This window comes from Micromonospora sp. C97 (genome assembly GCF_018070385.1).
Taxonomy (GTDB): domain Bacteria; phylum Actinomycetota; class Actinomycetes; order Mycobacteriales; family Micromonosporaceae; genus Micromonospora; species Micromonospora parva.
Genome location: NZ_JAGPXU010000015.1, coordinates 1 through 57,343, shown reverse-complemented (window position 1 = coordinate 57,343; position 57,343 = coordinate 1). Strand labels below are relative to the sequence as shown.

Genomic DNA, 57,343 nt, shown 5'->3' with positions numbered 1-57,343 from the left:
CGGTGTGCCCACCACACGGCGTCGATGCCGGTGCCGCGTCGACCCCCGTGCGTGGTGACCTCGAAGCCGCTGGGCGTGGCACCGGTCGACGACCGACGCACGTCGAGGGAGAGCACGAGCACCTGCCGGCCGAACCGGTCGGCGATCTCGGCGATCAGCTCCGGCCGGGCGATGGCGGCGGTGTTGACGCCGACCTTGTCCGCCCCGGCGCGCAGCAACGTGTCCACGTCGGCGACCTGCCGGACCCCACCGCCGACGGTCAGCGGGATGAACACCGACTCGGCGGTGCGGCGCACCACGTCGAGCATGGTGCCGCGGTCGCTGGAGGACGCGGTGACGTCGAGGAACGTCAACTCGTCAGCGCCGGCCCGGTCGTACGCGGCGGCCAGCTCCACCGGATCGCCGGCGTCCCGCAGGTCGAGAAAGTTGACCCCCTTGACCACCCGCCCGGCGTCCACGTCCAGACAGGGGATCACCCGTACCGCCACCGTCATGCCGCGAGCCTATCCTCCGCCCGCGGCACGGCGGTCGACCCGATCGGGTCGACCGCCGTGAACGAGGCCTCGGTCACACCTTGACGAGCATCTTGCCGAGGTTGTCGCCGCGCAGCAGGCCGAGGAACGCCGCCGGGGCGTTCTCGATGCCGTCCACGATCGTCTCGTCGTAGGACAGCGTGCCGTCGCGCAGCCAGCCCGCGACGTCGCGCACGAACGCCGGCCGGACGTCGTGGTGGTCGTTGACCAGGAAGCCGCGCAGGGTGAGCCGCTTGCCGATGACCAGCGCCAGGTTGCGCGGCGCGGGCGACGGCTCGGTGGCGTTGTACTGGGAGATCATGCCGCAGATCGCGGCTCGGCCGTGCAGGTTCATGGCCGAGATCGCGGCTTCCAGGTGGTCGCCGCCGACGTTGTCGAAGTAGACGTCGACGCCGTCCGGGGCGGCCGCGCGCAACGACTCACGGACCGGCCCGTCGTGGTAGTCGAAGGCGGCGTCGAAGCCCAGCGCCCGCAGCCGCTCGACCTTGGCCGGCGAGCCGGCGCTGCCGATCACCCGGCCGGCGCCCTTGAGCTTGGCGATCTGGCCGACCAGGCTGCCGACCGCACCGGCCGCGGCGGAGACGAAGACCGTCTCGCCGGGCTTCATCGCGGCCACCTCCAGCAGCCCGGCGTACGCGGTCAGCCCGGTCATGCCGAGCACGCTCAGGTACGCGCTGACCGGGGCGACGTCCGGGTCGACCTGACGGGCGGCGGTCGCGTCGAGCAGCGCGTACTCCCGCCAGCCGAGCCCGTGCTGGACGGTGGTCCCGACGGCGATGTCCGCCGCCTCGCTGGCCACCACCTCGCCGATCGCGGCCCCGTCGAGCGGCGCGTCGAGCGCGTACGGCGGCACGTACGACTTGACGTCGTTCATCCGTCCGCGCATGTACGGGTCGACCGACATGAACTGGTTGCGGACCACGATCTGGCCCGGTCCGGGCGTCGGGACGTCGGTCTCGACGAGCCGGAAGGTGTCTTCGGTGGGCCAGCCCTGGGGGCGGCTGGCCAGGTGGATCTCGCGGTTGCCGGTCACTGGATGGTTGTCCTCTCGTCCGCGGGTGGGGGCCTGGTGCCGCGGTGTCACGCGGGCAGGGTCTCGCGGACGGTCAGCGTGACGTCGACGTTGCCACGGGTGGCGTTGGAGTACGGGCAGACCTGGTGCGCCTGCTCGACGAGCTGCTCGGCCACCTCGCGGGACGCGGCGGGAAGGTCGACGACGAGCTGCACGGTGAGCCCGAAGCCGCCGCTGCCGTTCGGGCCGATGCCCACCTCGGCGGCGACCACGGAACCGGTCACGTCGGCCTTGGCCCGGCGGGCCACCACCCGCAGCGCGCTGTGGAAGCAGGCCGCGTAGCCGGCGGCGAAGAGCTGCTCGGGATTGGCCGCACCGCCGGCGCCGCCCATCTCCTTCGGCACGGCCAGGTCGAGCGCGACAGTGCCGTCGGAGGTCTCGACGTGGCCGTCCCGGCCGTCGCCGGTGGCGGTAGCGGACGCGGTGTAGAGAACCTGCATGGTGCTCACTGCTCCTTCTGTCGGTGGATGGTGTCGGTGACCCGGGTGAGGGTGTCGCGCAGCGCCACCAACTCGCCGAGGCCCAGCCCGGTGGCCTGAGCGATCCGCAGCGGGACGTCGCAGAGCTGCTCGCGCAGCGCCCGGCCCTGCTCGGTGAGGCCCACCTCGACCCGCCGCTCGTCGCGGGCCGACCGCCGCCGCACCACCAGGCCCGCCCCCTCCAGCCGCTTGAGCAGCGGGGAGAGCGTGCCGGAGTCCAGCCGCAGCTCGGCGCCCAACTCGGACACCGTGGGGGCGTCGTCGGGACGCTCCCAGAGCACCAGCAGCACCAGGTACTGCGGGTAGGTCAACCCGACCTCGTCGAGGATCGGCCGGTAGACGTCGGTCAGTGCGCGCGACGCGGCGTAGAGCGCGAAGCACACCTGCCGGCGCAGCACCAGGTCATCGGTCACCGTTGAAAAGTAGCCCACAATTAAGTTGTGCACAACTTATCTGTCCGTGAGCCGGCCGTCAGGCCGACCGGACGCGTACCTCAGCGATCGCCGAGGTACGCCTCCAACTCCACCTCGACCAGATGCTCCGGGTCCAGCAGACCGGCCACCACCACCAGGGTCGCCGCCGGCCGGACCGCACCGAAGACCGCGTTGTGGGCCCGACCCACCTCGTCGGCGTGCGACCGGTCCGTCACGTACATCCTCGTGCGCACCACATCGCCCGGCTCCGCACCCACCTCGGCGAGCGCGGCCAGCCCGATCCGCAGCGCCTGCGCGGTCTGCGCGGCCGGATCACCCACGTGCACCACCCGGCCGTCCACCGTCGCCGTGCACCCGGCCGTCCAGGCCCGCTCACCGGCACGGACCACCCGGGAGTAGCCGTAACGCTGCTCCCACGGGCCACCCGACCCGAGCCGGGTCGTCGTCACGCCTGCGCCAACGTCCGCAGCGCCTCGGCCACCGTGAAGGCACCCGCGTAGAGCGCCTTGCCGGCGATGACACCCTCCACCCCGACCGACTCCAGGGTCGCCAACGCCCGCAGGTCGTCCAGAGTGGACACCCCACCGGAGGCGATCACCGGCCGGTCGGTACGGGCACACACCTCGCGCAGCAGATCCAGGTTCGGCCCGCGCATGGTGCCGTCCTTGGTGATGTCGGTGACCACGTACCGGCTCGCGCCCGCCTTGTCCAACCGCTCCAGCACCTCGTACAGGTCACCGCCGTCGCGGGTCCAACCCCGCGCCGACAGGGTGTGACCCCGCACGTCCAGCCCGATGGCCACCCGGTCGCCGTACTCCGCCACCACCCGGTCACACCAGACCGGATCCTCCAACGCGGCGGTCCCGATGTTCACCCGGGCCGCCCCGGTGCCCAGCGCCGCGCGCAGCGACTCGTCGTCCCGGATGCCACCGGAGAGCTCCACCTTCACGTCCAACTGGCGCACCACCTCCGCCAGCAGGTGCGCGTTGGTGCCCCGACCGAACGCCGCGTCCAGGTCGACCAGGTGGATCCACTCCGCGCCGTCCCGCTGCCAGGCCAGCGCGGACTCCAACGGGTCACCGTAGACGCTCTCGCTTCCGAGGGCGCCCTGCACGAGCCGGACGGCCCGGCCGTCAGCGACATCGACGGCGGGTAACAGGGTGAGGCTCACGGTCTTCTCCTCGATCAGGTACGACGGTCCAGGGCGATCACGACGATCGCCGGCAGTACGAGCAGCAAGAGCACGATCAGCGCGATACGCAACGCCAGGTTGTCAACGAACGTCCAGATCAGGATCAACGCCGCGCCGGTGAGCAGCACGATCGCGGCCCGCTCACCCCGACTGTGCCGGGCCAGCCGCCCGGAACGACCCCGCCGCAGCCGCGGCGTCAACCGACGGACCACCGCCCGACGGCGCTGCCGGCGAGCGACCTGGCGCTGCCGGACCGCCCGCTCCCGGGCCTGCTCCGCCTCCCGCTGCGCCCGCCGGCGGGCCCGCTCCCGGCTCACCGCGACACCCGCCGACCGGGTACCGCGCGACGACGCTCACCCACCGTTGGGCAACGTGGCAAGCCAGTTGCGCAGCAACGCGGCACCGGTCTCGGCGGACTTCTCCGGGTGGAACTGGGCCGCCGACAACGAGCCACGCTCCACCGCCGCGACGAAATCCGTGTCGTGGTGGGCGGTGGTCACCGTGGCCCCCGCGGCGGCCAGCGCCGCCGGGTCGCCCATCGCGTACGAGTGGACGAAGTAGAAACGGCTCTGCTCCGGCAACCCGGCGAACAGCACCGACTCCCGGGGGGCCCGGACCGTGTTCCAGCCCATGTGCGGCAACCGGGCGGCAGCCAGCCGGGTCACCCCGCCGGGCAGCAACCCCAGCCCCTTGGTCACCACGCCGTGCTCGTCACCGTGCTCGAAGAGCACCTGCATGCCCACGCAGATGCCCAGCACCGGCCGGCCAGCGGCCACCCGCTCGGCGATCACCGGACCGGCGCCCAACGCCTCGATCCCCGCCATGCACGCCGCGTACGCGCCCACACCCGGCACCACCAGACCATCGGCGGCAGCCGCGGCGGCCAGGTCGTCGGTCACCCGGACATCCGCTCCGGCGGCGGCCAGCGCCCGCTCCGCCGAGCGCAGGTTGCCCGAGCCGTAGTCGAGCACCACCACGTCACTCATGCCGTCACCCCGATCACCCGTTCTCCGGCAGCAGCCGCAGAACCCCGGCGACAGTGGCGAGCACCGCGAGCGCCGCGGTGACGAACACGGCGACCTTCGGCGCGCCCTGCCGGTAGAGCGACCAGGTGCCACCCACCAAGACCCCGGCCAGGATCAACAACAACGTCGGCAACGCCGCACCCATCAGAGGGCACCCTTCGTGCTCGGGATCGCACCTGCCGAACGCGGGTCGATCGAGGTCGCCTCGCGCAGGGCGCGGGAGACCGCCTTGAACTGTGCCTCCACCACGTGGTGCGCGTCCGGGTGACCGCCCGGCCGGGCCGCCCGCAGCACGTCCACGTGCAACGTGACCCGGGCCGCCTGGCCGAAGGACTCCCAGATGTGCCGGGTCATGCTGGTCGCGTACACCGGACCGATGTACGGGGCGAGCACCGGCTCGTCGTGCACCACGTACGGCCGACCGGAAAGGTCCACAGCGGCCCGGACCAGCACCTCGTCCATCGGCACCGTCGCCGAGCCGTAGCGCCGGATGCCGGCCTTGTCGCCCAGCGCCTGGTCGAACGCGGCACCCAGGGCGAGCGCGGTGTCCTCGATCGTGTGGTGCGCGTCGATCTCCAGGTCGCCCACGGTGCGCACGGTCAGGTCGAAACCACCGTGCCGGGCGATCTGGTGCAGCATGTGGTCGTAGAAACCGACGCCGGTGCTGATCTCGGCGGCACCGGTGCCGTCGAGGTCGATCTCGACGAGGACCTTGGTCTCCTTGGTGATCCGCTCCACCCGGGCGGTCCGGCTCATTGAACAGTCTCCATCGCAGAAAGGAAGGCGTCGGTCTCGGCGGCGGTGCCGGCGGTCACCCGCAGCCAGCCGGGAAGGCCGACGTCACGGACCAGCACCCCCTGCGCCAGCAGGGCGTTCCAGACTACGGTCTGGTCGCCGCCCACCTCGAAGAGCACGAAGTTGGCGTCACTGTCAGCGACCCGCAACCCCCGCTCGCGCAGCGTCGCCACGATCCGGTCCCGCTGCGCCATGATCGCGCTCACCGTACCGAGAAGGGCGTCGCGGTGGGCCACCGCCGCGCGGGCGGCGGCCTGGGTGAGCGCGGAGAGATGGTACGGCAAACGGACGAGCTGCACCGCCTGCACCACCGCCGGGTCGGCGGCCAGGTAACCCAGCCGGCCGCCGGCGAAGCCGAACGCCTTGCTCATCGTCCGGGTGACCACCAGCCGCGGGTGCCCGGGCAGCACCGCGAGGGCGCTGACCGTCCCGGGCCGGGCGAACTCGGCGTACGCCTCGTCGACGACCACCATGCCGGGCGCGACGTCGAGCACCGCGGCGATCACCGCCGGGTCCAGTGCCGTGCCGGTGGGGTTGTTCGGCGAGCAGAGGAAGACCACGTCCGGCTGGTGCTCGCGGACCTGGGCGACCGCCTCCTCGGCGGTCAACCCGAAGTCGACGCCGCGCTCGGCGGGCACCCAGCGGGTGCTGGTGCCGAGGGCCAGCAGCGGGTGCATCGAGTACGCCGGAACGAAACCGAGCGCGCTGCGCCCCGGACCGCCGAACGCCTGCAACAACTGCTGCTGGATCTCGTTGGAGCCGTTGGCCGCCCACACCTGCTCGACGGTGAGCCCGTGCCCGAGATATTCGGCCAGGTCGGCGCGGAGCGCCACCGCGTCCCGGTCCGGGTAGCGGTTCAGCTCGCGCAGCTCGGCCGCGACGGCCTTGCTGATCGCCTCGACCACCGGCTCCGGCACCGGGTGGGAGTTCTCGTTGGTGTTGAGCCGCACCGGCACGTCCAGTTGCGGCGCCCCGTACGGCGACAGCCCCCGCAGGTCGGCGCGGATCGGCAGGTCGTCCAGGCCGCTCACGCCGACCCTCCCGGGAAGCGGGCCTGGACCGCCTGGCCGTGCGCGGGCAGGTCCTCCACGTTGGCCAGGGTGACCACGTGCGGGGCCACGTCGCGCAGCGCGGCCTCGGTGTATTCGATCAGGTGCACGCCGCGCAGGAAGGACTGCACGGACAGTCCGGAGGAGTGCCGGGCACAACCGCCGGTGGGCAGCACGTGGTTGGAGCCGGCGCAGTAGTCGCCGAGTGACACCGGCGACCAGGCGCCCACGAAGATCGCCCCGGCGTTGCGGACCCGCAGCGCCCACTCCCGGGCGTCGACCGTCTGGATCTCCAGGTGCTCGGCCGCGTACGCGTCGACCACCCGCAGCCCCGCCTCGAGGTCGTCGACCAGGACCACGCCGCTCTGCTCACCGGTCAGCGCCGTGGTGACCCGCTCGGTGTGCTTGGTCGCCGGCACCTGCCGGGCCAGCTCCGTCTCGACCGCCTCGACCAACGCCACCGACGGGGTGACCAGCACGCTCGCGGCGAGCGGGTCGTGCTCGGCCTGACTGATCAGGTCGGCGGCCACGTGCGCCGGGTCGGCCGTGTCGTCGGCCAGGATGGCGATCTCGGTCGGACCGGCCTCGGCGTCGATGCCGACCACGCCGCGCAGCAGCCGCTTGGCGGCCGTCACCCAGATGTTGCCGGGCCCGGTGATCAGGTCGACGGGGTCGCAGCGCAGCTCACCCGCCGGGTCCACCGCCGCGCCGTACGCCAGCATCGCCACCGCCTGGGCCCCGCCCACGGCGTACACCTCGTCGACGCCGAGCAGCGCGCACGCGGCGAGCACCCGGGGGTCGGGCAGGCCGCCGTTGTCCTTCTGCGGCGGGCTGACCACCACCAGCGAGCGCACCCCGGCCGCCTGGGCGGGCACCACGTTCATCACCACCGTCGACGGGTACATCGCCAGGCCGCCGGGCACATAGAGGCCGACCCGGTCGACCGGCAGCCACCGCTCGGTGACCGTACCGCCGGGCACCACCTGGGTGGTGTGGTCGGTGCGCCGCTGGTCGGCGTGCACCCGACGGGCCCGGGCGATGGACTCCAGCAGCGCGGCCCGCACCGCCGGGTCGAGCACCCCCTCCGCCTCGGTGATCGCCTCGACCGGCACCCGCAGCACCTCCGGGGAGATGCCGTCGAACCGAACACTGGCCTCCCGGATCGCTGGGTACCCATGCTCACGGACGGCCTCCACCAGGGGCCGGATGCGCTCGACGGCGACGGACACGTCGAGCTGGGCGCGGGGCAGCAGACGGCGCGGGTCTCCGAGACCGTCGCGCAGGTCGATCCGATTCAGCACCCTTGCGAGTCTAGGCGGCCGACCGGAGGTCCACCCGAGCCGCCCGTCCGCCGGGACGGTGAGCCGGGCCACGCCCCGGTGGGCGAGATTGGTTAGGCTCGACCCTGTGACCGCACGGCTGCCGGTGTTCCCGCTCGCAACGGTGCTCTTTCCCGGGTTGGTGCTGCCGCTGCACATCTTCGAGGAGCGCTACCGGGCGCTGGTCCGACACCTGGTCGGCCTGCCCGAGGGCGCCCCGCGTGAGTTCGGCGTGGTGGCCATCCAGGCCGGCTGGGAGGTGGCGCCGGCCGGTCCCGGCGCCCGGGCGACGCCGGGCGTCGGCGAGGTCACCCTGCATGAGGTGGGCTGCACCGCCGAGCTGCGGCAGGTGACCGAGCTGGCCGACGGTGGTTTCGACATCGTCACTGTCGGCCGCCGCCGGTTCCGGATCGCCGAGGTCGACGACAGCACCGAGCCCTACCTCACCGCCGACGTGGAGTGGCTGCCCAACCCGGGTGGCCCGGACGAGTTGGCCGACCTGCTGGCCGCCCGGGTGATCGCGGTGTTCCGGCAGTACCTCGGCCTGATCCGCTCCGACCCGGAGGAGATCTCCGAGCAGTTGCCGGAGGACCCGACGGTGCTCTCGCACCTGGTGGCGGCGACGGCGGCGCTCACCGTCGACGACCGGCAACGGCTGCTGGCGATCGACGACACCGCCTCCCGGCTCCGCGCCGAGCTGCGGCTGCTCAACCGCGAGGCGGCTCTGCTGCGTCAGGTGCGGGCGGTTCCGGTGCCGCTGGCGGAGCTGGCGTCCCCGCCGACACCCAACTGAACTCTCCCGGCTCGGGCTCCGGGCGCAGCCCCGGCCACCGTGACCAGCCGGCCAGCAGGGTGTACATGACCGCGGCCCCGAACGCCGGCAGCAGCAGGTTGCCGTGCGGCACCGGCAGCACCCCGAGCAGCCAGTCCACCCCGCCGGCGCGCAGGTCGGCGGGCTTGTTGAAGGCCTGCCCGGCCGGGGCGGTCACCAGTAACCGGTCGAAGGTGGCCAGGCCGATCCGCCGTCCCACCTGCCAGGCCACCGGCGCGGCAACCAGAGTGCCGAGCACCGCGGCGACCAACCCGACCGGGCCCCGCCGCCGACGCAGCACGACCCACACGGCGAGCGCCACGAGCAGCCCGAAGGCGAGCCCGAGCAGGCTGAACCAGCCGTCGGCGGCGATCGGCTGCTCCGGTTGCGGCTCGGCGTAGATCGCCCCCTCGGCGGTCTTCAGCACCGGGGTGTCCGGCGCGAGCGCGGCCCAGAGCAACCCGAGCGGGACACCCAGCGCGGCCAGCGCGAGCACGGCGCCCACCACCGTCGCCACGGCCCGCAGCGGACGACGCGGTTCGTCGAACCGAAGTTCCAAGGAGCTCTGGTACGCCGCCGAGGTGGGCGGCTGACCTGGGTCGAACCCCGCCGGCGCCGCCCCGGGCGACGGGTCGGCCTGCGGCGGATCCGCTTCCGGCGTGCGGGGTGGCGCGGGTCGGTCGGGCTCGTCGACGGGCCGCTCACTGTCGGGGTTGTCCGGGCTCACCCGATGATCCTCTCAGGCCCGGTGCGGGACCGGGGCTCCGGTGGCGGCAGACCAGCTCACCGGGCGAACGGCTCCACCATCATCGCCGCGGCCCGCAGCCACGCCTGCCGGGTCTCCGGCTGGAGTTGGTGGTACTCGATCGACGACCCGGTCTCCAGAGCCGGGTCGTACGGCACGACGGCGACGCCACGGGTGCGGGTGGCGAAGTGCCGCTCCAGGTCGTCCTGGAGCGTCGAGCGACCCGGGGTGGGGCAGGAGATGAGGGTGATCGCGTTGTCCGCCAACTCACCCATGCCCTCCTCGTGCAGCAGGTCGAGCATCCAGTCCGCGCTGAACGCCGCGTCCTCCCGGGGCACCGTGGTCACCACCAGCTGGTCGGCGGCCTGCATCACCGTGCGCCAGTTGGGGCTCTCCACGTTGTTGCCGGTGTCCACGCAGACCACGTCGTGGGTACGCCGCAGCAACTCCAGCACCCGCCGGACGGTGAACTGGTCCAGTCGTTGGGCGAAGCGCGGACTCTCCTCGCCGGCCAGCACGTCGTACGAGCCGTCGGAGGCGTGCCGCAGATAGTCGTCCAGCCGGTCCAGCAGGGTCGCGCCCTCCAGGATCTCGATCTGGGCCAGGTCGCTGATCAGATGCCGGATCGTCCGGGCGTGCCGGGCGCTGCCGGCGCGCAGGCCGAGGGTGCCGCGCAGTTCGTTGTCGTCCCAGGCCAGCACGCCCTGGCCGCGGACGCTGCCGACCGTCGCCGCGGCGAGCACGGTGGCGGTCGTCTTGTGCACGCCGCCCTTGGGGTTGGCGAAGGCGAACACCCGGGGCGTGCCCAGGTCCCGCTTGAGCACCCCGTTGGCGCGTTCCTGCTCCTGGTCGACGGCCTGCGGCCGCCACTCGATCCGGGCCGGGTAGGCACGTTCGGCGACCGCCGAACCGATCGCCGGGGCGGGTGGCGGAGTGACCGGCGGGACGACCGGCGGTGGCGGGGCGACGACCGGCGGCGCAGCGACGACCGGCGGCGGGGCGACCGGCGGTGGCGCGGCCGCCGGGTAGCCGGTTTCCGGCTGGTAGCCGGTCTCCAGCAGGGCGTACCGCGACTCGACCGACGGTTGACCCGATCGGTAGCCGTTGTCCAGCAGGGCGTAGCGCGACGGGACCGGCTCGGGTCCACGGGCCGGCGGCTCGGGCTCGGCCCGGTACGTCGGCTCGGCCCGGTAGCCCGGATCAGCCCGGTACTCCGGCGTGACGCGGTAGTCCGGCTCGGCGCGGTAGCCGGGATCGGCGCGGTAGCCCGGCTCGGCCCGGTAGTCGGGTTCGGCGCGGTAGTCGGGCTGCTCGGTCCGGTACGCCGGCTCCGCGCGGTAGTCCGGCTCGGCCCGGTAACTCGGCTCGGCCCGGTACGCGGGCTCCGCCCGATAGTCCGGCTCGGCCCGGTAGTCCGGCTCCGCGCGGTACGCGGGCTCGGCCCGGTAGGCCGGGTCGACCCGGTAGCTCGCCTCGGCCCGGTAACCGGGCTCCGCGCCGTACGACAGGTCGGCGGGATGCCCGATGGCCGGTGCCCGCCCGGCGTAGCCGTTCGGGGCCGCCCGCCGGGGCAGCGGGTCTGGCGGCGGCTCCTCGCCGCGCCGCTCGGGCTCGGTCTGCTCGGCGCCGCGACCGCCCAGCCGGGCTCGGTCCAACAACGCACGCCACCGCGGCGCTGGTTCGGCCGGCCGGCCCCAGCCGGTCTCACTGCCCTCCACGGCCCGCCCTCCCAGCGCCATCGATCTCTGTCTGACAGGCTACGAACCCAACCCTATTCGGACCACACCTCAGAGCGCACACCAGCCGGCGCAGATCACGACGACGGCGACGGCGACGGCGGCTCGGCGACGGTGGCGTCCGGCGAGGTGGTGACGCTCGGCGGCGTCGACTCGGTGGGCTCCGGCTCCGACGGTTCGGGTGACGGGGTCGTCACGGCTGGTGCGGGTTCCGACGATTCGCCCACGGTCGGCGAGGGCGCCGGTGCGCTGATCAGTGGCGCGGGCGGCTCGGACCGGGTCGGTGTGGGGCTCAGCCCGCTGTCGGCTGGCGGGCGCGCCACATCGCGCTGCTCGGGCAGCGGCGGCGTGAAGACCGTGCGGTCCAACCGGTACACCTCGGGGGCGGGGTCGACGGCCCGTACGTCCGGCCGGGTCGCGACGCCGCGCAGCGCCACCGGCGTCGCGCGGACCACCGCCGCGTAGACGCAGGCGCAGCCGGCCCGGTAACCGGCCGCCTCGGCGGCGGCCACCTCCGCGCCGCTGGTGTACTGCTCCCGCAGCTCCCGCTCGCCCTCCCCGTCGCCGTCGACCGCGGCGGCCCTGGCCCGGTAGTCGGCGGCCTCGGTCTCCTTGCGGGCCGCCACCTGTCGCATTCCGGCGACCACGTCGTCGGGCACCCGCATCGCGGGGATCTTGACGATCTCGGTCTGCCGGCCGGGCAGCGGAACCCGCCCGAAGACGGTCGACACCCCGACGTCGCCGAGCACCGTCGCCAGCCGCTGCGGAGGCAGGTACGCGTCGAGCGTGACCAGCGCGTACGTCGTGCCCTCGGCGGCCGGGGCGGACGCCGGCAGCGCCGCCAGGTCGGCCGCGGCCGACCGCAGGTAGGCGGGGACCGAGTCGCCGTCGACGACGCCGACCCGGGTCACCTCACCGACCGTCCGGTCGCCGACCGGGGCGTCATCGACGGCCCAGACGGCGGTGCCCAGCACCGCCGCCGCGGAGAGCACGGCGGCCCAGCTGAGCACGCCGAACCGCGCCGACCGGTCGCCCAGCCGGGCCACGGCCCGGGTCAGCGGCGGCAGCAGCCGCTGGTCCAACTGCCGCAGCAGGTTGCCGGCGCGCACGGGCGGGATCCCCTCTGTGGATCGGTGTCGGGCGGTCGCCGCTCAGTCACGCAGGATCTGGAGCGCACGGTCCAGGTCGTCAGGGTAGTCGCTGACGAACCGGACCTCGTCCCCCGTTCGGGGGTGCAGGAAGCTCAGTTCGCGGGCGTGCAGCCACTGTCGGGACAGGCCGAGACGGGCCGAGAGGGTGGGATCGGCACCGTAGGTGAGGTCACCCACACAGGGGTGCCGCAGGGTGGAGAAGTGGACCCGGATCTGGTGCGTCCGGCCGGTCTCCAGCCGGACGTCGACCAGGCTCGCCGCCGGGAACGCCTCCAGGGTGTCGTAGTGGGTGATGCTCGGCTTGCCGCCGGAGACCACCGCCCACCGGTAGTCGTGGGTGGGGTGCCTGTCGATCGGCGCGTCGACGGTGCCCCGCAGCGGGTCCAGGTGACCCTGCACCACCGCGTGGTAGCCCTTGTCGACCTCGCGGTACTTGAAGGCCCGCTTCAAGGCCGTGTACGCCTGCTCGCTCTTGGCCACCACCATGATCCCGGTGGTGCCCACGTCGAGCCGGTGCACCACGCCCTGCCGCTCGGCGGCGCCGCTGGTGGAGATGCGGTGCCCGATCGCGGCGAGCGCGCCGATCACCGTCGGCCCGGTCCAGCCGGGGCTGGGGTGCGCGGCCACCCCCACCGGCTTGTCGACCACCACGATGTCGTCGTCGGCGTAGACCACGCGCAGGCCGGGCACCGCCTGCGGCACCACTGTCGGCGGTGCGACCGGGGCGGGCAGCGTGACGTCCAGCCAGGAGCCGGCCTTGACCTTGTGCGAGTTGGGCCGGGCGGCGCCGTCGACCAGCGCGTCTCCGGCGTCGACCAGGGCTGCGGCGGCGGTGCGGGAGAGCCCGAACAGGCGGGACACGGCCTGGTCCAGGCGCATGCCGTCGAGGCCGTCCGGAACCGGAAGGGAACGGTGGTCGCCGCCAGCGGCGAACGCGGAGGTCATGCCCGCTCCCGCTGCTCGGCGCCCGACGCGGCGTCCGTGGTGGCCGGGTCGTCGTCGCGCCCCGCCCGCCGGCCGTCACGCTGCCGGCCGGTCAGCTCCAACAGGACGGCCAGCAGCACACCGCAGACCAGCGAGCTGTCGGCCAGGTTGAACACCGGCCAGACCTGACCGTACGGGTCGAAGAGGCTGATCATGTCGACCACGTGCCCGTGGAAGGGGGACGGCGCCCGGAAGATCCGGTCGACGAGGTTGCCCAACGCGCCACCCAGCACCAGGCCGAGGGAGACCGCCCAGGGCGTCGAGCGCAGGCGCAGTGCCATCCAGACGATCCAGCCGACCACACCGATGGTGATCAGCGGGAAGACCCAGGTGTGGTCGGCACCGATGCTCCAGGCCGCGCCGCTGTTGCGGGTCAGGCTCAGGTAGACGAACCCGCCGAGCAGCCGGACCGGTTCCCGGTCGGTCAGCGCGGCCAGCGCGAGGTGCTTGGTGACCAGGTCGGCCAGCAGGGCCACCAGGGCGACTCCGGCCAGAATCGCGACGGCCCGGGGCCGGCGTTTGCCGCCGCCCGGGTCGGTGCGGCCGGGTTCGGCGGACGGTGCTGCGGTCATGCGCTCCCCATCGACAGTCTTGGCGGTGATCGCTCACCGTCTCATCGCCGCCGGGGAGCGGACCTCAGCGCCGCTCCTCCAGCTGCTTGCACGTCACACACAGGGTGGCCGACGGGAAGGCGGCGAGGCGCTCGACCGGGATCGGGTTGCCGCACCGCTCGCACCAGCCGTAACCACCCTCGTCGAGACGCTCCAGAGCGCGCTCCACCTGCGTGATCCGTTCCAGAATGCTGTTGGCGAGAGAGATCTCCTGCTCCCGCTCGAGCGTCTTGGTGCCCGTGTCGGCCTGGTCGTCCCCGGCCGAGTCGGTCAGCCGATCGCGCTGCAGCTCGGTGATCTCACTCAGCGTCTGATCGTACTCGGCACGAAGCTCGTCCCGCCGCGCCGCCAGCGCCGCCCGGATCTTCTCGGTCTCGGCCGTGCTGCGGGTGGCCTTGGCCACCGGCTTGCGCCCGGCGGTCCTGGTGTCGGCTGGCTTCGCCATGGGGTCGCTCCCTCGGCCGGGGAACCGCGCGGTCCGCGGCGCCTGGGTCAGGGGGCGCCGCCCAGGGCGTCCCCTATGTACGAAAAGGGGCGCGCGGCGACGATGGCCGCGCACTCCGGAGGTTGGCAAGAATACGGAACGTACAGGCGTCCGACAACGTGCCGCACCGTCGCACCGTCTAACAGCCCCGAGCCCTGCCAAACTGGGGCAAAGGGAACGCTAGCAGATCAATTGACCACCTCATCCCCGTACTCACCAAACCATCGGGCCAGGTGACCCCGCCGACTGACCGCCCGCAACCGCCGTTCCGCGGCGTCCCGCACCCCGGCGGTCGCCACGATCAGCAGACTGTCGCCGGTCTTCAACCGGGTGTCCGGTGCGGGCACGAAACCCACCCCGTCGCGCAGCACCAGGGTCACCGACGCGCCCACCGGGAGCCGCAACTCGTCGACGTGCACACCCGCCAGTCGCGAGCCCGGCGGCACCTCCACCTGGAGCAGATCCGCCCGCATCCGCTCCAGCGGCGCGGTCTCCACATGAATCTCGGCGGCCTCGGCCGGCGCGGTCACCCGCAACCAGCGGGCGAACGACCCCAGCGTCCCGGTCTGCACCAGCGTGAAGATCACCACCAGCACGAAGACCACGTCGAAGAGCCGCTCCGCGCCGGGCACCCGCTCGGAGAGCGGAATGGTGGCCAGCACGATCGGCACCGCCCCGCGGAGCCCGGCCCAGGACAGGAACGCCTGTTCTCGAAGCCCGACCCCGAACGGCAACGCCGAGACGGCCACCGACAGCGGTCGGGCCAGCAGCACCAGCGCCAGCCCGGCGACCACCGCGGGCAGCACCGCCGCGTCCAGCCGGCCCGGCGAGGCCAGCAACCCGAGCAGCACGAACAACCCGATCTGGGCGAGCCACGCCAGCCCGTCGGCGAAACCGAGAATCGCCTGCCGGTGCGACAGGCGGGCATTGCCCAGCAGCACCCCGGCCACGTAGACGGCGAGGAAACCCGAGGCGTGCAGAACCGCCCCTGCGGCGTACGCCAGCACCGTGATGCCCACCGCGGCGATCGGGTAGAGCCCGGCCGAGGGCAGGGCCGCCCTGCGCAGCGCCCAGGTGCCGGCGACACCCGCGCCCACCCCCACCGCCGCGCCGACGCCCAGCTCGTAGCAGACCAGCGCGACCTCGTACCACCACGGGTGCGAGAAACCCCGGTGGGACAGCAGCACCACCAGCAGCACCACCGGGGCGTCGTTCATCCCCGACTCGGCCTCGAGCGTCGCCACCAGCCGGGGCGGCAACCGCAGCCGGCGCAGGGTGGCGAAGACGGCGGCCGCGTCGGTGGACGAGAGCACCGCTCCGTAGAGCAGCGCCAACCGCCAGTCCAGCCCCAGCAGCAGGTGCACGGCGACGCCGACCACCACGATGCTGACGATCACGCCCACAGTGGAGAGCGCGGAGGCCAGCCCGAGCACCGGTCGCAGCGTGGTCCACCGGGCGGTGAGGCCGCCCTCCGCGATGATCACGATCAGCGCGCAGAAGCCGAGGGTCCGGGTCAGCTCGACGTCGTCGAAACGGATGCCCAGCCCGCCCTCGCCGATCGCCACACCCAGTGCCAGATAGACCAGGAGGCTGGGCACGCCGAGGCGGGTGGAGAGTCGCACCGCGCCGACCGCTACCAGCAGCACCGCCGCACCGAGCAGCAGCGCGATGTCCAACCCGGGGGTCACGGCTGCCTTGCCCGGGCTGTCCTCACTCGGCGGATCCGTCGCGCAGGCGGCGCAGCACCTCGGGCAGCTCCGGGCCGGGCCGATCGACGATGAAGAGTTTGTCCCGGCTGGCCGCGCCGGAGCGCAGTGACACCGCGGCCCGCCGGACGCCCAGCGCGCCGGCCAACGCCCGCCGGGCCGCCTCGGTGGCCCTACCGTCCACGGCCGGATCGTGGACCGCGATCACGAGCGCGGGGCCGTGCGGGCCGTCGAAGCGGCCACCCACCCGGTCCCGGGAGGCGCCGGGCTTCACCCGCACCGCCACGGTGAGCGTGTCCTGCGCGGGCACCGGGCGCCGCTTCAGATCGGCCGGACGTCGGCGAGGAGAGCGGTCGCCGGCGCGCAGTGCGCGCACGGCGTGAAGCCGAGCTCCACGGCCTCGGCGACCGGTAACGTCTCGGGCTGCCAGCCAACCAGGTGGGGGCAGGTGGCGAGGTGGTAGCGGGGGCGGCCGTCGACGACCTCGACGGCGTCGTGCAGTCGGGCCACCCGGGCCGCCTCGGCGGTAGTGATCTGCTGGGCGGCCGGCTCGTCGACCGCCGTGACCGCGCCGTCGAACCCGTCGTCGGTCGAGGCCACCGTCGGCGACGCCGGACTGACGGGCCGGGCCCGCGAGGACACCTCGTCGGCCACGACCGGCGACGCCTCGTCGACGCGCGGCGGGTCGTACGGCGACGCCTCGTCGATCGGTGGGACGTGGTCGACCGGCGGCCCGGGTGGTTGCCGCCACCCGGTGCCGCCGGTACCAAACGTCGTGGGCACGTGCTGGACCGGCACCTCCGGCTCGACCAGCGGCGGCCCGTACGCGACATCCGGCGTGGCCTGGCTGGCCGTGCGGGGTGCGTCGGGGTGCCGCCGGTCGGTCCGGCCGGGATCCGCCATGGCGCGGTTGGCGGCTGCCTGGCGAGCGCCCACCACCAACGCCACGGCGGCCAGCAGACTGGCCGCGATGGAGATGACCAACAAGAAGCTGGAGCCACCGGCCAGGCCGAGCACCAGTAGCACCACCGCGACGAGGATGAGCAGCAGACTTGCGACTATCACGGCTCACCCCCGCCGCGTCGAACCGTCCAGGCCGGGCCGGCGACCGTCACCATTGGCGGACAGCGATCGCCGGCCGGTGCTCAGCGTCCGGCTTCGAGGGCGCCGGAGCGCCCGCCGCCGCCGTACGAACCAGCGAGGCCCGCTGCGGCCAGCCCGTTGCCGCCGGCGACCCGGCCGGCTTCGGAGCGGGTCATCTCGGCCTCGAGGCCCTGGCCACGACCGTCGAGGTCACGCAGCTGGCTCTCCAGGTACGCCTTGAGCCGGGTGCGGTACTCGCGCTCGAACTGCTTGAGCTCCTCGATGTGCTTCTGCAGGGCCGTGCGCTTGGCGTCCAGGCCGCCCATGGCCTCCTGGTGCCGCTGGCGGGCGTCCCGCTCAAGGGCGTCAGCCTTCGCGCGCGCCTCCCGGGTCACCTCCTCGGCCTTGCTGCGAGCCTCGGACAGCAGCTGGTCGGCCTCGCGGCGCGCGTCGGACACGTGGTCGTCAGCGGTGCGCTGGGCCATCATCAGCACGCGCAGAGCCTGCTGCTCACCGTCACCGGTGACGCCGCCGGCCGGGCCGCCGGTCGCGCGGACCTGCTCCAGCTCGGCCTGCATCGCGCGGGCAGCCTGCTCGGCCGCCGACTTGTCGCGCTGCACCCGGTCCAGCTGGGCCTTGACGTCGTTGAGCTCCGCCGCCAGTCGGGCGTCGCCGCCGGGGCCGGCGGGGGCACCGCCACGGCCGCCGCGCTCCACCTGGGCGCGCAGCTCGTTGTTCTCCTCGATGAGACGGGCGAGCTCGCGCTCGACCTCATCCAGGAAGGCGTCGACCTCCTCCTCGTCATACCCCCGTTTGCCGATCGGCGGCTTTTTGAAGGCGACGTTGTGGACGTCGGCCGGGGTCAGCGGCATCGAAACTCCTCGGGTCAGTTGCGGCCGCGAAAGCGCGTCGGTCATCAGGCAGATGCCCTGATCGACGGCCCTAACACGAACTCCATCAGCACGAACAGGATAACCAGGAGCACAAGGGAGGCCAGGTCGATGCTCACGGTACCAATTCGCAGCGGAGGGATCACACGCCTCAACGCGTTGAGAGGGGGATCAGTGACGCTCCACACGGATTCCAATCCTGCCGATGCTCCACGCCCCGGTTGCCAGCGACGGCCGTACTGCAGGACGGCGCTCAACACGAACCGGGACAGAAGAAGGAGCAGGAAGACATAAAGGATCAGGTACAGCACTTGCAGTAAGATCGACAACACGGTCAGCGACGTCCCTCGGGTCGGGCGGGGTCAACTCAGACTGAAAAAGCCGCCCTCAGCGATCTTGGCTTTGTCCTCAGCGGTGACCTGGACGTTAGCCGGTGAGAGCAGGAACACCCGATTGGTCACGCGCTCGATCGTACCGCGCAGGCCGAACGCCAGCCCGGCGGCGAAGTCCACCAGACGGCGGGCATCGGCCTCATCCATCTCGGTGAGATTGATGATCACCGGGACGCCGTCGCGGAAGTGCTCGCCGATGGTGCGCGCCTCGCGGTACGTGGTGGGGTGCAGCGTCGTGATCTGGTACCGCTGCTCCTCCTCGGGCAGGGCCCGCTCGCGCGCCGTGACCTGCGGCGCGAGAGCCAGGTTGTCCCGGGTGTGATAGGTCAGCGCGCCGGAGGTCTCGCCCGCCGACGACCGGGTGATCGACCGTACGCTGGACCGCTCGATCCGCTCCGGACGCTCACCGTCACCGCGCTCGGACTCGCTCAACCGCCCGCTCGGCCGCTCGGAGAGTCGACCCCGCCCGCTGTCGCGCGGCCGCGGAGCCGGCGGCTCCTCGGCGTCGTCCTCGTCGTCGTCGGCGAACTCCTCGGCGTACCGGCTCTGCCGGTAACGCGAGTCGCGGTAGCCACCCTTGTCGTAGCCACCGTCGTCGTAGGCCCGCTCGTCGTCTTCTTCGACCAGACCGAGCCAGACCCCCGCCTTGCGCAGTGCACCCATCCCGCGCCCTTCCGTCCGCCGTGCGGCACGCGCCCCCGTGCCATGTCGCCCGTCGCGAGTGGACAACCATGCCCATCGGACCGGAACGGCAATCCCCCCGGCGCGCGATTCGCGTCGCGCGCCACGACCCCCGACTAGGAGACGCCCGCCCCTGAAACAACACTGATGTAATTTGCTTGTCTCGCGGTCAGGCTACCGCAGCGTGGGACGCATTCCGAGCAACGCGCTACCGACGCGGACATGTGTCGCGCCGTAACGGATCGCGATGTCGAAATCTCCGCTCATTCCGGCGGACAACGCGGTCGCTCCCGGATGGACGACCCGAAAGGCGTCGGCGACCTCGGCGAGCCGGGCGAACGCCCGCTCCGGCTCCCACCCCAGCGGGGCGACCGCCATGAGACCGACCAGACGCAGCCCGGGCGCCTCGGCCACCGCCTCGGCCACCGGTTCCAACCCGGCGCCCGGATCCGCCGAGCCGGGCAGTGCCCCGCCCCGGGCCGCGTCGCCGTCGATGCTCACCTGAACCAGGGCGTCGAGCGGCGCCTGCCGTTCGACGGTCGCGGTGGCCAACGCCCGGGCCAGCCGGACACTGTCGACGGAGTGCACCACGTCGGCGTAACGGACCACCGAGCGGGCCTTGTTGCGCTGCAACTGGCCGATGAAGTGCCAGCGGGGACGCACCCCGGCGGCAGCCACCTCGGCGGCCTTACCGGCCGCCTCCTGGTCGCGGTTCTCCCCCATGTCGGTCACCCCGAGCCCGGCCAGCGCCACCACGTCGCTGGCCGGGTAGGTCTTCGTCACCGCGATCATCGTGACCTCGGCGCGGTCCCGGCCGGCCTGCGCGCAGGCGTCATCGATCCGGGACCGAACCTGTGCGAGACCGGCCGCGAGTTCGGCGCGCCGATCCGGTCGTACCGTGGCTGAGCTGTCGGTCATCGGCGGTGCTCAGGACCCGTTCTTGAGGAAGTCGGGAACGTCGACGTCGTCGAAGAGCACGCGACGTGGCGACTGGGCCGGCGCCGGGTTGGTGGCCGGAGCTGGCACCGGGGTGCTCTGCGGTGCCGGCTGGTTGGTGTTGCTCTTGCGGGTCGGCTCGGCCGCCTTGTACGCGGGCGTGCCGCCGTCGAAGCCCGCCGCGATGACCGTCACCCGCACCTCGTCACCGAGCGCGTCGTCGATGACCGCGCCGAAGATGATGTTGGCGTCCGGGTGGGCCGCGTCGGTGACCAACTGGGCGGCATCGTTGATCTCGAACAGGCCCAGGTCGGACCCACCGGCGATGGAGAGCAGCACGCCCCGCGCGCCGTCCATGCTCTGCTCCAGCAGCGGGCTGGAGATGGCCGCCTCGGCCGCCTCGACCGCGCGGTTCTCGCCACGGGCGCTGCCGATGCCCATCAACGCGCTGCCGGCGCCGCTCATCACGCTCTTGACGTCGGCGAAGTCCAGGTTGATCAGACCCGGGGTGGTGATCAGGTCGGTGATGCCCTGCACACCCGAGAGCAGCACCTGGTCGGCCGTGCGGAACGCGTCCATCATGCTGATGTTGCGGTCACCCAGGGCCAGCAGCCGGTCGTTCGGGATGACGATCAGCGTGTCGCACTGGTTGCGGAGTTCGTCTATTCCCGACTCGGCCTGCACCTGGCGGCGCTTGCCCTCGAAGGAGAACGGCCGGGTCACCACGCCGATGGTCAGCGCGCCGAGCTTGCGGGCGATGTTGGCCACCACCGGCGCGCCGCCGGTGCCGGTGCCGCCGCCCTCGCCGCAGGTCACGAAGACCATGTCGGCGCCCTTGAGCACTTCCTCGATCTCGTCGCGGTGGTCCTCGGCGGCGTTCTTGCCGACGTCCGGGTTGGCCCCGGCCCCCAGGCCACGGGTCAGCTCGCGCCCGACGTCGAGCTTGACGTCGGCGTCGCTCATCAGCAGCGCCTGCGCGTCGGTGTTGATCGCGATGAACTCGACGCCCTTGAGCCCAACCTCGATCATCCGGTTGACGGCGTTGACGCCGCCACCCCCGATGCCGACGACCTTGATGACCGCCAGGTAGTTGTGCGGAGGTGTCATCTCCGGTCCTTTCCTTCGAGATTGGCTTCGGCCGACCGGGTACGGCGTGGCCAGCCCAGCGGCCGACAACAGCTGTCACCAGCGAGGATCAGGGGTGAACCCTAACCCTCTACTAGAGGCTTACAGTTATGTCAACCACTGATCCTCTTCGGGGCAACGTAAGCGCCACCGCCCGATGAGCCAAGGACCCGGGCGGCGTGTCGCCGAGCGGAGCGCGACGGGTCACCTCCCCGCACGCTCACCGGTCAACGGAAGGTCACCACATCCGGCGCACTCACGTCGATCCGGTCGGTGTCCTCGTCGAGCAGCGCGGTGGCCACTCGGGCCTTGTCAGTGCCCCGCGTCGCGTCCCCCCAGATCACCGTCCGGTCCCCCCGCAACCGCAGGCTGATCCGGGCCAGCCCTTCCACGTTCACGTCCACCAGCTCCGCGCGCAGCTGCGGCGTCAGCGCGACGAGCACCTCCAGCCCGGCCCGGGTGCCCGGGTCGTCGGCGGCCGGCCGGGCCACCGTCACCTGCGGCAGGCCGGCCGGGCGTCGCTCCACCGTCCGGAACGCCACCCCGCTCCCGTCGATCATGGCGAACGCCTCCCCCTGCGGCACCACCGCCACCGCGGTCCGCTCGGTCACCCGCACCACCAGCGCGTCGGGCCAGTCCCGGGACACCGTGGCCCGCTCCACCACCGGCAGCGCGCCGACCCGTCGGGCCGCGGCGGCCAGGTCCACCCGGGCCAACGGCACCCCGTCCGGAACGCCGACCGCGTCGTGCACCTGCACCGGAGTGGCCAGCTTCGCACCCTCCACCCGCACCTCACGCACGCCGAACAGCCCGGTGCCGAGCACCGTCCAGGCGACCAGCCCGGCCAGGGCGAGCACCCCGGCGGCCACCGCCCACGGCAGCGCCGCACGCATGCGACGCTGCCGGGCACGCGCCATGAACCGGCGGGTCGACGGCGGCACCGCGTCGCGGCCCGCCCGGACCAGCTGCCACCGCCGGGCCGGACCTCGGCGCGGGGCGCCGCCGTCGGCGGCGCTGGTCCGCCCCCGGGCCGGGCCGGGACTCATCCGGCCGTCGGCGCCGAGCCGCCGGGCACGGCGGTGCCACCGAGAGCCGCACCGTCGCCACCGGACGTGGCCCCACCCGGCACCGGATCACCGATCGCCGGGGAGGTGGCCACCGGGTCGACGGTCGCGGTGGATGCCGAGCCGGCCGTACGCTCACCCAGGGCGGCCAGCAGCTCGTCGCCCATCAGCGAGATCGGCGGGGCGCCCATGGTGACCACCACGTCCCCCGAACGGGCCCGACGGGCCACCTCGACCGGGGCCTGCTCCCACGACTCCACAAAGACCTTGCGGTCGGCGGGCAGCTCCACCGCCGCGATCAGCGCCGCCGAGCCCTCGCCGGGCTGACGCAACTCACCCGGCCCGAAGACCTCCAACAGCACCACCTCGTCGGCGATGGCCAACGCCGCGGCGATCTCCGCCTGGTTGTCGCGGGTGCGGTACAGCCGGTACGGCTGGAAGACCACGATCAGCCGGCCGTCCCCGGCGACCTCGCGCAGCGTCTGCATCGCCAACGTCATCGACGTCGGGTGGTACGCGTACTCGTCGTAGACCAGCACGCCGTCCGCGACACCCTTGCGCTCGAAGCGCCGACGCACGCCGGGGAAGACCGCCAGCGCGGCCTCCGCCGCCTCCAGCGGCAACTCCAGCAGGTACGCGGTCAGCACCGCGGCGGCGCTGTTCAGCCCCATGTGCCGTCCCGGCACCGGCAGCCGGAACTCGCCCAGCGACCGTCCGTCGATGGCGGCCAGGTAGCGCACCCCCCGGGCGGAGGAGACCATCTCGGTCAACCGCAGGTCGGCGTCGTCCGCCTCGCCGTAGGTGAACACCCGCCGCCCCTCGGACCGCAGGCTCTCGGCCAGCCGTCGACCGCCCGGATCGTCGGCGCAGGTGATGATGAAACCGTTCGGGTCGGTGAGACGGGCGAACTCCACGAACGCCGCCTCCAGCGTCGCGTAGTCACCGTAGGTGTTCAGGTGGTCCGCCTCGATGTTCGTGATGATCGAGACGTACGGGCGGTAGATGAGGAACGAGCGGTCGCTCTCGTCCGCCTCGACCACGAAATGCTCGCCGGTGCCGTGGTGCGCGCCCGAGCCGACCTCGGAGATCTCCCCGCCGATCACGAAGGACGGGTCCACCCCGGCCTGCTGGAGCACCATCGTCACCATCGAGGTGGTGGTGGTCTTGCCGTGCGTGCCGGCGACGGCCACGGCGCGACGGCCGGTCATCGCCGCCGCGAGCGCCTCCGAGCGGTGCAGCACCCGCAGGCCGCGCCGACGCGCCTCGACCAGCTCCAGGTGGTCCTGGGGAATCGCCGACGAGTAGACGACGGTGTCGACCCCGTCGAGGTTGCTGACCTCGTGGCTGAGGTGGATGGTGCCGCCGAGCGCCCGCAGGCCCGCCAGCGACGGCCACTCCCGCAGGTCGCTGCCGGAGACCCGGATGCCCCGGGTGAGCAGCAGCCGGGCCACGCCGAGCATGCCCACCCCACCCACCCCGATCAGGTGGACGGCGCCCAGGTCCTCGGCGGTGAGCGTGCCGGCCGGGGTGAACTGCGCGGTCACCGGGCCACCGCCGCCAGTACGAAGGAACGCAGGGCCTCGTCGCCGTCGCGCCGGCCGTACGACGCTGCGGCGGCACCCATCGTGTACAGCCGCTGCGGGTCGCGGATGAGCGGGATGACGGTGCGCTCCAGCCAGTCCGGGGTGAGCTCCGCGTCGTCGACCAGCAGCCCTCCACCGGCCTCCACCACCGGCAGCGCGTTGCGCCGCTGCTCCTGGTTGCTGTGCGGGTACGGCACGTAGATCGTGGGCAGCCCGATCGCGGCCACCTCGGCGACGGTCATCGCCCCGCCCCGGGCCAGCATCAGGTCGGCGGCGGCGTAGCCCAGCTCCATCTCCGACAGGTACGGCAGCGTCACGTACGGCACCGGCAGGTCGGTGGGGATCGGCACCGGCTCGTTGCGGGCACCCATCACGTGCAGCACCTGCACGCCGTTGCGGGCCAGTTCCTTGGCCGCGCCGGAGACCGCCAGGTTGATCGAGCGGGCGCCGGACGAGCCGCCGGAGACGAAGAGCACCGGCAGGTCCGGGCGGAGCCCGAAGTGGGCGCGGGCGGCGTTGCGCAGCGCGTACCGGTCCAGACCGGTGATGGCGCGGCGCAGCGGCACCCCGACCACTGTGGCGTCCCGCAACGACTCGGCCTGGCTCGGCTGGTTCGGGAAGCCGACGGCGACGTTCTTGGTGAACTTCATGCCCAGCCGGTTGGCCACGCCCGGTGGCACGTTCACCTCGTGGATCACCATGGGCAGCTCACGACGCCACGCGGCCAGGTAGGCGGGCACCGAGACGTACCCGCCGAAGCCGACGACCACCTCGGCGCGCACCTCGTCGATCACCTTGCCCGCCGCGCGGGCCGCCGTCCACATCCGGCCCGGGGTACGGACCAGGTTCATGTTGACCGACCGGGGCAGCTGGTACGCCGGGATCTGCCGCAGGTCGTAGCCCTGCGGCGGGATCAGGTCGTTCTCCATGCCCCGGGGTGTGCCGAGGCAGGTGATCCGGACGCCCGGGTCGTGTCGGCGCAGGCAGTCGGCGAAGGCGAGCAGCGGGTAGACGTGCCCCCCGGTGCCACCTCCCGCGAGCACCACCGAACGCAGCGGACCCATCAGCGTCTCCTCTCGCTCGCCGTACCCCTGCGGTTGCGGTCCTGGCGGACCCCGCGCGGCACGGCCTGGTCGTCGTGGCGCCGCTCGCGGGACCGGGGCACTGACCCTCGGCCAGCGGGCGGCGACGCCGGCCGGCGACGCCGGCCGGGAAGCGGCGGCAACGGGGCCCAGAGTAGTCGGACCCACCGGGCCGGCGGACGGGCATGCAGTGCTCTGGCCGCATCGGGTTCGGCGCGGGCGAAGGACGCCAGCATGCCGATGCCGGCCAACGTCACCACCAGGGCACTTCCGCCGTCGGAGATGAACGGCAGCGGCAGGCCGGTGATCGGCAGCAGCCCGACCACCCCACCGATATTGATCACGGCCTGGCTGACCAGCCAGGTGGTCACGGCCGTGGCGGCGAGCCGGCGGAACGGGTCGTCGACCCGTCGGGCGATCCGGAACCCGGTGTACGCGAGGACCGCGAACAGGCTGAGCACCACGGTGCAGCCGATCACGCCCAGCTCCTCGGCGATGATCGCGAAGATGAAGTCGTTGTGCGCCTCGGGCAGCCAGTCCCACTTCAGGCTGCCCTTGCCCAGCCCGACACCGAACCAGCCGCCGTGCTCGATGGCCAGCCGCCCCTGGTAGAACTGCAGGCAGTCGTTGAGTTTGCAGGTCTCCGGGTCCGGTGGGTTGAAGAACATGTCCAGCCGCGCGAGCCGGTAGTTGTCCGCGCCGCGCTCGCCGGAGCCGGCGCCCAGCGAGGCCACCGCGACGAGCAGGCCGATCCCGACCAGACCGGCCGCCGCCAGGGCGCCGAACACCCGCATCCGCACCCCCGCGGCCCAGAGCAGGCCGACGACCAGGGCCAGCAGGCAGAGCATCGTGCCCGTGTCGTTGTAGCCGACCAGGACGAAGAGCAGGCCCACGATCGGGAACAGCGGGGTGGCCAGCTCGCGCCACCAGCCCAGCGCGGCGCCCTTGCGGGCGACCAGGTGCGCGCCCCAGAGCACCATCGCGAACTTGGCCAGCTCGGACGGCTGCAGCTGGATCCCGCCGATGAACAGCCAGTTCAGCCGTGCCTCGACCGGGCCGATCTGCCCTGACTCCTGCCGGGTCAGCCGGGCGTAGGCGAGCAGCAGGTTGAGCAGCAGCAGCAACCCGATCGAGGTGAACAGCAGCGGCCGGCCCAGCGACCGGTAGGTGCTGGCCGGCAGGCGCTGGCAGATCCAGAAGGCGCCGATGCCGATCACCGCGAAGATGGCCTGCTTGGTCACCGAGGCCGAGGCGTTGCCGTCCTCGGCGTAGTCCTTGACGCTGGTCGCCGAGAAGACCATGGTCAGCCCGATCAGCAGCAGCAGGCCGGCGCAGGACAGCAGCAGGTAGTAGGAGGTCAGCGGTCGGTCCAGCAGGCCGCGCAGCGCGGCGAGGCCACCGGCCGCGTCGATGCCGCGCAGCGGGGTGGCCGCCACGGCCTCCGGCTCGCGTCCCGCCGGCCCGGACTCCCGCGCCCCCGGCCCGGACTCCCGGGCCGCCGCGCCGGGCTCCGGGCCGCGCGCCCCGGCGGTCACCGGTGTACGCGCCGCGCTCGGCGACCGTCGCGGCCGTCCGACAGTCCCATCCCCGGTGCCGATTTCCTCCCCCACCCCGACATCATCACCGCTGAACACGCCCCACCGCCCCACAACGCCCCACCGGGCGTGTCGAACCCGCCCCACCGCACTCCCCCGACACCGCCCACCCACGTCGATCTTGCACTTTCTGTGCCGACAAAACACCCGTGAAAGGACGTTTCGTCAACCGAAACTGCAAGATCGACGGGTGAGAGGGTGAGAGGGGGCGGGGGCGGGGGCGGGTCAGGTCATGTTGGCGAGGAACTCGCTGTAGAACAGGCCCAGGGCGATGGCCACGCCGATGCCGGCGATGATCCAGAAGCGCACCACGATGTTGACCTCACTCCAGCCGGCCAACTCGAAGTGGTGCTGCAGAGGAGACATCCGGAAGACCCGTTTACCGGTGGTCTTGAAGGAGATGATCTGGATCACCACGGACATCGTGATGATCACGAAGAGTCCGCCGATGATCGGCAGCAGCAGGATGGTGCGGGTGGACATCGCCATGCCGGCGATCAGACCGCCCAGCCCGAGCGCCCCCGTGTCACCCATGAAGATCCGGGCCGGAGAGGTGTTCCACCACAGGAAGCCCACACAGGCCCCGGCCGCCGCCCCGGCGATCAGCGCGATCTCCAACGGGTCGCGGACCTCGTAGCAGTACGGCTGGGTGTAGTTCGGGTCGGCGCACCAGTGCCGGTACTGCCAGAACGCGATCAGCGCGTACGCGGCGAGCACCATCACCGACGCGCCGGTGGCCAGACCGTCCAGACCGTCGGTGAGGTTGACGCCGTTCGTCGCCGCCATCACCACGAAGATGAAGATGATCACCGCGCCGACCTTGCTGACCTCCAGGAAGTCGATGTCCCGGATGAAGCTCAGCGTGGTGCTGCCCACCGTCTCGGTGTTGGTCGCCAGACCCGAACCGTTGGTCATCGTGCTCGGGAACCACAGCGCGATCACCCCGAAGACCGCACCGACCAGGATCTGCCCGAGCAACTTGCCGCGCTTGTTCAGCCCGGCACTGTTGCGCTTGCGCACCTTGAGGAAGTCGTCGAGGAAACCCACAGCGCCGGAGAAGACCATCAGACCCAGCAGCACCAGGGCGGTGATGGTCGGCTCCACCTGGGCGATCTGCTGGTCCGGCAGGGTGGTCAGGGCGAGGTGCCCGGCCACGTACGCGATCACCGTGGCCAGGATGAAGACCACGCCGCCCATCGTGGGCGTGCCCTTCTTGCCCTGGTGCATGGCGGGGCCGTCGGACCGGATCGGCTGACCGGCCTTGAGCCGGGTGAACACCTTGATCGCGATCGGGGTGCAGAAGAGCGAGACGAGGAAGGCCACCCCGATGGCGACGATGACCGCCCTCATCGGGTCGACTCCCCGTCGGCGTCGGCGCGCAGGGCGTCGGCCACCTCCCAGGTCCGGTACCGGGAACCCTTGACCAGGACGACGTCACCCGGTCGTAGCTCGTTCCGCAGCACCTCGACGGCCGCCGCCTGATCGGTGAGCAGCACCGACTCTCCTCCCCAGTTCGCTACCGCTGTCGCGCCTTCGTGGATCGGCGCAGCCGGCTCACCCACCACGAGCAGCCGGTCGACACCCAGCTCGGCCGCGAGTCGGCCGACCTCGGCGTGGCCGTCGTACTCGAACGGGCCCAGCTCGGCCATGTAACCAAGCACCGCGACGGTACGCCGCCCCTGACCCATGCTGGCCAGAGCCCGCACCGCCACCGCCATCGAGGCCGGGTTGGCGTTGTACGAGTCGTCGATCACGGTCACCCCGTCGGGACGGTCGAAGACGTCCATCCGGCGGGTCGAGACCAACCCCAGCTCGCCCAGGGCCGTGGCCAGCTCGGCCAGCGGCATACCCAGCTCCCGGGCGACCGCCGCCGCCGCGAGCGTGTTCCCGACCTGGTGACGGCCGGCCAACCGAAGCCGCACCGGCGCGCGTCCCTCCGGGGTGACCAGGGTGTACGACGGGTGCCCCCGCTCGTCGAGCGTGACGTCCTCGGCGCGCACGTCGGCGTCGGGCGCCTCGCCGTAGCGGACCACCCGGGCCCGCGTACGGCCCGCCATCGCGTCCACCCTGGGGTCGTCGGCGTTGAGCACGGCCAGCCCGTCCGGCGGCAGCGCCTCCACCAGCTCGCCCTTGGCCTGCGCGATGGCGTCCTGCGAGCCGAACTCACCGATGTGCGAGGTGCCGACGTTGAGCACCACGGAGATCTGGGGCGGCACCAGCTCGCACAGGTACCGCACGTGCCCGACCCCGCGCGCGCCCTTCTCCATCACCAGGTAGCGGGTGTCCGGGTCAGCCTGCAGCGCGGTGTACGGGTGGCCCAGCTCGTTGTTGAACGAGCCGGGCGGTGCCACGGTGGCCCCGAGCCGGGCGGTCAGCTGACCGATCAGGTCCTTCGTGGTGGTCTTGCCGGACGAACCGGTCACGCCGATCACGGTCAGCCCGGGCAGCCGGTCCACCGCGGCGCGGGCCAGTCGACCCATCGCGGTCAGGGCGTCGTCGACGAGCACCATCGGCACCCCGGGCACCTCGCGGCTGCCGAGCACCGCCACCGCGCCGGCCTGGATCGCCGTCTGAGCGTAGTCGTGCCCGTCGACCTTCTCCCCCGGGAAGGCCACGAAGAGCGAACCGGGGCCCACCTTGCGCGAGTCGAACTCCACCGAACCGGTGACGGTGACGTCCGGGTCGGCGGACACCAGCCGACCGTCGACAGCGGCGGCCACCTCGGCCAGGCTCAGCGCGATCACCGCTGGCCCGCCAGGTCCCCGAAGCGGGCCCGCAGGGCCTCGGCCAACTCGGTGCTGTCGTCGAACGGAAACACCTCGCCCGCCACCTCCTGGCCACGCTCGTGTCCCTTGCCGAGCAGCGCGATCACGTCGCCCGGCTCGGCCAGCCGGACCGCCTCGTCGATCGCGGCACGGCGGCCCGCCACCTCGATGATCCGGGCGGACGTGCCGGCCCGGTACGCCCCGGCGAGCACCTCGGCGCGGATCTCCCCCGGGTCCTCGGTACGCGGATTGTCGTCGGTCACCAGCACCACGTCGGCTCCCTCCGCCGCGGCGGCACCCATCACCGGCCGCTTGCCCCGGTCCCGGTCCCCGCCGGCGCCGATCACACAGATCAGCCGGCCGGCGCTCAACTCGCGCAACGCGGCCAGCGCGGCCACTATCGCGTCCGACTTGTGGGCGTAGTCGACCACCCCGCGCACCGGCGCGGCCACGTCGACAAGCTCCAGCCGGCCCGGGACGCCACCGCAGGCGGCCACACCGGCCGCGGCGGTCACCGGGTCGACCCCGGCGCCGACCAGCGCGGCGATGGCCAGCAGCGCGTTGGCCACGTTGTGTCGACCGGGCAGCGCGACACCGGCGGAGAGGGCCACCCCGTCCGGGCCGTGCGCGGTGAACCGCTGTGCGTACCCCTCGCCGCCCACCCCGTCGGCCCACCAGGTCGCACCCTGGTCACCGGCCGCCGAATAGGTGACGGTGCCCGGCTTGAGCAGCGGCTTCAACGCCGGGTCGTCGTGGTTGAGCACCTCGACGGCGCAGCGCCCGTCGAAGAGCTGGGCCTTCGCGGCGAAGTAGTCGTCGCTGTCGGCGTGGAAGTCCAGGTGGTCCGAGCCGAAGTTGGTGTAGCCCCCGACAGCGAACCGCACCCCGCCCACCCGGCCCATGGCCAGGGCGTGGCTGGAGACCTCCATGACCACGGCGGTGACCCCACGCTCGCGCGCGGTGGCCAGCATGGCGTGCAGGTCGGTCGCCTCGGGGGTGGTGCGCACACTGTCGATCACCAGGTCACCGAGCCGGGTCTCCACCGTGCCGACCAGCCCGGTGGTGTGCCCGGCGGCCCGCAGCCCCGACTCGATCAGGTACGCGGTGGACGTCTTGCCGGCGGTGCCGGTCACCCCGATCACGGTGAGACCGGCGGTCGGGTCGCCGTACACGGCCGAGGCCAGTTCGCCGAGCACGGCGCGCGGGTCGGGCACCACCAGGGCGGGCAGACCACTCTGCGCCGCCAGCTCCGCGCCCGCCGGGTCGGTCAGCACCGCCACGGCACCCGCCTCGGCGGCACCGGTGGCGAACTCCGCACCGTGCCGGCGGGCACCGGGCAGCGCCGCGTACAGGTCGCCGGAGCGGACCTCCTGGCTGGCGTGGGTGACCCCGGTGACGACCACCGCGGCGGCGTCCGCCGGGAGGTCGACGGCGAGCCGGATGGCGAGATCACCGAGCCGAACTCCGGTCACGGTACGTGGACGTGGATTGCCGGGCACGGCGTCAGACCCTACCCGGTCGTCCGGTTCCGGCCGCACAGCCGCCCCGGTGGTTCGTCGGCACTCACCGATGATGTCCCGCCATTGCTGCTCAGCGCGGATAGACCACAAACTTGGGCGCGGATCCGGCGGCGGAAGGTGGCACCCGGTAGTGACGCAGAGTGAACTGCATCATGTCCCGGAACGCCGGCCCGGCGACCGCCGCGCCCCCGTTGTTGGGTGCGTACACGAAGACCGAGATCACGTACCGGGGGTTCTCGGCGGGAGCCATCCCGATGAAGGAGGACACCTCACCGGGCTGCTTCTTGCCGTTCACCAGCCGCCACCCGGTTCCGGTCTTGCCGGCGACCCGGTAGCCGGGGACGGCGGCCGTCAGACCGGTGGCGCGGTCGACGGTGGTGACCGCCTCCAGCATGGTGCGCAGGGCCGCCGCGTTCTGTGGGCTGAGCACCGAGCGGGTCACCGGGGCCGGCGCGGGGGTGCGCTTGCCGTCCGGGCCGATCACCTCCTTGACCAGGTGCGGCTGCACGTACGTGCCGTTGTTGGCGATGGCGGCGTACGCGGCGGTCATCTGCAGCGGCGTGGCGTCGACGCTGTGCCCGATCGGCACCGACCCGTACGACGACCCGCTCCACTCATCGGCCGGCAACAGGCGCCCGCTGGCCTCCCCGGGCATCCCCTCACCGGTGGGCTTACCCAGCCCGAACCGCTTCTGGTAGTCGATCAGCCGGTCCCGGCCGAGCCGGTCGGCGACAGTGATGGCGCCGACGTTGGACGAGTAGGCGAGCATGCCCGGGATGCTCATCCGCTTGCCGTCGGCCGGGTGGGTGTCGGGGAACCAGGTGTCGCCCATCTTGATGCCGTTGGCGACGGGGAACGTGGTGTCCGGGGTGATCACCCCCTCCTGCAGCGCCGCGCCGTAGGTGATCGCCTTGTGCACCGAGCCCGGGTCGACCACGAAGCTGGTCGCGGCGTCCTCCCGGGCGACCGGGTCGCTGGGGAGCGGCTTCGCCGCGTCGTAGGTGGGGTTGCTGGCCTGGGCCAGCACCGCGCCGGAGGGAATCTCCATGATCACGGCGGCGCCGGTGCCGCCCGGCACCTTGGCCATGCCCGCGCTGAGGATCTGCTGGGTGCGGAACTGCAGGTCACGAACGATGGTGAGGCTCAGGGAGCTGCCCGGCTTGGCGGGAGTGGTCCGGCTGTAGCCGCCCGGGATCGGCGCTCCGAGGTCGCCGAGGCCGGCCTCGTACACCCGCTTGCCGTCCTGCCCGGCGAGCACGTCGTCGTAGCGGGCCTCCAGCCCTTCCAGGCCGTCCATGTCCTGGCTGGTGAAGCCGATCAGGTTGGCCGCCAGGTCACCGCCGGGCACGTCGCGACGTTCGTCGCGGTGCACCCCGATACCGGGCAGCTCCAGCGCCTGCACCCGCTTGGCGGTCGGGATCTCCACACCCCGCGCCAGGTAGGCGAACGTGGACGCGATGCCGTTCTCCAGCTTGCGCGGCCTCATCAGCTCCATCAGCTTCGACACCGGGATGCCGAGCAGCGGCGAGAGCGCCTTCGCGGTGCCGGCGGAGTCTTCGACCTTGGTCGGGTCGGCGTACACGTACCGCGCCTCGACGCTGCGGGCCAGCGGCGCGCCGGTGCTGTCGTAGATCGCGCCGCGCGGCGCCGGCAGCTCGACGGTGCGGGTCCGGTCGGTGACGCCGCCCCCGGCGTAGGCCGGGGCGTCGACCGCCTGGAGGAAGATCAACCGGATCCCGATGACGGCGAACAGGGTCAGCGCGAGCACGGTGCCCAGCCGCAGCCGCAGCCGCGAGTCGGCGAGCTTCGGTGGGCGTCGCGGCTTGCGGGACGGCCGCCGGGCCGCCGGTCGGTCGGTGCGACGCGGCGCGCGTGGCGTGGTGCGGCGACGCGGCGGCGGCTCGTCCCCACCGGGACCCCGTGGGGTACGCGGCACGACGGTCCGCACCACCCCACCGCGTCCGGCGGCCGGAGCGTCGCGCCGGCCGGAACGGGCGGCGGCCCGGCCGCCGTCGAGCACCTGCAACGCCGGCCGGAACGGGTCACCGGAGCGGGTGCTGCGCGGCGTACGCCGCTGCTCGGCACCCTGGCCACGGGTCGGCGTGCCGCGCTCCTCGCGGACCGTGCGACCCCTCGGGGTGTACGCGCGCGCGCCGGAGATGCCCCCGATGCCCGGCTCGCCGGTGCGCGGCTCGCCGTCGACGGGCTTGGCATCACGTGCAGAACCGCGCCGGGACCCCGTAGGGTCCCGGCGCGGCTCGTCCGACCTTGGTGGCACCGGTCAGCCTCCCGCACCCTGGCTGGTCACCGACGGCTGGCCGTTGGCCGGCTGCGGCACCTCGAGGGTCTTGCCGTCCGGCAGCCGGATGTAGCCGGGCTCGCCGGCGTCGACCAGACCCAGCCGCCGCGCCTCGGCGGTCAGGTTGCCCGGCGCCTCGGCCTCGGCGATCTGCTTGTCCAGCTGCTGCTTCTCCAGGTCCAGTCGAGCCTGCTGCTGCTGCAACCGCTCCAACCGGAACGCGTTCTCATTGATCTTGGTGTTGACCGCCAGGATGCCCAGCACCCCGCCGACCACCAGCACCACGATCAGCGCCGCGAACGGCGCACGCGGCACCGAGATCGGCGGCGGCGGCGCCACCCGCAACCGGGGCGGGCGGGCGACGGTCGCACTGCCGGCCTTCTCGACCGGACGCAGCGCGGCGGTGCCCTGAGTCGGGAACTCGCGCGCCCCCCGGGCGCGAGTCTCCCCCTGCCGGTTCACTCGATCGATGCGTGGCGTACCGTTTCCGAGGCGTGGAGCCCGCTCCGCCGCGATCCGGCCCCCCGACCGCGGTGCGCGCTGCCCGCCGCCGGTCACGTCCCGGCGGTCGCGCTTGTCAATGCTCATGTCCCTCCCCCTCAACATCCGTCCCTCTAGCCGTCCCGGTGCCCCTGACCCCCCACGGATCAGGCGGACCCCGTGCCCGGTTGGTGCATTCCCTTCACCCGTCGGCGGGACCGTTCGCGGTCGGTCCGCCCAAGCTCTGTCGCGTTCGGGTCGAGTCGCTCCGCGGCCCGCAGCCGCACCGAGGCGGCCCGCGGGTTCGCGGCGACCTCCGCCTCCCCGGGCAGTTCGGCGCCCCGGCTGAGCAGCCGGAACGTCGGACCGGACCCGGGAAGCTCGACCGGGAGGTCAATCGGGCCCTTACTGCGGACCCGGTCCGTGAGGGCCGCCTTGGTGAGCCTGTCCTCCAGCGAGTGGTAGGACAGGACCACCATGCGACCGCCCACGGTCAGTGCGTCGAGTGCGGATGGCAACGCTGTCTCCAGCGCTGCCAGCTCTCTGTTTACCTCGATCCGTAAAGCCTGAAACGTTCTCTTTGCCGGGTGACCGCCCGTTCGTCGGGCTGGCGCCGGAATGGAGTCCCGAACCAGCTCCGCCAGCAGCGCGGACGAGGTGATCCGGGCCCGCTCCCGCTGCCGGATGATCGCCGAGGCGATCCGACCGGCGAACTTCTCCTCGCCGTAGACCCGCAGCACCCGGGCCAGATCCGGATGCGCATACGTGTTGACCACCTCCTCGGCGGTCACCCCCCGGGTCTGGTCCATCCGCATGTCCAGCGGCGCGTCCTGGGCGTACGCGAACCCGCGGTCGGGCGCGTCCAACTGCAATGACGAGACACCCAGGTCGAACAGGATGCCGTCGATGGCCGGATAGCCCAGCCGCTCCAGCACGTCCGGCAACTCGTCGTAGACGGCGTGCTCCAGGTGCACCCGATCGGCGAACCGGGCCAGCCGGACCCGCGCGTGAGCGAGCGCCTCGGTGTCCCGGTCGAGCCCGATCAGGACCGTCTCCGGATGCGCCTCGAGCACCGCCTCCGCGTGCCCGGCCAGGCCGAGCGTCGCGTCGACGTAGACCGTCCGGCCGCCTCGACCCAGCGCGGGGGCCAGCAGCTCGAGGCACCGCTCGAGCAGCACCGGCACGTGCGTGCCGCGCAACTCCCCCATGTCGACCCCCACTGGTTGAAACGTCCGTTCTTGTCGTGCGCCTGTCGTCGGACGGCGCTGCCGTCGTACCGCCAGATCCCCATCCGCTCCCGCCTGACACCGGACCGTCGCCCAGTGACTGGATCGTGCGCCTGGCACCGGGGAAGTGATGCCAGGAACTCGAAAGCGGCTGGAGATCTCGCAGTACGTCGGGCGCCGTTACCGCCCTACAGACCGCCGGGCAGCACCCCCTCCTCGATGTCGGCGAAGTCGTCTTCGCTCTCGGCGAGGTAGGTCTCCCAGGCGACCTTGTCCCAGATCTCCACCCGCGTGCTCGCGCCGATCACCACCAGCTCGCGGTTGAGTGCGGCGTAGGCGCGCAGGTGGGCCGGAATGGTCACCCGACCCTGCTTGTCCGGAACCTCGTCGTGCGCACTGGCGAAGAAGACCCGGCTGTAGGCCCGGGCCGCCTTGTGTGTCATCGGCTGTGCGCGCAACTGCTCCGCGATCCGCTGGAACTCAGGAGTCGGGAAGACGTAGAGGCAGCGCTCCTGCCCTTTGGTGACCACGACACCCCCCGCCAGCTCATCCCGGAACTTCGCCGGAAGGATCAACCGGCCCTTTTCGTCTAGGCGCGGAGTGTGGGTGCCGAGAAACATCGGCCCAACCCCCTCGCCCTTGAGCGGCGTTCGCGGCGCCGCTGACCCCCCGGGCCGGTGAGCCCTCCCGGCCTCACCATTGGTCCCCACTCTACTCCACTTCCCTCCACCCGCAACCAAATTCACCCGCGCGGCGCGCCTTACTCGGGGGCAAAACCGCACGTCACGAGGGGTGGAGCGGAGTGGAGGGCGCCGGCCGACCCTCGGCGTGGTCCGCTTTCCGACATAGATCGACTCCGTCCGGGGGACGCCGACCCGGCCGCCCGCGCAGCCACCACGGCCGAACGGTTCACCGTCGGCGGCGATCTGGTGGGGCCGGCGGTCCGGTAACCTCGCTCGCGTGACGGACGCGAAAATGCCCCTACGGGCCAAGGTGGCCAGCTCCGTGTCACGGACCGCCGCGGCGCTCTCCCGGGCGGCCGGCCGTGGCGACGGTTCGGTGATCGGCGGGTGGATCGGCCTGAAGATCGACCCGGACCTGCTGGCCCACCTGTCGGCCGGGCGCGCGATCGCGCTCGTCTCCGGCACCAACGGCAAGACCACCACCACCCGGTTGACCTCCGCCGCGGTCGGCGTGCTCGGCCGGGTCGCCACCAACTCGTTCGGCGCCAACATGCCCAGCGGGCACACCTCGGCGCTGGCCAAGGCCGGCAGCACCCCGTACGCGGTGCTGGAGGTCGACGAGCACTATCTGGCCCAGGTGCTGGAGGCGACCGAGCCACACGTGGTCGCGCTGCTGAACCTCTCCCGCGACCAGCTCGACCGCGCCAAGGAGGTCGCCATGATGGCGCAGCTCTGGCGCGCGGCGCTGGTCCGGCACACCGACGTACGGGTGGTGGCCAACGCCGACGACCCGCTGGTGGTGTGGGCCGCCACCCCGCCCGGCGACCCCGCCCGGGGCATCAAGCCGCCGCACGTGACGTGGTTCAGCGCCGGCCAGCGCTGGCACGACGACTCCTGGGTCTGCCCGGAGTGCGGCTCGACGATCCAGCGCTCCGGCGAGCAGTGGTGGTGCACCGGCTGCCCGCTACGGCGACCGGAGCCGCACTGGGTCGTCGAGGACGAGGGCGTGCTCGACCCCAGCGGCGCCTGGCACAAGGTCTCCCTCCAGCTGCCCGGCAAGGTCAACCTCGGCAACGCGGCGACGGCGCTGGCGGTGGCGGCCGAGTTCGGCGTCCGCCCGGTCGACGCGGTGTCCCGCCTCGGCATCGTCACCTCGGTCGCCGGCCGCTACGCGCAGGTCGACAAGGACGGGCGCAACATCCGGCTGCTGCTGGCCAAGAACCCGGCCAGCTGGCTGGAGGCGTTCGACATGGCCGACGAAGCGCCGACCCTGCTCTCCATCAACGCGCGCGACCCCGACGGCATGGACACCTCCTGGCTCTACGACGTCGACTTCGCCCCGCTCCGGGGCCGGCAGGTGCTGATCACCGGCGACCGGGCGTACGACCTGGCGGTGCGGCTGGACGTCAACGACGTCCCGTTCCAGCACGTCCGGACGTTCGACGACGCGCTCCGGGCGGTCCCGCCCGGGCGGCTGGAGGTCATCGCGAACTACACCGCGTTCCAGGACATCCGAGCGGAGTTGGACCGTGTCATCTGAGAGTCTGCGCATCGTCTGGATCTACCCCGACCTGCTCTCCACCTACGGAGACCGGGGCAACGCCCTGATCCTCGCCCGTCGGGCCCGTCAGCGCGGGATGCCGGTCGAGGTGCTGGAGGTCCGCTCGGATGAGCGGCTGCCCGCGACCGCCGACATCTACCTGGTCGGCGGCGGCGAGGACGGCCCGCAGGCGCTGGGCGCCCAGCGGCTGCTCGCCGACGGCGGCCTGCACCGCGCTGTCGCCCAGGGCTCGGTCGTGTTCGGCGTCTGCGCCGGCTACCAACTGCTCGGCACGTCGTTCTTCGCCAAGGGCGTGCAGTGCCGCGGGCTGGAGCTGCTCGACCTGCAGTCCGACCGGGGTGAGACCCGGGCCGTGGGCGAGCTGGCCGGCGAGATCGACCCCCGGCTGGGCCTGCCCCCGCTCACCGGCTTCGAGAACCACGGCGGTCGCACCCACCTCGGTCCGGAGGTCTCCCCGCTGGCCCGGGTCACCGCCGGGGTGGGCAACGACGGCGCCACCGAGGGCGCGTGGCGCGGCAAGCTCCTGGGCACCTACTCGCACGGCCCGGCGCTGGCTCGCAACCCGGCCCTGGCCGACCTGTTGCTGCGCTGGGCCACCGGGGCGCACCAGCTCCCGCCGTTGGACGACACCTGGTCGGACCGGCTCCGCAACGAGCGCCGCTCCGCGGTAGCCGCCGCCCGGGCATGATCCGCGCCGTCCGGCGGCTGCTCCGGCAGCCGTCGGCCGTCCGGTTCGCCCTGCTCGTGCTGCTGATCGGCGCCTGCGGGTTACTGCTGCTGCTGGTGCCCCACCCGGATCCGGAGCAGCTGCCGTTGGTCGCCGACCGACTGGGCGACCTGGCCCCGGTGGCGGCGATCCTCGGGGGCGCGCTGCTGCTGGTGGCGCTGGTGCCCCGGACCTTCATCACGCTCGCCGCGGGCGCGATCTTCGGCCCCCTGGAAGGTGCCGGGTACGCACTGGGCGCCGCGCTGCTGGCCGCGGCGATCGGGTTCACCGTCGGCCGGTTGCTCGGTCGGGAGTTCGTCGCCGAACGGGTCCGCGGTCGACTGGCCCGCCTCGACCGCTGGTTCGCCCGGCAGAGCGTGCTCGGGGTGGTGACCGTCCGGCTGCTGCCGATCGCCGGCTTCGGGCTGGTCAGCTACGGCTACGGCACGACCGGCGCCCGGGTGCTGCCGTTCCTGGCCGGCAGCGTGATCGCGTCCGCGCCGACAGCCTTCGGCTACGCGGCGATCGGTGCGGCGGTCAGCTCCCCGGGCGAGGTCAACTGGTACGCCGCCGCCCCGGCCAGCCTGGGCCTGATCGCCAGCCTGGTGCTCATCCACCAGTGGTGGCGCGCCGAACGCCGCCGCCGCGCCACCCAACCCTGACCCCACCCCACCCCCAGCCCCGCCGATCTTGCAGTTCCTGTCCCGACAAACCGTGCTGCGACGGGCGAAACGACATCCGAAAGTGCAAGATCGACGAGACCGGGGCGACGAGGCCGGGGCGACGCGGGCAGGGCGACGCGGGGCGGGGACGGGGTGCGGGGACGGGGTGCGGGTCAGGCGACCACGGAGACCATGCGGCCCTTGACCACGATGACCTTGCGGGGTTCCTTGCCGCCCAGGGTCGCGGCCACCGCGTCCAGGGCCGCCGCGCGGACGGTCTCCTCGGCGGCGTCGGCGGCGACCTCGATGCGGCCACGAACCTTGCCGTTGACCTGCACCGGGTAGGTCACCGTGTCGGCCACCAGCAACGCCGGGTCGGCGCTCGGGAAGTCCGCGTACGTCAGCGAGGTGTCATGGCCCAGCTTGCGCCACAACTCCTCGGCCAGGTGCGGGGCGAACGGCGCCACCATCAGCACCAGCGGCTCGGCCACCTCGCGGGGCGTCGCCGACAGCCCGGTCAGCCCGTTGGTCAGCTGGATCAGCTTGGCGATGGCGGTGTTGAACCGGATGCCGTCCATGTCGCCACGGACCCCGTCGATGACCTTGTGCAGCAGCCGGCGGGTCGCCTCGTCGGCCGGGTCCTCGGTGATCCGCAGGGCACCGGTCTGCTCGTCGACAACGGCCCGCCAGACCCGCTGCAGGAACCGGTACGAGCCGACCACCGCCCGGGTCTCCCAGGGGCGGGACACCTCCAGCGGGCCCATCGACATCTCGTACACCCGGAAGGTGTCAGCGCCGTAGGCGGCGCACATCTCGTCGGGGGTCACCACGTTCTTCAGCGACTTGCCCATCTTGCCGTACTCGCGGTTCACCGCCAGGTCGCCCAGGTAGTAGGCGCCGTCGCGCTCGAAGACCTCCTCGGCCTGCACGTAGCTGCCGCGCGAGTCGGTGTACGCGTACGCCTGGATCATGCCCTGGTTGAACAGCTTGCGGAACGGCTCGAACGACGACACGTGCCCCAGGTCGAACAGGACCTTGTGCCAGAAGCGCGCGTACAACAGGTGCAGCACGGCGTGCTCGGCGCCGCCGACGTACAGGTCGGTGCCCCCGCAGTCGCCCTCGCCGCGCGGACCCATCCAGTAGCGCTCGTTCTCCGCGTCCACGAACCGGTCGGAGTTGCTCGGGTCCAGGTAGCGCAGCTCGTACCAGCAGGAGCCGGCCCACTGCGGCATCACGTTGGTCTCGCGGGTGTAGCGCTTCGGCCCGTCGCCCAGGTCCAGCTCCACCTCGACCCAGTCGCGGCGACGCGACAGCGGGGTCTCCGGGTTGGAGGCCGCGTCGTCCGGGTCGAACGTCTTCGGGGAGAAGTCCTCCACCTCCGGCAGCTCGACAGGCAGCATCTCCTCCGGCAGGGCGATCGCGGCGCCGGTCTCGTCGTAGACGATCGGGAACGGCTCACCCCAGTAGCGCTGCCGGGAGAACAGCCAGTCGCGCAGCCGGTAGGTCACCGCGCCGGTGCCGTGTCCGTTCGCCTCCAGCCACGCGATGATCGCCGCCTTGGCGTCGGCGACCCCCAGGCCGTCCAGGTCCAGGCCGCGCTCGGGCGCGGCGCTGTTGATCGCCGGGCCGTCACCGGTGTACGCCTTGCCGTCGAAGCCCTCCGACGGCTGCACGGTCCGCACGATGGGCAGCTCGAAGACCTCGGCGAACGCCCAGTCCCGCTCGTCCTGCGCCGGCACCGCCATGATCGCGCCGGTGCCGTAGCCGGCCAGCACGTAGTCGGCGATGAAGATCGGGATCTGCCCGCCGGTGACCGGGTTGGTGGCGTACGCGCCGATGAAGACGCCGGTCTTCTCCTTGCTGTCGGACTGCCGCTCGACGTCGGTCTTGGCGGCTGCCGCCTTCCGGTACGCCTCGACGGCCTCCCGGGGGCCGGCGTGCCCTCCGGTCCAGGCGTCTCGCGTGCCCGCCGGCCAGCTGGTCGGCGCCAGCGTGTCGACCAGCTCGTGCTCGGGCGCCAGCACCATGTAGGTGGCGCCGAAGATGGTGTCCGGCCGGGTGGTGAACACCCGGATCGGCGCCCCGGCCGTGGCGAAGTCGATGTGCGCGCCCTGCGAGCGGCCGATCCAGTTGCGCTGCATCAGCTTGATCGGCTCGGGCCAGTCCAGGCTGTCCAGGTCGTCCAGCAGCCGGTCACCGTACGCGGTGATCCGCATCTTCCACTGCTTCAGGTTGCGCTTGAAGACCGGGAAGTTGCCCCGGTCGGAGCGACCGTCGGCGGTGACCTCCTCGTTGGCCAGCACGGTGCCCAGCCCTGGGCACCAGTTCACCGGCGCCTCCGAGACGTACGCCAGCCGGTGGTCGTCGACGACCTGTCGGCGCTCGGCGACGCTCAGCTCCGCCCAGGGGCGGCCGTCCGGGGTGGACCGGCTGCCGCCTTCGAACTCGGCGATCAGCTCGGCGATGGGCCGGGCCTTCGCGGCGTCGCGGTCGTACCAGGAGTTGAAGATCTGCAGGAAGATCCACTGCGTCCAGCGGTAGAAGTCGGTGTCGATCGTCGCCACCGAACGCCGCTCGTCGTGCGCCAGACCCAGTCGGCGCAGCTGCGCCTTGTACCGCTCGATGTTCGCCACCGTGGTGGTACGCGGGTGGGTGCCGGTCTGCACCGCGTACTGCTCGGCGGGCAGACCGAACGCGTCGAAGCCCATCGCGTGCAGCACGTTGCGCCCGGCCATCCGCTGGTAACGGGCGTAGCAGTCGGTGCCGATGTAGCCCAGTGGGTGGCCGACGTGCAGGCCCGCACCGGAGGGGTACGGGAACATGTCCAGCACGTACAACTTCTCCGCGCCGGCGCGCGGGTGGGTCGGGTCGGCCAGCGGCCCGGTCGGGTTCGGTGCGTGGAAGGTGCCCTCGCGCGCCCAGGTGTCCTGCCAACGGATCTCGATCTCGTCGGCCAGGGCCGCGGTGTACCGGAACGGGGGAATGTCGCCCGCCGGTGCGGCTGCCTCACTCATCGTCTCTCCTCGCTTCGCTTCGCTTCGTCTCGGCACCACCGGGCCGGGCCGGCGGCGGGCACAAAAAAGCCCCTCGCGCAGGAGGGGCCGCCGTGCTGTCGCTGCGTTCAGCGCATCAGCACGGCCCGGTAAGAAGCAGGAAGACTCCGGCCATGCCCCGCAGTGTACCTCGCCCACGGTTCGTCCTGCCGGCCCCCGGGCGGCTCGAAGCCGTTCCCCCGAGCTGGCGAAAATCGGTGCGTAACCGACGGACTACCTGCGGGGGTCGGCGATAACGACAAACATGGTTAGCCTGAGAGACCAGTGAGATTCCTGCGGCAAACGAGGCTCGGCGTCGCGAACCCAACGGCGGGTCCAGGTGCTCTCTGTGCAGAGCTGCCGTGACGGCGACGAGGAGGAGGCCCGTGACACAACAGACCTGGGACGAGGTGGGCGGCCTATTGCCGCACGACGAGTTCCGCGCCGCCAGCGAGGCCATCGTGGCCAACATCGAGCAGGTCATCGAGGGTAAGACCGCCACCGTGCGGCTCGCCCTGGCCGTCCTGCTCGCCGAGGGTCACCTCCTGATCGAAGACGTCCCAGGTGTCGGCAAGACCAAGCTGGCCAAGGCCCTCGCGCGGTCCATCGACTGCACGGTGCGGCGCATCCAGTTCACCCCCGACCTGCTGCCCAGCGACGTCACCGGGGTCAGCGTCTACAACCAGGAGACGCACGACTTCGAGTTCCGTCCGGGCGCCGTGTTCGCCAACCTGGTGGTCGGTGACGAGATCAACCGGGCCTCGCCGAAGACCCAGTCGGCGTTGCTGGAGTGCATGGAGGAGCGGCAGGTCACCGTCGACGGGGTGACGTACCAGCTCCAGACCCCGTTCATGGTGATCGCCACCCAGAACCCGATCGAGATGGAGGGGACCTATCCGCTGCCGGAGGCGCAGCGCGACCGGTTCACCGCCCGCATCGCGATGGGTTACCCGGACTCCAACGCCGAGCTGGCCATGCTCGACGGTCACGGCGCCACCGACCCGCTGCACGAGCTGCGCGCGGTCTCCGACGCGGCCATCGTCCGGCAGCTCATCGCCACCGTCCGGCAGGTGCACGTCGCGGACGCGGTCAAGCAGTACGCGATCGACCTGGTCACCGCCACCCGCGAGGCCCCCGACCTGCGGCTCGGCGCGTCCCCCCGGGCGACCCTGCAGTTGCTGCGCACCGCCCGCGCGGTCGCCGCCCTGGAGGGCCGCGACTACGTCCTCCCCGACGACCTGCAGGCCCTGGCGGTGCCGGTGCTCGCCCACCGGATCATCCCGACCGCCGACGCGCAGCTCGCCCGACGCACCACCGACGCCATCGTCTCCGAGCTGGTGCACCGCCTGCCGCTCCCCCACGACCGGCAGCGCAACCCGTACGACACCCGGCCCGCCACCGGAAACGGCCGCGCGCCCTACGAGCCGCGGAGGCCATGACGTGCGTGCCGGGCTACGCGGGCTGACCACCCGCGGGCGGTCCTTCCTCGCCGCCGCGGTCGCGGCGGCGATCTCGGCCGGCATCCTCGGCGAGAAGGACCTGCTGCGGGTGGCCGTGCTGTTGGCCATCCTGCCGTTGCTGGCCGCCGCCTACGTCGGGCGCAGCCGCTACAAGCTGGCCTGCAACCGTTCGCTGGACCCGCACCGGGTTCCGGTCGGGGCCAACTCCCGGGTGGTGCTGCGCCTGCAGAACCTGTCCCGGCTGCCGACCGGCACCCTGCTCCTGGAGGACCGGCTGCCCTACGCGCTGGGCAGCCGGCCCCGGGTCGTGTTGGAGCGGCTCGGCGCGCACCAGGCCAGCTCCGTGGCGTACACGGTGCGGGCCGACGTGCGGGGCCGCTACGACGTGGGCCCGCTGGTCGTCCGGATGACCGATCCGTTCGGCCTCTGCGAGCTCACCCGCTCGTTCCCCAGCACCGACCACCTGACGGTCATCCCGCAGGTCACCCCGCTGCCGTCGGTCCGGCTCCCCGGGGAGTACGCGGGCAGCGGCGACAGCCGGGCCCGCTCGGTGGCGGTGCACGGCGAGGACGACGCGGCGACCCGGGAGTACCGGCGCGGCGACGACCTGCGCCGGGTGCACTGGAAGTCCACCGCCCGCACCGGTGAGCTGATGGTGCGCCGCGAGGAGCAGCCCTGGGAGAGCCGCGCCACCGTCGTGCTGGACACCCGGGCGTACGGCCACCGCGGCGAGGGGCCGACGGCCAGTTTCGAGTGGGCGGTCTCGGCCGCCGCGAGCATCGCCGTCCACCTGCGGCAGGCCGGTTACAAGTTGCGGCTGGTCACCGGCGCGGGGGCGGACGTGGACGCCTCGGAGGCCGGCGGGGACGGGGCGCTGCTCGACCACCTCGCCGAGGTACGACTGGATCAGCGTGCCGAGGTCACCGGCCTCGTGCAGCGGGTCCGCCAGCGCTCCGACGGTGGTCTGATCATCGGCCTGTTCGGCACTGTCAGCGTCGCCGAGGCGGAGCTGCTGGCCGGGCTGCGGGGCAACAACGCCACCTGCGTCGGCTTCCTGTTGAACAGCTCCACCTGGCTCAGCCTGCCCGAGAAGGCCCGCGCCGAGGCGGAACACGCGCACGCCGCCGCCGTCCTCGCCATGTTGCAGAGTGGCTGGCGGGTGGTCGGCGTCGACCACGGCGGCCGGCTACCGGCGCTGTGGCCGCAGGCCGGCCGGGGTGCGCAGGGGTTCGCCATGCGGGCCGCGCTGGCCGAGACGGTCGCCGGCGGTGTGCGATGAACGGAAGGCTCCCCTCATGATCAGCAGTCGGAACATCGGCGTGGTGGCGGCGGTGGCCACGCTGCTGGCCGCCGCACCGCTGTCGGCCATCTTCCAGGGCTGGACGTGGTTGATCGAGTCCATCATCGCGGTCGCCGTGGTGGCCGGGGTGGCCGCACTGACCCGACTCGTCCGGGCACCGCTGTGGGGTCAGGTGCTGGGCATGCTGGCCGGCCTGATGCTTGCCCTGACCTGGTTGTTCCCCAGCGGCGAGGAGCTGCTCGCGATCCTGCCGACCCCGGGCACCTTCGCGTACTTCGGTGACCTGCTCGCCGGCTCCATGCAGGACATGCGTTCGTACGGGGTCGAGGTCCCGGACACTGACCCGCTGCTGTTCATCGCCGTCCTCGGCGTCGGTGCGGTCGCCGTGCTGGTGGACGTGCTGGCCGTGGGGTTGCGTCGGCCCGCCCTGGCCGGGCTGCCGATGCTCGCCATCTACTCGGTGCCGGTCGCCGTCTACGTCGACAGCGTCCCCGCGGTGCCGTTCGTGGTGGGCGCCGCCGGTTACCTCTGGCTGCTGGTCACCGACAACGTCGACCGCGTACGCCGCTTCGGGCGGCGGTTCACCGGTGACGGCCGCGACGTCGACGTGTGGGAGGCCTCCCCGCTGGCGTCCGCCGGCCGCCGGCTCGCGGCGGTCGGGGTGGCCCTGGCGGTGCTGCTGCCGTTGGCGGTGCCCGGCATGACCGGCGGGCTGCTCGACTCGCTCAGCCGAGGGTCGGGCAACGGCACCGGGAACGGGGGCGGCTCGGGTGGCACGTCGGGTCGGATCGACCTGTTCGCCTCGCTCGCCGGCCAGCTCAACCAGTCCCAGGTAGCCGACCTGGTGAAGGTGAAGACGTCCGAGCAGAACCCGTTCTACCTGCGCTACGCGGTCGCCGACGAGCTGCGCCCCAGCGGTTTCCAGGCGCGCAACCCCAGCGGCCGGTCGGTGAACCGGGACCTGCCGAACCCGGCCGAGAGGGCCGGCCCAGGCGTGCAGCAGGCCACCTACCAGGCGACGGTCGAGGTCACCAAGAGCCTCAGCATGTCGCTGATGCCGGTGTACGCCGAGCCGACCCGCACCGACGACCTCAGCGACAACTGGCTCTACGACACCAACCAGCAGGTGGTCTTCTCCAACCGGGAGAACTCCCGGGGCCGGAAGTACTCCTTCGACTACGTCCGCTCGACCTTCACGCAGGCGGCGTTGCGGGCCGCGCAGCCACTGCCGGCCGACCATCCCGTACGCCGTCAGATGACCGCCACCCCCGCGCCGGTGCCCGAGGTGGAGGAGCTGGTCAAGGGGTTGATCCAGGGCAAGCGCACGGACTACGACCGGGTGTTGGCGATCTACCAGCACTTCTCGGCGGACAACGGGTTCAGCTACCGGTTGAGCACCGAGAGCGGCAGCAGCGGTCAGGACATCGTCAACTTCCTGACCAACAAGGTCGGCTACTGCCAGCAGTACGCCGCCGCGATGGCCTGGCTGGTCCGCTCGGCCGGCATCCCGGCCCGGGTCGCGTTCGGGTTCACCAACGGCAGCAAGCGCGACGGTGACACCTACACGCTGACCAACCTCAATCTGCACGCCTGGACCGAGGTCTACTTCGACGGGGCCGGTTGGGTGCCGTTCGACGCCACCCCGGCGTACGGGGTGCCCGGCGCGACCCGGTCGCCCTGGGCGCCGGACAACGACGCACCGGAGACGCCCAGCCCGGACACTGAGGTCCCGACCACACCGACGGACCCGGGAGCCTCGGCCGGGCCCTCCAGCCCGGACAACGCCGACCGGGAAACCGACGAGGGGTTCGCAGCCGGTGGGACGACGCCGGACGAGCAGCCACCGGTCTGGCCCTGGTGGGCGGCGGGCCTGGTGGCACTGCTGGCGCTGCTCGCGGTGCCGGCACTGCGCCGGTTGGCGCTACGCCGCCGACGGGGTGGCCGCGAGGTGCGCGCGGCGGTGGCCTCCGCCAGTGTCGACGGCGACAGCAAGCCGGGGGCGCGACCGGTGGTGGTCAGTGTGGACGCCAGCCGGGCCCGCGCGGACGCGCACGCCGCCTGGGCGGAGCTGCTCGACACGCTGGTGGACTTCCGGGTCCCGGTTGATCCGACCGAGACGCCCCGGGCGACCGCGGACCGACTTGTCCGGGACGCTCTGGACGACGACGACGACGAGGCGATCGGGTCGGCGCGGCTGCTCGGCCGGGCGGAGGAGCGGGCCCGCTACGCGCGGGATCCGCTGACCGGTGAGCGGTTGTTGCCGGCGCTCCGCGCGGTCCGTGCGGCGCTCGCCACCCGGGCGGACCGACGGACCCGCCTGCTCGCCACGGTGCTGCCGCCCTCGGTGTTGCTGCGCTGGCGTACCACCCTGGCGGACAGGTCCGGCCGGATGGTGGCGTTCACCGGGCGGGCCCGGTACCGCCTGCTGCGGTGGAACCCTCGACGGATGCTGGCCGACCGGGCAGCTCGCTGACCGGGCAGTTCCCCGACTCGCTGACAGGGCAGTTCCAGATCCGGGGCGGCGGCCACCACCGCCGCCCCCCTGTCTGCCCGCCTAAGGTGCCGCCACCCAAGATCGTGCCCGATCCAGGAAAGAGGCCCCTCCCTGGCGCACGATGCCACTCCATCCGGGATCGAGCACGATCATGCGGAAAGGTGGTCCTGCGGAGAGTGATCAGCGGGGAAGAAGGGCGCGCGGATACGACGGAGGTCGCCGGGGGCCTGCCCGGCGACCGCTCGTCGCGGCGTACGGCCCGCCTCAGCGGCGGGACCGGCTCAGCGGTGCCCCTCCGGGCGCTGCCGCCACCTGTCCTCCATGCGGTCCAGGATCGACGACCGGCGACCGGATCGGCCACCGCGCGGACGACGGCGACTCGTCGTGCCGCCCACCACGTGCAGGTCGGGTGACTGCGCCCGCCGGTGCGACTGCACCGCGAACGCGGCCGACGCCAGCATGACGACAAAGCCCGCCACCGCCAGTGGTGGAGTCTTGATCACCGCGCCATAGACCAGTAGAGCCAAGCCAGCGATGATGACGCCGGCGGCGACGAGCAGGCGACGCCGCGCATGGAAGCGCGGATCGCTGGCGCGCACGGCCGAGGCGAATTTGGGGTCCTCGGCAAGCGACCGCTCGATCTGCTCGAACAGCCGCTGCTCGTGCTCCGAGAGCGGCACGGCACTCCTCCCCGGTCACGTTGGTCGGGCCCACTCGGGCCGACAGACCGTGGCAGCCATCCGGCTGCTTACCCGCAAGTCTACGAGGGGGGTCGCGCGTCGGAAAGCGGGACGACCTATGGGCGGGGTGGATTTTCGTTTCGACGGGGATCACGGTCGCCCATCAGACTGGCCGGACCTATGACGGACCGCCCGAAACGGGCAGCGGCGGCGTCCGCGGCAGCTTCCGCCTCGCGCCAGCCGCGCTCGGGGGCGCCGAGGGTGAGTTGCCGGGGAGCGCCCTTCGCCGGGGCGAGTCCTTCCACCCGGACACCGACGAGTCGGATCCGCTCGCCCGGGTCCAGTGCGGTGTAGAGCGCCCAGGCCGTGTCGAACATCTCACGGGCGGTGTCGGTGGGCACGTCGAGGGTGCGAGATCGGCTGACGGTGCGGAAGTCGGCCAGCCGGACCTTGAGCGAGACGGTGCGCCCCACCTGGCCGGAGCCGCGTAACCGGACGCCGACCTTAGCGCTGAGCGCGAGCAACGCGCGGCGGATCTCCAACGGGTCGGCCACGTCGACGTCGAAGGTCACCTCGGCGCCGATCGACTTGTCGACGTGCTCGGGGCTGACCCCGCGCGGGTCGCGACCCCAGGCCAGCTCATGCAGGTGCGACGCCGAGGCGGCACCGACGGCTCGACGGAGCATGCCCACCGGCGCCTCGGCGAGGTCGCCGACGGTGGCCAGGCCGAGCTTGCGCAGCGCCTCCGCGGCCCGCTCCCCCACCCCCCACAGGGCGTCCACCGGCAGCGGGTGCAGGAAGTCGAGCACCTGCGCCGGAGGCACGACCAGCAGGCCGTCCGGCTTGGCCCGGGTGGAACCCAGCTTGGCCACGAACTTGGTCGGCGCCACCCCGACCGAGCAGGTCAGCGCCTGCTCGTCGGCGACCCGGCGACGGATCAGCCGGGCGATGGTGGCCGGCGAACCGAAGAGCCGCCGGGCGCCGGTCACGTCGAGGAACGCCTCGTCGAGGGAGAGCGGCTCGACCAGCGGCGTGACGTCCCGGAAGATCTGCATGACGGCCCGGGAGGCGGCCGAGTACGCGGAGAAGTCCGGTGGCAGGTACACCGCGTGCGGGCAGCGGGCCCGGGCCTGGCTGGTCGGCATCGCGCTGCGTACGCCGTACCGGCGGGCCTCGTAACTGGCCGAGCTGACCACGCCGCGCGGGCCGACGCCGCCGACGATCACCGGCCGGCCACGCAGCTCGGGGCGGCGGCGCACCTCGACCGCGGCGAAGAAGGCGTCCATGTCGACGTGCAGGATCGGGCTGGCGGAGTCGTCGGCGTCCGGCCCGAAGCGCGGATCGTCGCCCCGGGGCAACGACTGACTGCGGCCCATCCCGGCAGGTTAACCCGGGGGTACGACACCACCATCGGCCAGTGGGCCGAACCGCCCCCGGGTCAGCCCCGGACGACCAGCAACGGCACTGTCAGCTCGGCGGCGGTGTCCGACCCGTGGTAGGCCACCAACTTCGACGCCATCGGCCGCTCGGTACGGCTGGCCATGACCGCGTACGTGTCGTTGCAGGTCACCACCACGTCGCCGACGCGGCCCAGGTGTTCCTCGGGCACCGGCCCGAACCAGCCGGTGGCCACCACCTCGTCGCGGGTGCGTACCCGGGCCGTGGCGCCCAGCACCGCCGACCAGGCGGCCAGCACGTCCTCGGTCGCGCCCGGCTCGGTGTGCAGGTAGCGGACCCGGGCCTCGCCGGCCACCAGCCGCACACCGGCCCGCAGCCGCGGATCGGTGTCCAGGTCGAAGCGGTGCGCGGCGGGAATGTCGAGCTGACCGTGGTCGGCGGTGACCAGCAACGCCGCGTCCGGGGGCAGCCCGTCGACCAGCCGGGCGAGCAGGGCGTCCACCTCGGCGGCGGCGACCCGCCAGGGCTCCGAGTCGACGCCGTAGACGTGGCCGTACCGGTCCAGGTCGGCGTGGTAACCGGAGACCAGGGTCGGCCCGGAGCCGGTGGCCAGCGCGGCCAGCATGGCGGCGGCCACCGCGTCTCCGCCGGCGGCGCCCCGGAAGTCGCCACCCCGGTTGGCGGCGACTGTCAACCCGCTGCCGCCGAACTCCGGCCGACTCACCACTGTCGTCGTCACCCCGGCGGCGCGGGCCCGCTCCAACTGGGTGGGCACCGGCTGCCAGCGCAGCGGCGACGGATCGGCGGCCCAGTCCGTGTGGGTGAGCACCCGATCGGTGCCGGGCACCCGGACGGTGAAGCCGAGCACCCCGTGCGCGCCCGGCGCGACACCGGTGCCCAGCGACACCAGGCTGGTCGGGGTGGTGGACGGGAAACCGGCGATCAGCGGGCGGGCCACCGTCGCGGCGAGCCCGGCGAGCGTCGGCGCGTACGGCGCCGCGGTCGGCAGCTGGTACCAGCCGAGCCCGTCGACCAGCAGTACGGCGATCCGGCGTACCCCGGCCAACGAGGGCACCAGCCCCAGCGGGTCGGTCGAGCCGGGCACCCCCAGCACGGCCAGCGCGCTGGGCAGCACGTCGGCGAGCCGGCCGTCGCCGTGCTGCGGCCCGAGGATCGCCAGCGGCGCCGGCACGTCACCGGCTTCGGCGGTCATGCCGGCCGGCGGGCGAACAGGTGCAGTTGGGCGGCCAGATCCCGGTACGGCGACTGGGCGGCCAGCGCACGTTCCAGCTCGACCAGGGCTGCGGGCTGACCGTCGGCGACAGCGGCCGGCAGCAGGTCGGCCAGCACGCGTACCCCGTGGATTTCCTCGACCACCAGCCCGGCGGCGCCGAGCAGCGCGGCGGCGCCCGGGGCGTCGTAGCGTCGGCGCAGCGTGTCGCGCGGCCCCGCGGTGCCGGCCGGATCGGCGGCCACCGCGGTGGCGACGTCCAGGTGCCCGTTCATCGCCCGGCCCAGCACTGCGGCGGCCCGGCCGGCCACCAGCACACTGGCCGCCCCGCCCGGGCGCAGCGCGCTGGCCAGCGCGGCCACCACCGGCGTCGGGTCGTCGACCACCTCCAGTACGGCGTGGCAGAGCACCAGATCGACGCCGGCCGGCTCGACCAGCCCGGCGAGGGCGTCGCCGTCGCCCTGCACGGCGACGATCCGGTCGGCCACCCCGGCCTCGGCGGCGCGGCGGGTGAGCGCGGCGAGCGCGTCGGGGCTGGCGTCGACGACGGTGACCCGATGCCCGGCGCGGGCCAGCGGAACGGCGAAACCGCCGGTGCCGCCGCCCACGTCCAGCACGGTGAGCTCGGCGTCGCCGCGCCGGTCCAGCTCGGCGCGGAGCACCGACCAGATCACGGCGGTGCGGGGTGTCAGCGGCGGCTCGGCGAACCGGCCTCGGGTCTGCTCCACCCGGCCGAGCCTAGTCACCCGGCCCGGTGGTGGCGCGGGCGTGTGGTGGGTGCGCCCACCACACGCCCGATCGGTGCGTGGTGCGGCGGGAGGTCAGGCCTCGGCACCCTCAGTCTCGTCCTCCGCCCGGGACCGGCGCTCGTTGGCCACCGGACCGTTGGTCACCTCGTACTCGCGGGGGTCGGCGAGGTGCGACGGCACCCAGCCGTTGCCCAGTCGGGTCCGCCGGGCGTTGGCGATTCCACCGGTGTACGCGTGATTTCCCGTCACTGTCGTTCCCCCTCACGGATCACGGGCCGCTCTGCCCGCTCGCAACGAGTCTCCCGCTCGGCGGCTCGGGAAACCGTAATGTGGATCACTGGATCAGCGGAAGTCACGGGACGCGGGGCTCACCGGCGGCTCGATGGCGTCCAGCCGGTCGGCGACCAGGTTGGTCACCCCCTCGTGCCGCTGCAACCGCCCCCGCACCACGAGCGCGGCGCTGGTGCGGGCCACCCGCCGGTAGCGCTGCCACAGCCCCGGCGAACAGGTGACGTTGAGCATCCCGGTCTCGTCCTCCAGGTTGAGGAAGGTGACCCCGCCCGCGGTCGCCGGGCGTTGCCGGTGGGTGACGATGCCACCGACCCGGATCCGTTGCCCCGGCTCCACCCGGCCGAGCCGGGCGATCGGCACCGCGCCGAGCACGTCGAGTTGCCCCCGGATGAACCGGGCCGGATGGCTCTCCGGCGACAGCCCGGTGGCCCACACGTCGGCGACCAGCCGGTCCACCGCCTCCAATCCGGGCAGCGTGGGCGCCGCCGCGCCGGTCACCGTGCCGGGCAACCGACCCGGCCGGTCCTGGGCCGCCGCGCCGGCCGCCCACAGCGCCTCCCGCCGGGTCAGCCCGAAACAGGCGAAGGCGTCCGCGGTGGCCAGCGCCTCCAGCTGCGCGGCGGTGAGACCGAGCCGCCGGGCCAGATCCGGCATGTCACGGTACGGCCCACCGGCGACCCGTTCGGCCTCGATCCGTTCGGCCACGTCGGCGCCGAGGGTCCGCACGCTGGACAGGCCGAGCCGGACGGCGGGGCCGCCCAGCCCCCAGGCGTGCGGCGGCTCCCCCGGCCCGCTGCCCCACCGGGTGTCCGGGGTGGACTCCAACACCGCCTTGGCCCCGCTGGCGTTGATGTCCGGACGGCGCACCTCCACCCCGTGCCGGCGGGCGTCGTCGACCAGGGTCTGCGGCGAGTAGAAGCCCATCGGCTGGGCGTTGAGCAGCGCGGCCAGGAACGGCGCCGGGTGGTAGCGCTTGAGCCAGGAACTGGCGTACACCAGGTAGGCGAAGCTCATCGCGTGGCTCTCCGGGAAGCCGTAACTGGCGAACGCGGTGAGCTTGCGGTAGACGTCGTCGGCCAGCTCACCGGTGATGCCCCGCTCGGCCATCCCGGCGTAGAGCCGCTCGGCGATCCGGGTCATCCGCTCGACCGACCGTTTGGCGCCCATCGCCCGGCGCAACTGGTCGGCCTCGGCCGCGTCGAAGCCGGCCAGGTCGATGGCGAGCTGCATCAGCTGCTCCTGGAACAACGGCACACCCAGGGTCTTCTCCAGGGCGTTACGCATCAGCGGGTGCGCGAAGGTCACCGGCTCCTGACCGTTCTTGCGCCGGATGAACGGGTGCACCGAACCACCCTGGATCGGGCCGGGCCGGATCAGCGCCACCTCGACCACCAGGTCGTAGAACTCGCGGGGCTTGAGCCGGGGCAGGGTGGCCATCTGGGCGCGGCTCTCCACCTGGAACACCCCGACCGAGTCGGCCCGGCAGAGCATGTCGTAGACCTCCGGGTCGTCCAGGGTCATGTCACCCAGGTCGAGACTCTCGCCGATCATGTCGTAGCCGTAGTGCAGGGCGGAGAGCATGCCCAGGCCGAGCAGGTCGAACTTGACCAGGCCCACCGCCGCGCAGTCGTCCTTGTCCCACTGCAGGACGCTGCGCCCGGGCATCCGCCCCCACTCCACCGGACAGACCTCGATCACCGGCCGGTCGCAGATCACCATGCCACCGGAGTGGATGCCCAGGTGCCGCGGGAACGTCTGCAACTCGTTGGCGTACTCCACCACCTGCTCGGGGATATTCTCCACATCGACGGTGGCCACCGAGCCCCACCTGTCGATCTGCTTGCTCCAGGCGTCCTGCTGCCCCGGCGAGTAGCCGAAGGCCTTGGCCACGTCCCGCACCGCCGAGCGGGGCCGGTAGGAGATGACGTTGGCGACCTGGGCGGCGTGCTCCCGGCCGTAGCGGGTGTAGACGTGCTGGATCACCTCCTCCCGACGGTCGGACTCGATGTCCACGTCGATGTCCGGTGGGCCGTCGCGTTCCGGGGCGAGGAACCGCTCGAAGAGCAGCCGGTGCCGCACCGCGTCCACATTGGTGATCCGCAAGGCGTAGCAGACCGCCGAGTTGGCCGCCGAGCCCCGGCCCTGGCAGTAGATGTCCTGGTCACGGCAGAACCTGACGATGTCGTAGACCACCAGGAAGTAGCCGGGGAACCCCAGCTCCTCGATCATGTTCAGTTCGTGGTCGAGCTGCGCGTACGCCGCCGGGTGCGCCTGCGGCGGCCCGTAGCGTTCGTGCGCCCCGTCAGCGGTGAGCTTGCGCAGCCAGCTCATCTCGGTGTGCCCCGGTGGCACCGGGTACGCCGGCAGCTGCGGCGCGACGAGTTGCAGGTCGAAGGCCAACTCGGCGCCGAACTCGGCGGCCCGCGCCACCGCACCCGGGTACGCGGCGAACCGGGCCGCCATCTCCGCGCCGCTGCGCAGGTGGGCGGTCGCCGCCGCGGGCAGCCACCCGTCGATCTCGTCCAGGCTGCGTCGGGCCCGCACCGCGGCGACGGTGGTGGCCAGCCGCCGCCGGCCAGGGCTGGCGTAGTGCACGTTGTTGCTGGCCACCGTCGGCAACCCGGCCGCCGCGGCCAGCTCGGCGAGCGCGTCGTTGCGGTCGGCGTCGACGGGGTGGCCGTGGTCGGTCAGCTCCACCGCCACCGTCTCCGCGCCGAAGAGCGCGGTCAGCCGGTCCAACTCGCGGGCCGCCGCGTCCACCCCCTCGGTGAGCAGCGCCCCCGGCACGTGCCCCTTGCGGCAGCCGGTCAGCACCAGCACGTGGTCCTTCAGCTCGGCTGCGACCTCTTCCAGCTCCCCGTAGACCGGACGGCCCTTCTCCCCGCCGCGTAGCTGGGCGCGGGCGATGCTGGTCGCCAGCCGGGCGTATCCCTCGTGGCCGTGCGCGAGCACCAGCAGGTGCGCGCCCTGCGGGTCGGGCTCGCCGTTCTGCGGACCGGGCAGGTCGAGGGACAACTCCGCGCCGAAGATGGTCGGCAGGCCCAGCGTGCGGGCCGCCTCGGCGAAGCGGACCACCCCGTAGAAGCCGTCGTGGTCGGTGACGGCGAGCGCGGTGAGCCCCAGCCGGGCCGCCTCCTCGGCCAACTCCTCCGGGTGACTGGCGCCGTCGAGGAAGCTGAAGTTGGTGTGCGCGTGCAGCTCCGCGTAGGGCACCACGCCGTCGGGGCGGGTCAGCTCCGGCGGCTGGTACTGCTCACGGCGGCGGCTCCAGGCCGGGGAGTCACCACCATCGGCGTCCACGGCGAGCGGGTCCACCACGTGCAGGTGCCGCTCACCTCTGCTCCCGCGGTTGCCACCCGCTCGGGTGTCACCGGCCCGGCCGGAGAGCACGCGCTCCAGCTCCGACCAGGGCATCTTCGGGTTGTGAAAGCTCATCCGGCCGCTCCGGCCGCGCTGCTCGGCCCGGTACTGCTCGGCCGAGGAACGCTGGGCGACCGGGTCGACGACGGACACGACGGCGGTCGCCCCGCCGGCGGCGAGAGGTGCGATGAGCGTGATGACTCACCGGCATCTTGATGCCGGTGAGTCATCACGCTCATCAGGACGTCTGTTCCCCAGCCAGCGCGGAGCCAGCCGACGCCGGGCAGGGATCGACCTGACTCAGTCATAGATCGCCTCCACCAACCACTGCCCCGACTCCACGGCCAGCAGCAGGGCAGCACCGTCGGCCAGGCTGACCTGGAACCGGGCCCGGCGGCGGGCCTCGGCCGGCGCCCACCAGCGCTCGTCCACCGGCCACGGCCCGGCCCAACCCACGATCTCCGCTGGCTGACCGGTGCCGACCACCAGTCGGGCGGGCGCGGCGCTCACCGCCAACCGCGCGCTGATCACCACCGGCTCGCCAGCGGCGTCGTGCACGGTCGCGGCGAGCGGACTGGGCAGCACCACGGCGGGCGCGGGCGGCGGCAGCCGGCCCGGCCACGGCGGGGTGCCCTCACCAGCCCTCGCGCCGGCCGGCGGGCCGGGCCGGGCCGGGAGTCGTTCGTCGCCCCACGGCACCAGTCGCACCTGGTCGGCCGGAGAACGCCCACCACCGAGCACCGCGGTGACCACCGCTTCCGGGCCGAGGATGCCCTGCACCCGGCTCAGCGCCCGGTGCGCGCGTTCCCGCTCCTCGCCGGTCTCCCCCCAGAGACCGGCCTGCAGACCGGCCTGGGCGATCACCCCGTCCGGGACCAGTCGCAGCCGGATGATGCCGGCGGTCGGCCGGGCCGCGCGGGCACCGGCACGACCGTTGCTGCCGGAGAGCCACCCGTCGAGCTGCCAGCGCACCCGGTCGGCGATGGCCGCGGCGGTGAGCAGGCCATCGTGCCGCCACACCCGGTGCAGCTCCTGCCCGTGCTCGGTGACCGCCTCGATGCCGAGCCGGGTGCAGGCCAGCCCGTGCCCGGCCAGCCGCTCGTGCAGCTGCTCGGCCAACGCCCGGGCCACGAACGCCGCCGCGTCGACCCGGTCGATCGGCTCGTCGTGCTCCGAGGTCACCGTCAGGTCGGCCGGCGGCTGTCGGACGGCGAGTGGGCGGTGGTCCCGCCCGGCGGCCAGCCGATGGGCCAGCGCACCGTCGAACCCGAACCGGGCCAGCACGTCGCCGGCCGGCAGCGCGGCGAAGTCGCCGAGGGTACGCACCCCCAGCCGGCGCAGCAGGTCGGCCAGCGCCGACCGGCCGAGCGCCTCGACCGGCAACCCGGCCAGGAACTCCGGTGTCCCGCCCGGGGCCACCACCCGGCCGGCGCGAGCGGCCAACCCTGCCGCGAACACCCCGTCGGCGATGCCGACCTGGCTCTCCACCAGGCAGGACTGGGCCACGTGCTCGATGATCCGCTCAGCGGCCGCCTCCTCGCCGCCGAGGTAACGGCTCGGCCCCCGGGCGGCCACCGCGCAGGCGCCCGGACGGACCACCTCGACGCCGGCCACCAGTTCCTCCACCGCGGCGACCACCGGCTCGAACGCCCGGGCGTCCCGACCCGGGTCGTACTCCACGACGGTGAGTTGGGGGCAGCGGCCCTGCGCCTCCCGTTTGCGCAGGCCCCGACGCACCCCCTCGGCGCGGGCCCGCTCGGAGCAGGCGACCACCCGGTTGGCGTGCAGCACGGCGACCGGGCCGGTCGCCGGCACCCCGTCGACGATCTCGGCGGCGAGCACCGGCCAGTCCGGGCACCACAGCAGCAGGGTCCGTGCCGGCGCGCCGGTCATCCCCGACCGACCAGGGCGAGCGGCGCGGCCGACCGGCCCACGGGCGACGGCGGCGTACGAGGGATCACCCGGGTCAACTCGTCGCCCGGCAGCCAGACCTTGATCTCCTTGGGTCGGGCGGCCGCCCCGCGCCCGCGCGCCGAGACGGTGATCTCCCGGCGGCGCAACCGCCCCCGGCCCAGCCCGAGCCCCTCCCAGACACCACGGACCACCTGCAACGTCACGTCCGCGCCGTCCCACCGGCCGTACGGGACGAGCACACTGCCGCGCTGCCGGGCCCGGGCGGCCAACCGGGTGGCGACCGAGGCGGAGACCGTCGCCGGCACTGTGGTGACCACGACGTCCACCCCGTCGATCAGCGCGGCCACGACGGTGGCCCACTCCGGGCCGGGGTTCGGCACCAGGGCCAACCGGTCCAGGGCGATGCCCAGCTCAGCGGCCGCGCCCGCGCCGAACGTCGGCACCCCGACCACGGCACACCACGAGCCGGCCCGGGACGCCGCGGCGAGCAGGGCCAACATCAGTGAGGTGCCGCCGCTGCGGCTGGGCTGGCCGGCGGCGACCGCGATGGTGCTGCCCCGGCGCAGGCCCCGGTTGGGCAGCAGACCGGTCAACTCGGGCACCACCGGCAGCACCCGGTGGCCACCGACCGGGTCGGGTGCGCTCGCCGGGCGCACCAGATCGGCCAGCGCGGCGGAACCGACCACCATGCGGCCCGCCATTGGACCAACTCCCCCGTCGTTGCTGTGGATCAGATCAGGACCGGCACGCCGTGCCCCCCCCCCCCCCGCTCACCCCCACCCCCCCCCCCCCCACCCCCACCCCCGCCAACCCCCCGCCCACCGTCACGCTCGCCCCGCCCCCCGCCCCCGACACCGTCGGCGGCGCCGCCACCATCACCGCCACCGCCACGGGTCTGGCCTCGCTGGCGGTCACCGCCACCGAGATCGACAACGACACCCCCGGCGGCGACAACACCTACATCGCGAAGTTCCT

At 73.0% G+C, this 57,343-nt stretch carries 53 protein-coding genes and 1 pseudogene (1 of these 54 cut by a window edge); 8 read left to right on the top strand and 46 right to left on the bottom strand.

Annotated features, from left to right (window positions below):
- From hisF to hisD, 12 genes are all read right to left on the bottom strand, one after another.
- Nucleotides 1-494: the 5' portion of an imidazole glycerol phosphate synthase subunit HisF gene (gene hisF / locus KBX26_RS20225; RefSeq protein ID WP_030334459.1), read on the bottom strand. Its footprint begins 274 nt before the window's first position; 494 of the gene's 768 nt are visible here — the first part of the coding sequence; it begins with the start codon at nucleotides 492-494; the stop codon falls past the left edge of the window.
- A 73-nt stretch (nucleotides 495-567) separates the two neighbouring features.
- The gene (locus tag KBX26_RS20220; protein ID WP_210860671.1) at nucleotides 568-1,566 is read right to left on the bottom strand and encodes an NADP-dependent oxidoreductase; all 999 of its coding nucleotides are present in this window, start codon (nucleotides 1,564-1,566) and stop codon (nucleotides 568-570) included.
- 47 nt (nucleotides 1,567-1,613) lie between these two features.
- On the bottom strand, nucleotides 1,614-2,045 hold the full coding sequence (locus KBX26_RS20215) for an organic hydroperoxide resistance protein (RefSeq protein ID WP_030334464.1): 432 nt from the start codon (nucleotides 2,043-2,045) through the stop codon (nucleotides 1,614-1,616).
- 5 nt (nucleotides 2,046-2,050) lie between these two features.
- Complete coding sequence (locus KBX26_RS20210) at nucleotides 2,051-2,497, bottom strand: MarR family winged helix-turn-helix transcriptional regulator (RefSeq protein ID WP_030334465.1); 447 nt, start codon at nucleotides 2,495-2,497, stop codon at nucleotides 2,051-2,053.
- Between the two features lie 80 nt (nucleotides 2,498-2,577).
- The gene (locus KBX26_RS20205) at nucleotides 2,578-2,967 is read right to left on the bottom strand and encodes a RidA family protein (RefSeq protein ID WP_030334468.1); all 390 of its coding nucleotides are present in this window, start codon (nucleotides 2,965-2,967) and stop codon (nucleotides 2,578-2,580) included.
- Nucleotides 2,964-3,689, bottom strand: a complete 726-nt coding sequence (gene priA, locus KBX26_RS20200; protein WP_030334470.1) for a bifunctional 1-(5-phosphoribosyl)-5-((5-phosphoribosylamino)methylideneamino)imidazole-4-carboxamide isomerase/phosphoribosylanthranilate isomerase PriA — start codon at nucleotides 3,687-3,689, stop codon at nucleotides 2,964-2,966. Before priA ends, KBX26_RS20205 begins: the two co-directional genes overlap by 4 nt.
- Nucleotides 3,690-3,703: 14 nt before the next feature.
- Nucleotides 3,704-4,027, bottom strand: a complete 324-nt coding sequence (locus KBX26_RS20195; protein ID WP_030334472.1) for a hypothetical protein — start codon at nucleotides 4,025-4,027, stop codon at nucleotides 3,704-3,706.
- 36 nt (nucleotides 4,028-4,063) lie between these two features.
- Nucleotides 4,064-4,696 (bottom strand): imidazole glycerol phosphate synthase subunit HisH, encoded by a 633-nt coding sequence (gene hisH / locus KBX26_RS20190; RefSeq protein ID WP_210866158.1) that lies wholly within the window; start codon nucleotides 4,694-4,696, stop codon nucleotides 4,064-4,066.
- Nucleotides 4,697-4,709: 13 nt separating this feature from the next.
- Nucleotides 4,710-4,880 carry a hypothetical protein gene (locus tag KBX26_RS20185; RefSeq protein WP_167337319.1) on the bottom strand — a complete coding sequence of 57 codons (171 nt, stop codon included), beginning with the start codon at nucleotides 4,878-4,880 and terminating at the stop codon, nucleotides 4,710-4,712.
- Nucleotides 4,880-5,491 (bottom strand): imidazoleglycerol-phosphate dehydratase HisB, encoded by a 612-nt coding sequence (gene hisB, locus KBX26_RS20180; RefSeq protein ID WP_030334475.1) that lies wholly within the window; start codon nucleotides 5,489-5,491, stop codon nucleotides 4,880-4,882. Before hisB ends, KBX26_RS20185 begins: the two co-directional genes overlap by 1 nt.
- Complete coding sequence (locus KBX26_RS20175) at nucleotides 5,488-6,561, bottom strand: histidinol-phosphate transaminase (protein ID WP_210866157.1); 1,074 nt, start codon at nucleotides 6,559-6,561, stop codon at nucleotides 5,488-5,490. The genes hisB and KBX26_RS20175 overlap by 4 nt, the downstream gene beginning before the upstream one ends.
- Nucleotides 6,558-7,880 carry a histidinol dehydrogenase gene (gene hisD / locus KBX26_RS20170; RefSeq protein WP_210866156.1) on the bottom strand — a complete coding sequence of 441 codons (1,323 nt, stop codon included), beginning with the start codon at nucleotides 7,878-7,880 and terminating at the stop codon, nucleotides 6,558-6,560. Before hisD ends, KBX26_RS20175 begins: the two co-directional genes overlap by 4 nt.
- Before the next feature lie 106 nt (nucleotides 7,881-7,986).
- On the opposite strand from hisD, the gene KBX26_RS20165 reads away from it, so the two are divergent.
- A complete protein-coding gene (locus KBX26_RS20165) occupies nucleotides 7,987-8,691 on the top strand; it encodes an LON peptidase substrate-binding domain-containing protein (RefSeq protein WP_210866155.1) in 705 nt (234 codons plus the stop codon).
- Here the strand turns inward: KBX26_RS20165 and KBX26_RS20160 are convergent.
- From KBX26_RS20160 to mraZ, 25 genes and pseudogenes are all read right to left on the bottom strand, one after another.
- Nucleotides 8,606-9,436: a DUF2567 domain-containing protein gene (locus KBX26_RS20160; protein WP_210861636.1), complete on the bottom strand. Its 831-nt coding sequence runs from the start codon at nucleotides 9,434-9,436 to the stop codon at nucleotides 8,606-8,608. The two genes, KBX26_RS20165 and KBX26_RS20160, sit on opposite strands and share 86 nt — an antisense overlap.
- A 56-nt stretch (nucleotides 9,437-9,492) precedes the next feature.
- Nucleotides 9,493-11,193: an AAA family ATPase gene (locus KBX26_RS20155; RefSeq protein ID WP_210866154.1), complete on the bottom strand. Its 1,701-nt coding sequence runs from the start codon at nucleotides 11,191-11,193 to the stop codon at nucleotides 9,493-9,495.
- Nucleotides 11,194-11,267: 74 nt separating this feature from the next.
- Nucleotides 11,268-12,299 (bottom strand): hypothetical protein, encoded by a 1,032-nt coding sequence (locus KBX26_RS20150; RefSeq protein ID WP_210866153.1) that lies wholly within the window; start codon nucleotides 12,297-12,299, stop codon nucleotides 11,268-11,270.
- Between the two features lie 42 nt (nucleotides 12,300-12,341).
- The gene (locus KBX26_RS20145) at nucleotides 12,342-13,286 is read right to left on the bottom strand and encodes an RluA family pseudouridine synthase (RefSeq protein WP_030334488.1); all 945 of its coding nucleotides are present in this window, start codon (nucleotides 13,284-13,286) and stop codon (nucleotides 12,342-12,344) included.
- Complete coding sequence (gene lspA, locus KBX26_RS20140; protein ID WP_210866152.1) at nucleotides 13,283-13,897, bottom strand: signal peptidase II; 615 nt, start codon at nucleotides 13,895-13,897, stop codon at nucleotides 13,283-13,285. Before lspA ends, KBX26_RS20145 begins: the two co-directional genes overlap by 4 nt.
- A 64-nt stretch (nucleotides 13,898-13,961) precedes the next feature.
- Nucleotides 13,962-14,381: a TraR/DksA C4-type zinc finger protein gene (locus KBX26_RS20135; protein ID WP_030334492.1), complete on the bottom strand. Its 420-nt coding sequence runs from the start codon at nucleotides 14,379-14,381 to the stop codon at nucleotides 13,962-13,964.
- A gap of 227 nt (nucleotides 14,382-14,608) precedes the next feature.
- Nucleotides 14,609-16,108 carry a potassium/proton antiporter gene (locus KBX26_RS20130; RefSeq protein ID WP_210866151.1) on the bottom strand — a complete coding sequence of 500 codons (1,500 nt, stop codon included), beginning with the start codon at nucleotides 16,106-16,108 and terminating at the stop codon, nucleotides 14,609-14,611.
- Between the two features lie 22 nt (nucleotides 16,109-16,130).
- A complete protein-coding gene (locus tag KBX26_RS20125) occupies nucleotides 16,131-16,436 on the bottom strand; it encodes a DUF167 domain-containing protein (RefSeq protein ID WP_210862042.1) in 306 nt (101 codons plus the stop codon).
- Nucleotides 16,437-16,447: 11 nt separating this feature from the next.
- Nucleotides 16,448-17,191: a hypothetical protein gene (locus KBX26_RS20120; protein ID WP_210862041.1), complete on the bottom strand. Its 744-nt coding sequence runs from the start codon at nucleotides 17,189-17,191 to the stop codon at nucleotides 16,448-16,450.
- Nucleotides 17,192-17,271: 80 nt separating this feature from the next.
- Nucleotides 17,272-18,081 (bottom strand): DivIVA domain-containing protein, encoded by an 810-nt coding sequence (locus KBX26_RS20115; protein ID WP_036411965.1) that lies wholly within the window; start codon nucleotides 18,079-18,081, stop codon nucleotides 17,272-17,274.
- A gap of 44 nt (nucleotides 18,082-18,125) precedes the next feature.
- Entirely contained in the window at nucleotides 18,126-18,431 is a 306-nt protein-coding gene (locus KBX26_RS20110) for a YggT family protein (protein ID WP_030334503.1), read from the bottom strand.
- 30 nt (nucleotides 18,432-18,461) lie between these two features.
- Complete coding sequence (locus KBX26_RS20105) at nucleotides 18,462-19,154, bottom strand: cell division protein SepF (RefSeq protein WP_210862902.1); 693 nt, start codon at nucleotides 19,152-19,154, stop codon at nucleotides 18,462-18,464.
- 192 nt (nucleotides 19,155-19,346) lie between these two features.
- Nucleotides 19,347-20,090 carry a YggS family pyridoxal phosphate-dependent enzyme gene (locus KBX26_RS20100; protein WP_030334507.1) on the bottom strand — a complete coding sequence of 248 codons (744 nt, stop codon included), beginning with the start codon at nucleotides 20,088-20,090 and terminating at the stop codon, nucleotides 19,347-19,349.
- Between the two features lie 9 nt (nucleotides 20,091-20,099).
- Nucleotides 20,100-21,215, bottom strand: a complete 1,116-nt coding sequence (ftsZ, locus tag KBX26_RS20095; RefSeq protein ID WP_030334509.1) for a cell division protein FtsZ — start codon at nucleotides 21,213-21,215, stop codon at nucleotides 20,100-20,102.
- A 245-nt stretch (nucleotides 21,216-21,460) separates the two neighbouring features.
- Nucleotides 21,461-22,279 (bottom strand): cell division protein FtsQ/DivIB, encoded by an 819-nt coding sequence (locus KBX26_RS20090; protein WP_210866150.1) that lies wholly within the window; start codon nucleotides 22,277-22,279, stop codon nucleotides 21,461-21,463.
- Entirely contained in the window at nucleotides 22,276-23,841 is a 1,566-nt protein-coding gene (gene murC, locus KBX26_RS20085) for a UDP-N-acetylmuramate--L-alanine ligase (RefSeq protein WP_210866149.1), read from the bottom strand. Before murC ends, KBX26_RS20090 begins: the two co-directional genes overlap by 4 nt.
- Nucleotides 23,838-24,944, bottom strand: coding sequence for an undecaprenyldiphospho-muramoylpentapeptide beta-N-acetylglucosaminyltransferase (murG, locus tag KBX26_RS20080; protein ID WP_030334514.1), 1,107 nt, complete (start codon nucleotides 24,942-24,944; stop codon nucleotides 23,838-23,840). Before murG ends, murC begins: the two co-directional genes overlap by 4 nt.
- Nucleotides 24,944-26,398 (bottom strand): FtsW/RodA/SpoVE family cell cycle protein, encoded by a 1,455-nt coding sequence (locus tag KBX26_RS20075; protein WP_030334516.1) that lies wholly within the window; start codon nucleotides 26,396-26,398, stop codon nucleotides 24,944-24,946. Before KBX26_RS20075 ends, murG begins: the two co-directional genes overlap by 1 nt.
- A gap of 384 nt (nucleotides 26,399-26,782) precedes the next feature.
- Entirely contained in the window at nucleotides 26,783-27,907 is a 1,125-nt protein-coding gene (mraY, locus tag KBX26_RS20070; protein WP_030334519.1) for a phospho-N-acetylmuramoyl-pentapeptide-transferase, read from the bottom strand.
- Complete coding sequence (murF, locus tag KBX26_RS20065) at nucleotides 27,904-29,301, bottom strand: UDP-N-acetylmuramoyl-tripeptide--D-alanyl-D-alanine ligase (protein WP_210866148.1); 1,398 nt, start codon at nucleotides 29,299-29,301, stop codon at nucleotides 27,904-27,906. The genes mraY and murF overlap by 4 nt, the downstream gene beginning before the upstream one ends.
- Nucleotides 29,298-30,860: a UDP-N-acetylmuramoyl-L-alanyl-D-glutamate--2,6-diaminopimelate ligase gene (locus KBX26_RS20060; RefSeq protein ID WP_030334523.1), complete on the bottom strand. Its 1,563-nt coding sequence runs from the start codon at nucleotides 30,858-30,860 to the stop codon at nucleotides 29,298-29,300. Before KBX26_RS20060 ends, murF begins: the two co-directional genes overlap by 4 nt.
- A gap of 52 nt (nucleotides 30,861-30,912) precedes the next feature.
- Complete coding sequence (locus KBX26_RS20055; protein ID WP_210866147.1) at nucleotides 30,913-33,120, bottom strand: penicillin-binding transpeptidase domain-containing protein; 2,208 nt, start codon at nucleotides 33,118-33,120, stop codon at nucleotides 30,913-30,915.
- A gap of 3 nt (nucleotides 33,121-33,123) precedes the next feature.
- Nucleotides 33,124-33,729, bottom strand: coding sequence for a hypothetical protein (locus KBX26_RS20050; protein ID WP_030334527.1), 606 nt, complete (start codon nucleotides 33,727-33,729; stop codon nucleotides 33,124-33,126).
- Nucleotides 33,719-34,829 (bottom strand): annotated as a pseudogene (gene rsmH / locus KBX26_RS20045) (16S rRNA (cytosine(1402)-N(4))-methyltransferase RsmH). Before rsmH ends, KBX26_RS20050 begins: the two are co-directional and overlap by 11 nt.
- Before the next feature lie 206 nt (nucleotides 34,830-35,035).
- Nucleotides 35,036-35,467: a division/cell wall cluster transcriptional repressor MraZ gene (gene mraZ / locus KBX26_RS20040; RefSeq protein WP_030334529.1), complete on the bottom strand. Its 432-nt coding sequence runs from the start codon at nucleotides 35,465-35,467 to the stop codon at nucleotides 35,036-35,038.
- Nucleotides 35,468-35,822: 355 nt separating this feature from the next.
- On the opposite strand from mraZ, the gene KBX26_RS20035 reads away from it, so the two are divergent.
- The 3 genes from KBX26_RS20035 to KBX26_RS20025 are packed head-to-tail and all read left to right on the top strand — an operon-like array spanning nucleotide 35,823 to nucleotide 38,459.
- Complete coding sequence (locus KBX26_RS20035) at nucleotides 35,823-37,070, top strand: MurT ligase domain-containing protein (protein ID WP_030334532.1); 1,248 nt, start codon at nucleotides 35,823-35,825, stop codon at nucleotides 37,068-37,070.
- Nucleotides 37,060-37,779, top strand: a complete 720-nt coding sequence (locus tag KBX26_RS20030) for a type 1 glutamine amidotransferase (RefSeq protein WP_030334533.1) — start codon at nucleotides 37,060-37,062, stop codon at nucleotides 37,777-37,779. Before KBX26_RS20035 ends, KBX26_RS20030 begins: the two co-directional genes overlap by 11 nt.
- A complete protein-coding gene (locus KBX26_RS20025) occupies nucleotides 37,776-38,459 on the top strand; it encodes a TVP38/TMEM64 family protein (protein ID WP_036411969.1) in 684 nt (227 codons plus the stop codon). Before KBX26_RS20030 ends, KBX26_RS20025 begins: the two co-directional genes overlap by 4 nt.
- Nucleotides 38,460-38,632: 173 nt before the next feature.
- On the opposite strand, the gene leuS is transcribed toward KBX26_RS20025, so the two are convergent.
- Nucleotides 38,633-41,473 (bottom strand): leucine--tRNA ligase, encoded by a 2,841-nt coding sequence (gene leuS, locus KBX26_RS20020; RefSeq protein WP_210866146.1) that lies wholly within the window; start codon nucleotides 41,471-41,473, stop codon nucleotides 38,633-38,635.
- A gap of 404 nt (nucleotides 41,474-41,877) precedes the next feature.
- Between leuS and KBX26_RS20015 the strand changes: the two genes are divergently transcribed.
- From KBX26_RS20015 to KBX26_RS20005, 3 genes are read left to right on the top strand one after another with little or no spacing between them, the layout of a single operon-like run.
- Nucleotides 41,878-42,930 carry a MoxR family ATPase gene (locus tag KBX26_RS20015; RefSeq protein ID WP_030334536.1) on the top strand — a complete coding sequence of 351 codons (1,053 nt, stop codon included), beginning with the start codon at nucleotides 41,878-41,880 and terminating at the stop codon, nucleotides 42,928-42,930.
- A 1-nt stretch (nucleotide 42,931) separates the two neighbouring features.
- Complete coding sequence (locus tag KBX26_RS20010; RefSeq protein ID WP_030334538.1) at nucleotides 42,932-44,230, top strand: DUF58 domain-containing protein; 1,299 nt, start codon at nucleotides 42,932-42,934, stop codon at nucleotides 44,228-44,230.
- 16 nt (nucleotides 44,231-44,246) lie between these two features.
- On the top strand, nucleotides 44,247-46,724 hold the full coding sequence (locus tag KBX26_RS20005) for a DUF3488 and transglutaminase-like domain-containing protein (protein ID WP_030334540.1): 2,478 nt from the start codon (nucleotides 44,247-44,249) through the stop codon (nucleotides 46,722-46,724).
- A gap of 302 nt (nucleotides 46,725-47,026) precedes the next feature.
- Here the strand turns inward: KBX26_RS20005 and KBX26_RS20000 are convergent, their stop codons facing one another.
- From KBX26_RS20000 to KBX26_RS19965, 8 genes are all read right to left on the bottom strand, one after another.
- Nucleotides 47,027-47,425, bottom strand: a complete 399-nt coding sequence (locus tag KBX26_RS20000; RefSeq protein WP_030334542.1) for a DUF3040 domain-containing protein — start codon at nucleotides 47,423-47,425, stop codon at nucleotides 47,027-47,029.
- 116 nt (nucleotides 47,426-47,541) lie between these two features.
- On the bottom strand, nucleotides 47,542-48,801 hold the full coding sequence (locus KBX26_RS19995) for a DNA polymerase IV (RefSeq protein WP_210866145.1): 1,260 nt from the start codon (nucleotides 48,799-48,801) through the stop codon (nucleotides 47,542-47,544).
- A gap of 62 nt (nucleotides 48,802-48,863) precedes the next feature.
- Entirely contained in the window at nucleotides 48,864-50,036 is a 1,173-nt protein-coding gene (locus tag KBX26_RS19990) for an alkaline phosphatase family protein (protein WP_210866144.1), read from the bottom strand.
- Nucleotides 50,033-50,800, bottom strand: a complete 768-nt coding sequence (locus tag KBX26_RS19985) for a methyltransferase domain-containing protein (RefSeq protein WP_030334547.1) — start codon at nucleotides 50,798-50,800, stop codon at nucleotides 50,033-50,035. The genes KBX26_RS19990 and KBX26_RS19985 overlap by 4 nt, the downstream gene beginning before the upstream one ends.
- 75 nt (nucleotides 50,801-50,875) lie before the next feature.
- On the bottom strand, nucleotides 50,876-51,052 hold the full coding sequence (locus tag KBX26_RS19980) for a hypothetical protein (protein ID WP_167337320.1): 177 nt from the start codon (nucleotides 51,050-51,052) through the stop codon (nucleotides 50,876-50,878).
- A 93-nt stretch (nucleotides 51,053-51,145) separates the two neighbouring features.
- Nucleotides 51,146-54,529, bottom strand: coding sequence for an error-prone DNA polymerase (locus KBX26_RS19975; protein ID WP_210866180.1), 3,384 nt, complete (start codon nucleotides 54,527-54,529; stop codon nucleotides 51,146-51,148).
- A gap of 225 nt (nucleotides 54,530-54,754) precedes the next feature.
- Entirely contained in the window at nucleotides 54,755-56,347 is a 1,593-nt protein-coding gene (locus KBX26_RS19970; RefSeq protein ID WP_210866143.1) for a DNA polymerase Y family protein, read from the bottom strand.
- Nucleotides 56,344-57,069, bottom strand: a complete 726-nt coding sequence (locus KBX26_RS19965; protein WP_030334553.1) for a hypothetical protein — start codon at nucleotides 57,067-57,069, stop codon at nucleotides 56,344-56,346. Before KBX26_RS19965 ends, KBX26_RS19970 begins: the two co-directional genes overlap by 4 nt.
- 50 nt (nucleotides 57,070-57,119) lie before the next feature.
- On the opposite strand from KBX26_RS19965, the gene KBX26_RS19960 reads away from it, so the two are divergent.
- Nucleotides 57,120-57,343: hypothetical protein (locus KBX26_RS19960; RefSeq protein WP_210866181.1), on the top strand; the 224-nt coding region annotated here is incomplete at its 3' end.

What these genes read in the sequence shown, in the direction of transcription:
- KBX26_RS20215 (WP_030334464.1), bottom strand. Translation starts at nt 2,045, where the DNA reads ATGCAGGTTCTCTACACCGCGTCCGCTACCGCCACCGGCGACGGCCGG.
- hisH (WP_210866158.1), bottom strand. Translation starts at nt 4,696, where the DNA reads ATGAGTGACGTGGTGGTGCTCGACTACGGCTCGGGCAACCTGCGCTCG.
- KBX26_RS20185 (WP_167337319.1), bottom strand. Translation starts at nt 4,880, where the DNA reads ATGGGTGCGGCGTTGCCGACGTTGTTGTTGATCCTGGCCGGGGTCTTG.
- hisB (WP_030334475.1), bottom strand. Translation starts at nt 5,491, where the DNA reads ATGAGCCGGACCGCCCGGGTGGAGCGGATCACCAAGGAGACCAAGGTC.
- KBX26_RS20155 (WP_210866154.1), bottom strand. Translation starts at nt 11,193, where the DNA reads ATGGCGCTGGGAGGGCGGGCCGTGGAGGGCAGTGAGACCGGCTGGGGC.
- KBX26_RS20145 (WP_030334488.1), bottom strand. Translation starts at nt 13,286, where the DNA reads ATGACCTCCGCGTTCGCCGCTGGCGGCGACCACCGTTCCCTTCCGGTT.
- lspA (WP_210866152.1), bottom strand. Translation starts at nt 13,897, where the DNA reads ATGACCGCAGCACCGTCCGCCGAACCCGGCCGCACCGACCCGGGCGGC.
- KBX26_RS20135 (WP_030334492.1), bottom strand. Translation starts at nt 14,381, where the DNA reads ATGGCGAAGCCAGCCGACACCAGGACCGCCGGGCGCAAGCCGGTGGCC.
- KBX26_RS20115 (WP_036411965.1), bottom strand. Translation starts at nt 18,081, where the DNA reads ATGCCGCTGACCCCGGCCGACGTCCACAACGTCGCCTTCAAAAAGCCG.
- KBX26_RS20105 (WP_210862902.1), bottom strand. Translation starts at nt 19,154, where the DNA reads ATGGGTGCACTGCGCAAGGCGGGGGTCTGGCTCGGTCTGGTCGAAGAA.
- KBX26_RS20100 (WP_030334507.1), bottom strand. Translation starts at nt 20,090, where the DNA reads ATGACCGACAGCTCAGCCACGGTACGACCGGATCGGCGCGCCGAACTC.
- ftsZ (WP_030334509.1), bottom strand. Translation starts at nt 21,215, where the DNA reads ATGACACCTCCGCACAACTACCTGGCGGTCATCAAGGTCGTCGGCATC.
- KBX26_RS20090 (WP_210866150.1), bottom strand. Translation starts at nt 22,279, where the DNA reads ATGAGTCCCGGCCCGGCCCGGGGGCGGACCAGCGCCGCCGACGGCGGC.
- murG (WP_030334514.1), bottom strand. Translation starts at nt 24,944, where the DNA reads ATGGGTCCGCTGCGTTCGGTGGTGCTCGCGGGAGGTGGCACCGGGGGG.
- mraY (WP_030334519.1), bottom strand. Translation starts at nt 27,907, where the DNA reads ATGAGGGCGGTCATCGTCGCCATCGGGGTGGCCTTCCTCGTCTCGCTC.
- KBX26_RS20050 (WP_030334527.1), bottom strand. Translation starts at nt 33,729, where the DNA reads ATGAGCATTGACAAGCGCGACCGCCGGGACGTGACCGGCGGCGGGCAG.
- mraZ (WP_030334529.1), bottom strand. Translation starts at nt 35,467, where the DNA reads ATGTTTCTCGGCACCCACACTCCGCGCCTAGACGAAAAGGGCCGGTTG.
- KBX26_RS20035 (WP_030334532.1), top strand. Translation starts at nt 35,823, where the DNA reads ATGCCCCTACGGGCCAAGGTGGCCAGCTCCGTGTCACGGACCGCCGCG.
- KBX26_RS20025 (WP_036411969.1), top strand. Translation starts at nt 37,776, where the DNA reads ATGATCCGCGCCGTCCGGCGGCTGCTCCGGCAGCCGTCGGCCGTCCGG.
- leuS (WP_210866146.1), bottom strand. Translation starts at nt 41,473, where the DNA reads ATGAGTGAGGCAGCCGCACCGGCGGGCGACATTCCCCCGTTCCGGTAC.
- KBX26_RS20005 (WP_030334540.1), top strand. Translation starts at nt 44,247, where the DNA reads ATGATCAGCAGTCGGAACATCGGCGTGGTGGCGGCGGTGGCCACGCTG.
- KBX26_RS19995 (WP_210866145.1), bottom strand. Translation starts at nt 48,801, where the DNA reads ATGGGCCGCAGTCAGTCGTTGCCCCGGGGCGACGATCCGCGCTTCGGG.
- KBX26_RS19990 (WP_210866144.1), bottom strand. Translation starts at nt 50,036, where the DNA reads ATGACCGCCGAAGCCGGTGACGTGCCGGCGCCGCTGGCGATCCTCGGG.
- KBX26_RS19975 (WP_210866180.1), bottom strand. Translation starts at nt 54,529, where the DNA reads ATGAGCTTTCACAACCCGAAGATGCCCTGGTCGGAGCTGGAGCGCGTG.
- KBX26_RS19970 (WP_210866143.1), bottom strand. Translation starts at nt 56,347, where the DNA reads ATGACCGGCGCGCCGGCACGGACCCTGCTGCTGTGGTGCCCGGACTGG.
- KBX26_RS19965 (WP_030334553.1), bottom strand. Translation starts at nt 57,069, where the DNA reads ATGGCGGGCCGCATGGTGGTCGGTTCCGCCGCGCTGGCCGATCTGGTG.